Here is a 57,671-nt window from a genome sequence, read left to right as displayed (position 1 = left end):
TGGCGGTGCCGGGCGTAACCGGGAAATTCAGGTTGAAGTGCGTAAGCAAAAAACCTATATCAAAAAACCGGTTGTTGACGAAGCGACCTTAAAAGCGCAGGAAGAAGCCCGTCTGGCTGAAGAACAAGCTAACGCAGAAGCGAATCGTGCCAAGCAGGAAGCTGAACATAAAGCGCGGGAAATTGCTGCAGCGAAAGCCAAAGAAGAAGCAGAGCGTAAAGCGGCAGAAGCTAAAAAACGTGAAGAAGCGAAACAAGCTCAGCTGTTAAAAGACGATCCGGAAGAAGCGGCACGTCGTGCAGCCAAAGAAGAAGCTAAGCGTGAAGCTGAGCATATGCGCCAGCAGCAAGAAGCTGAAGCGCTGCGTAAGCTGGAAGAAGAAGCCAAGAAACAGGCTGAAGCAGCACGCAAGCTGGCTGAAGAAAACAGTGAACGTTGGGCCCAGGAAGAAAAAGCCAAATCTACTGAAAAAGACGATTACCACCTGACCAGCAATGAATTTGCTAAGCAGGCAGAAGACGAAGTTGACGCGAAAGAAGAACGTGCGGGTCGTCGTGGCGTGGGTAAAAAAGCCCCGCCAGCTAAAGGTAAAAAGAAAGATGACGGTAATGACAAGGAAGCCTTTAACCGTGCTAACCGTCATACCAAGAAAAAGAAAACGCCAACCAGTATGCAGCATGGCTTTAATAAGCCTGCCCAGCCGGTAGAGCGCGAAGTAAAAATTGGTGAAACCATTACCGTGGCCGAACTGGCCTCTAAAATGGCGGTAAAAGCGTCTGAAGTGATTAAAGCCATGATGAAGATGGGCGCCATGGCGACCATTAATCAGGTAATTGATCAGGAAACGGCGGCCATTGTTTGTGAAGAGATGGGCCACAAATTCACCCTGACCAAAGAGAATGAACTGGAAGAAGCGGTAATGTCTGACCGCGAAGGTGAAGGCGAGCTGGAGCCACGTGCACCAGTTGTTACGGTAATGGGTCACGTTGACCATGGTAAAACGTCATTACTGGACTACATTCGTAAAGCTAAAGTTGCTGATGGCGAAGCAGGTGGTATTACCCAGCATATAGGTGCTTATCACGTTGAAACGGACCGCGGTATGGTGACGTTCCTTGATACACCTGGCCATGCTGCGTTTACCTCAATGCGGGCTCGCGGTGCTAAAGCAACAGATATCGTTATTCTGGTGGTTGCAGCGGATGACGGCGTAATGCCGCAAACCAAAGAAGCAATCCAGCATGCGAAAGCAGCAGGCGTGCCACTGGTAGTCGCAGTAAACAAAATTGATAAAGCAGAAGCGGATCCTGACAGAGTAAGAAACGAGCTATCCCAGTTCGATGTTATCTCTGAACAATGGGGCGGCGACACGCAGTTTGTGCAGGTATCGGCTAAGTCTGGTATTGGTATAGATGACTTACTGGAAGCAATCCTTAACCAGGCTGAACTGTTGGAGTTGAAAGCGGTTAAGAAGGGCCTGGCACGTGGTGCGGTTATTGAATCCCGCTTAGATAAAGGACGTGGTCCGGTTGCTTCTATTCTGGTGCAGGAAGGCACGCTGAATCAGGGTGATATCGTACTGTGTGGCTTTGAATACGGCCGGGTTCGTGCGATGCGCGACGAAAATGGTCGTGAAGTAAAAACCGCCGGTCCATCAATTCCGGTTGAAATTTTAGGTTTATCAGGCGTTCCTCAGGCTGGTGACGAAGTCACCGTAGTTAAAGATGAGCGTAAAGCCCGCGAAGTCGCATTATATCGCCAGGGTAAATTCCGTGATGTTAAGCTGGCACGTCAGCAAAAAGCCAAGCTTGAAAACATGTTTGCCAACATGGAAGAAGGCGATGTCTCTGAACTTAACCTGGTATTAAAAGGTGATGTGCAAGGTTCAGTACAGGCGATTTCTGAATCACTGGCTAAACTGTCTACTGATGAAGTGAAAATTAAAATTATCGGTAGCGGCGTAGGTGGTATCACCGAAACTGACGTAACGCTTGCTGCAGCATCACAAGCCATTATTATCGGCTTTAACGTTCGTGCTGACGCGTCAGCCCGTAAGATGATAGAAGATGAAGGCCTCGACTTACGCTACTACAGCATCATTTATGAGCTGTTAGACGAAGTAAGAGCCGCGATGACCGGTATGCTCGCACCAGAGTTTAAACAGCAAATTATTGGTTTAGCACAGGTACGTGATGTGTTCCGTTCACCGAAGTTCGGCGCGATTGCCGGATGTATGGTAACTGAAGGCCTGATTAAACGTAACGCGCCTATCCGGGTGCTGCGAGATAACGTGGTTATCTATGAAGGCGAACTGGAATCACTGCGTCGCTTTAAAGACGATGTAAACGAAGTCAGAAACGGCTTTGAATGTGGTATCGGTGTTAAAAATTACAACGACGTTCGCGAAGGCGACCAGATCGAAGTATTTGAAACCATTCAGGTTGAACGTACCTTATAAAGTACCGCTGGCAACACATAGTACAGGGGCCTTTAGTGCCCCTGTTGTGTTTTCCCTGACCCCAAATTTGGAATGCTTAACATGGCAAAAGAATTCTCCCGCGTTGACCGGTTGTCTCAACACATAAAGAAAGAGATGGCGGTTATTCTGCAGCGCGAAATTAAAGATCCGCGCTTGCATTCAATGATTACTGTTTCTGATGTCGAAGTATCACGTGATCTGTCACATGCCAAGGTGTTTGTAACCTTTTTAGGGATGGATGACAGCAAGGTGGAAGACAATCTGAAAATTTTGAATGATGCCGCTGGCTATGTCCGCAGTTTAATTGGCAAGCGCATTCAGACCCGGATTGTGCCGCATATCCGCTTTGCGTTTGACCAGTCATTAAATGAAGGGATCCGCATGGCCAGTTTAGTGGCTTCAGTGCGCCAGGAAGATGAGAGAAAGCGCAAAGATGCTGGCATGGAACCAACAGATACTGATCCAGATACAGACAGCGACGGAGTTGATGAGTAATGGCGCGTAAAAATGCCAGGGCAGTTAATGGCATTCTATTACTGGATAAACCGTTAGAAGTCAGTAGCAATGGCATTTTACAGCGCGTCCGTTGGCTATACCAGGCACAGAAAGCCGGACATACCGGTGCTCTGGATCCGATGGCCTCGGGCTTATTACCCATCTGTTTTGGTGAGGCGACCAAGTTCAGTCAGTTTTTACTGGATACCGATAAAACCTATCTGGTGACAGCCAGTTTTGGGGTGCGCACCAGTACCAGCGATTCAGAAGGCGAGGTAATCAGTGAGCGGCCGGTCAGCTTTACTGACACCGACCTGGAACAGGCACTGCAAAGTTTTCGCGGTGATATTATGCAAGTGCCCACTATGTTCTCTGCATTAAAGTATCAGGGCCAGCCTTTATATAAATATGCCCGTCAGGGTATTACCATAGAGCGGGAAGCCCGGCCGATTACCATATTTAAGTTTGAACTGTTAAAGCGTAGCGGCAACCAGGCAGATTTTATTGTTCATTGCTCCAAAGGCACTTATATCCGCACCCTTATCGACGATTTAGGCGAGCTGTTAGGCTGTGGCGGTCATGTCAGCAAATTGCACCGCACTCAGGTCGGGCCTTTTACTGCTGCGCAAATGGTAAAGCCTGCTCAGTTAGACGCCATGGCAGAGCAATGCCACAGCAGTGCTGATTTTAACCCCTTAGACGCGTTATTACTGCCGTTGGATGCCGGTATTGTTGCTATGCCAGCAATGGCACTTAGTGCTGAGCAACAGCATCAGTTGCAGCACGGTCAGAACTGCAGTGTCGCAGCGGATGATATTGCTGCGATTAAGTTGATCGGGCCAGGTGAGGTCTTTATTGGTATTGGCCAGGTACAGCAGGGCGTACTTTGTTCACGCCGCTTGCTTAACACCAGTGCGGTGCAACAGTCCGCTACTGCGATAAACGCCTTGTAAAAAGATAGCAAAATGCTATTATGTGCCGGATTTTCTGGGGTCTGCTGGATGAGTGATCGGCGATACCCTTATTTTAGTTCACTCACATTGGAGTTAAATATGTCATTAAGCGCTGCTGATAAAGCAAAAATTGTTGCTGACTACGCTGTAAAAGAAGGCGATACCGGTTCACCAGAAGTACAGGTTGCCCTGTTAACTGCGTCAATCACTCACCTGCAAGGCCACTTTGCTGAACACAAGCACGACTTCCATTCTCGTCGTGGTTTGTTACGTATGGTTAGCCAGCGTCGTAAGCTGTTAGACTACTTAAAAGGCAAAGATCAGAGCCGTTATACTACCCTGATCGGTCGTTTAGGTTTACGTCGTTAATCGCTAAGCGATAACGTAGCAAAAAAGAGGCTTTTAAGCCTCTTTTTTTATGGGAATGATTTAAACACTATTTTTATTGAGCTCTTTACTGAACTATCTTTTGTAACAGGTTACAGAGTATACTGTACAGGCAGAAAACACAGAGAAAAACATCGCAATTCGGCGATTAAGATTAAGGAAATACACACGTGACTCCCATCGTAAAATCATTTCAGTTTGGCCAACATACCTTTACTTTAGAAACCGGCGTCATCGCCCGTCAGGCAGATGCCGCAGTGTTGGCCAGCCTGGGAGATACTTCAGTTTTAGTAACCGTTGTTGGTAAAAAAGAACCAAAACCTGGTCAGGATTTCTTTCCGTTAACCGTGAATTACCAGGAAAAAATGTATGCAGCTGGCCGTATTCCGGGTGGCTTCTTTAAACGTGAAGGCCGGCCAAGTGAAGGTGAAACCTTAATATGCCGGTTAATCGACCGTCCTATCCGTCCATTATTCCCGGAAGGGTTTACCAATGAAGTGCAGGTTATTGCTACTGTCGTATCAGTACAACCTGAAATTCAGCCAGACATCGTTGCGTTAATTGGTACGTCAGCAGCATTAGCGTTGTCAGGTATTCCGTTCGCCGGCCCTATTGGCGCTGCCCGGGTTGGCTATATCAATAACCAGTATGTGTTAAACCCGTCAGAAGAAGAGCTGAAAAGCTCAAAACTGGACTTAGTGGTTGCCGGTACCAATAACGCGGTACTGATGGTGGAATCGGAAGCGAACATTCTGTCAGAAGACGTGATGTTAGGCGCGGTAATGTATGGCCATGAGCAAATGCAAACGGCCATTACTGCAATTAATGAGTTAGCGGCAGAAGGCGCTAAGCCAAGCTGGAACTGGCAGGCACCTGCGAAAAACTTACCGCTAATTGCTAAAGTTGCTGAATTAGCGACCGCTGATATTGGCGAAGCGTACCAGATCACTGAAAAAGCTAAACGTTACGAGCGTATCGCAGAAATCAAAACTGCCCTGCACAACAAGTTATTGGCAGAGATGGCCGAAGACGAAGCGCTGGACAAAAACGAATTTGGTGATATTTTCCATGACCTGGAAAGTAAAGTGGTTCGTAGCCGGATTACCAAAGGCGAGCCCCGTATTGATGGCCGCGACCCGGAAATGATCCGTGGTTTAAGTGTTATGACAGGTGTTTTGCCACGTACTCATGGTTCTTCGCTGTTTACCCGTGGCGAAACCCAGGCACTGGTTACCTGTACTTTAGGTACTGCGCGTGATGCGCAGAATATCGATGACTTGTTAAGTCAGAAAACCGATACCTTTATGCTGCACTACAACTTCCCTCCGTACAGCGTGGGTGAGACCGGTATGGTAGGGTCGCCGAAGCGTCGCGAAATCGGCCATGGCCGCTTAGCTAAACGTGGCGTACTGGCTGTTATGCCTGATTTTGAAGATTTCCCGTACACGGTACGTATCGTGTCTGAAATTACCGAATCTAATGGTTCAAGCTCTATGGCATCGGTATGTGGTTCATCATTAGCATTAATGGATGCCGGTGTACCAATCAAAGCCTCTGTTGCCGGTATTGCTATGGGTTTAGTTAAAGAAGGCGACGACTATGTCGTACTGTCTGATATTTTAGGTGATGAAGATCACTTAGGTGATATGGACTTTAAAGTAGCGGGTACCACCGAAGGTATTACTGCGCTGCAAATGGACATTAAGATTGACGGTATTACCCAGGAAATTATGCAAAAGGCATTAAAACAGGCAAAATCAGCCCGTTTGCATATTCTGAATGTCATGGATCAGGCGATTAGCGGTCACCGTGAAGAGATGTCTGAATACGCGCCGCGTATCTACACCATGAAGATTAACCCGGAGAAAATCCGTGAAGTTATCGGTAAAGGTGGTGCGGTTATTCGTCAAATCACCGAAGAATCTGGCACCACTATTGAACTGGAAGATGATGGCAGCATAAAAATTGCCGCTACCACTGCTAAAGCCGCGCAAATAGCTATTGATAAAATCAATGCTATTACTGCTGATATTGAAGTAGGTGCAATTTACCAGGGTGAAGTTGTCCGGATTGTTGACTTTGGCGCCTTTGTAAACGTACTGCCAGGCAAAGACGGCTTAGTGCATATCTCGCAAATCTCTGATGAGCGGGTAAACAACGTGTCTGAACATTTACAATTAGGTCAGAAAGTAGCCGTTAAAGTGTTGGAAGTAGACAAGCAGGGCCGGGTACGGTTAAGTATTAAAGAAGCGAATACTAAACCAGCTGATTCTGCGGCTAACACTGAGCAAGACGCGTAATATGCGTCGCGCTAAATCCGGTATCGCAGCGCTGTTAACAGCGCTGCTAACCTTAAGCGGTTGTGCTACTTTACAACCGTCATCGTCTGCGGCCTGGCTAACGCCAGAGCCGTTGGCGGTTCCTTATCGAACTGAGCTGGCCATTGCCCGGCTAAGTGAAATATTACACCGTGCTGAGTTATCAGAAGAGCAGTCGGCACGTTTATACTATGACCGCGGTGTTATGTATGACAGCGCAGGTTTGCGCTCACTGGCCCGGCTGGACTTTATGCGGGCGTTGCGCCTGAAGCCAGATATGGCAGATGCCTACAACTTTGTTGGTATTCATTACACGCTTAGTGGTGACTTTGACCAGGCGTTTGAAGCTTTTGATTCTGTGCTCGAACTTGCCCCTGATTACGAGTATGCCTATCTGAACCGCGGTATTGCCCTGTATTATGCTGGCCGTGCTGATCTGGCGGTGCCAGATTTCGTAAAATTTCTTAAACTACAGTCCTCAGATCCCTATCGGGTAGTGTGGCTCTATCTGGCTGAACGTGATTTATCAGAGCGCGCGGCCAAGGCACGTTTAACGGCTAACGTTGCCACTTTAGCGGCGGATGACTGGGCAACTAACATTCCACGTTTTTATCTTGGTCAGTTGTCTGAGCAACAATTATTAAATTCCGTTGTTGATGATCTTACTAGTCCGCGGCTATTAGCAGAGCGTCTTTGTGAGGTTTACTTTTATCTGGCTAAATGGCATGAGGCAGAGCAACAACCTGAGCAGGCTATTGAATACTACAAAAAAGTATTGGCTACTAATGTTTATGAGTTTGTTGAGCATCGTTATGCCAGGCTCGAGATGGCCAGGCTCAGAGGCGAAGCGCTGTCTGGCGAGAGTGATGAGTTTCATTAATTTGCGCGCCCTGTTAATTAAAAGCCAGCTTGCTGGCTTTTTTGCATTATTACTGTCCGGTTGTTCACCCGAGCACAACGCCGCTAGCGAGCAGCAGTTGGTGGATCAGGCAACCATCGAACCCGCAGCGGCGATGCAACTTGCTCGCCAGCGACTGGCTGATAACGAACTTGAAGCCGCTTTGCAGTGGTTTCGACAGGCCGCAAAACTCGGTGATACCCAGGGCTTAAATCACGCTATTCAGTTGCAGCAACGGTTAGAAGGGCGCTTAGCCACGGCAACGTGGCTGCAACACACCGTCGATAGCAATCAGCTGCCGGCGGTTGCTATTAGCCGTGCACAGCGGGCTGCACTGGGGTTGTGGCAATCGTCACCAGCAGCTGTTGCCAATAGTGGGTATCAGGCCGCTGCGGGGTGCAACCTTATCATTCAACCCGTGGCAAGCCAGCAGGCGGGTATTGTGCGCTGGCAGCAGCTGCAAAGCGCCTGGGCAAAGGATCCGTTGCTTGGCAGCCTACCGGTGTGTTTTAACGATTTAATTAAAGTGAATGCGCCTGCACTTAACTGCTCTGAGCAGGCTGCCAGCCGGATTAGTTGCAATTATGACGTGTTAACCGAGCAGGTGCTGGCCGGTAAGTTCAGCCAGTTACTGGTCATTGCCGGCAGCGGGATTGCCAGTTATAACAACGGGATCTTACAACTGCCTGATACAGCAAGTCTGGCGTTATTACAGCATGAATTTATGCATGTGCTGGGCTTTATTGATGAATATCCGTTAAGCCTGGAGTCGGCCGAGTCAGTCTGCCAGCCAGGTACATTTGCAACTAATCTGTTGTTCGGCAATAGTCCGGCAACCCTGGCTGCCTGGCAACATAAATGGCAGCCGCTGGCAGATAACGTAACGCTACAGGCTGTTGCAACTTGTAACGCAACCGGGCTGCAAGCGTACCGGGTGGTGGCGACAATTAACCCTATGGAATCTTATCAGACTGCGATGCCGGCGTTCTACCATCAGTTGATGGTCCGGGCGTTGGATCAAACTGAGTATATTATGCCGGTGCAGTATTATTTTGCTTATCTGGCCAGACAACAGCAAGCCTGGCAGCACTGGCATGCGTTAATGCAACTTGCCGCTGGCCATGGCTACCCTAAAGCCTTAGAAGCGTTACAGTACCTTTAGTGGCATTTAGCCATGCTCATCGACTGACAACTCAGACAATTCGCGGCTTAAGATCTGACTATCACCTAAGTTAAGCTCAATCAGCCGTTTTAAATGACCCGCACTTTCCAAATCAATTTTATCGCAGTGCAAGCCAATCACTTCGTTATGCTGATGGGCGATACTAACCTGCATACTAAAATCAAGTGGATAATCACTCAGGTGTACCCGTAATATCAGGGAGCCGGGTACGTCAGGCTGCCAACCTGCAGGAATACTGATTAAGGCACCTTTTAACGATAAATCGAGTACGTCAGTGGGGTAGCTTTGCTCAGCGGTTTCTAAATGAGCTTTACCCTGAAAATTAACCCGGCTAAAACGTCGTTGTTCCATATATCCCCCAATAATCGCTGCTAAAAGTGTAGTTGCTCTGCAGCTAAAAAGCCTAGTAGTACTGTCGATGTTACACCTGTAAAAAAGGCTGCAACAGCAGCCTTTCGTTTACGTCATTGTTTTAGCTGACTTCTTCGCCGGCAGCCTGTCTGTCGGCATGGTATGACGAGCGGACAAAGGGGCCACAAGCGGCGTGTTTAAAGCCAATGTTGTTGGCAAAGTGTTTAATGTCATCAAATTCGGCTGGTGGCATATAGCGTTTAACCGGCAAATGATGTTTGCTCGGTTGCAGGTACTGGCCTACGGTCAGCATATCGACATCATGATCGCGTAAGTCTTGCAGCACCTGCAGCAATTCCTCGGTTGTTTCACCCAGGCCCACCATCAGGCCCGACTTGGTGGATACTTCAGGATGGGCTTCTTTAAAGCGTTTTAGCAAGGTCAGTGACCATTTGTAATCAGCACCGGGCCGCGCCAGTTTGTAAAGCCGTGGTGCCGTTTCCAGATTATGGTTAAAGACATCTGGCGGGCTCTTGCTGAGGATTTCCAGCGCGACATCCATCCGGCCACGGAAATCCGGCACCAGCACTTCAATTTTTATATCCGGGCAATATTTCCTGATAGCGTCAATGCAATCTGCAAAGTGCTGGGCGCCACCATCACGTAAATCGTCGCGATCAACGGAGGTTATTACCACGTATTTTAATTTCATATCGCGAATCGTTAACGCCAGTTTTTCCGGCTCTTCCGCGCTTGGCGGTAACGGTCTGCCATGCGCGACGTCACAAAATGGACAACGGCGGGTACAAATGGCACCGAGGATCATAAAGGTAGCTGTACCATGATTAAAACACTCAGGCAGATTAGGGCAGGCGGCTTCTTCACATACCGAATGCAAACCATGTTTGCGCATCGCACCTTTAATCTGATCGATCCGCTCTGAATTTTTCGGTAACTTAATTTTTAACCAGGCAGGCTTGCGCAGCATTTCTTCAGGTTCGGTCGGCAATACCTTAACCGGAATTAACGCCATCTTGTCGGCGTCACGCAATTTAACACCTGGTTCCATTCGCGCTGTCTTAGTCATGTTGCCACTCTAACCCTGTTTTAAAACTTAATTCGGATACGGCCAGAAGCCGTTGGAAAATGTTGCTGATATCTGTTTTTGCCTGGGCAATGCTCAGCGGCCCGCCGAAATCTTTAGATTGAATCATCTGCATGCCGGCATAACCACAGGGGTTGATCCTGTTGAAGGGGCTCAGATCCATATCTACATTCAGTGCCAAGCCATGAAACGTGCAGCCTTTGCGCACTCTTAACCCCAGCGACGCCACTTTTTTACCTTCAATATAGACCCCTGGTGCGTCTGGTCTGGCATTAGCAGTAGTACCATATTGGGCCAGCAGCTCAATTAGTGCCTGTTCCAGCAAGGTTACCAGCTCTCGTACCCCAAGCTTGCGCCGTTTGATATCCAGCAGCACATAGACGACCAGTTGGCCCGGCCCATGATAAGTTACCTGGCCACCTCGGTCGACTTTAACTACCGGTATATCACCTGGTTGTAGCAGATGCTCCGCCTTACCAGCCTGGCCCTGAGTAAACACCGCAGGATGTTCCAGCAACCACAGCTCGTCGATAGTGTGCTCGTTCCGATTGTCGGTGAATTGCTGCATCGCCTGCCATACTTGGGTATAGTCCTGGCTTGCTAAATCACGGATCACAAGTTGCTGACTGATGCTCAAAATTCACTCCGCATAAAAACTGGCTGCATTATAGCGATTTATCTGGCCAATGCGAGTTCAGGCGATTAAAGAACGTAACGAACCAACTCTATTTTGCCAAGCTCGGTATACAGCAATTCGATATGGGCTTTGCTGGTTACGGTAACTTGCACCGATACCGAGTGATAATTCCCTTTCGCGCTGGGTTTTACTTTCGGACTGTAATCTGTAGCATCGGTGTGGCGGCAAATTACAGTCATCACATCGTCTACCAGGGTTGGCTCAGCCAGACCTAACACTTTGAAGTTAAACTGACAGGGAAACTCCAGGTACTGATCAAATTTAGTGTCTTTTACTTCATTGGCCATATCGTTATTCTCACAGATGCTAAAGTGTTACTGACAACCTGCTGCACGCTATGGTTAGCAAAGGTTGTTTAAAATATTGTAACAAAAAATCCCGGCAGTTGCCGGGACGTGTCACCGCACAGATACCACTGATTAATTAAATTGCATTTTCACGTAATCGACCATCCGGCTGAAGAAACCGCCACGGCCAACATCTTCTAATGCCACCAGAGGGTACTCAGCAATATCCTGATTATCCAGTTTTAAATAAATGGTACCTACTACCTGGCCCTTATTAATGGGGGCAATCAGTTGCTGATTCAAGCTGACGTCTGCTTTGAGGTTACGGCGCTGACCTCTGGTAATAGTAATTGGCGTGCTTTGTAACAGGCCAAGCTGGATTTGTTCTTTATCTCCCTGCCACACCCGTTGCTCAGCAAATTGCTCGCCGCTCTGATAGGGCGCAAAAGTTTCGAAAAAACGAAAACCGTAGCTTAACAGTTTTTTGTTTTCATTCGCGCGCTCGCGCTCACTGTTAGTCCCCATCACTACCGATACCAATCGCATATCGTCGCGGGTGGCAGAGGTAATTAAGCTATAACCTGCTTCACTGGTATGGCCGGTTTTAATACCATCTACTGCCAGGCTGCGATCCCATAACAATGAGTTGCGGTTGTACTGCCTGATACTGTTGTAGGTGAACTCTTTTTCGGCATAAACGGCATATTCTTCTGGCACATCCCGGATTAACGCCACAGCCAGTTTACTCATATCCCGTGGCGTGGTGTATTGTTCTGCCGCCGGTAAACCATGGCTGGTGCTGAAGGTTGTATTAAGCATACCCAGGCGTTTGGCATGGGCATTCATTAAATCAACGAAGGCACTTTCACTACCGGCAATATGTTCCGCCATCGCGACACAGGCATCGTTGCCCGATTGAATAATAATGCCCTTGTTAAGATCGGCTACGCTTACCTGAGTACCCACTTCGATAAACATTAACGATGAGCCCGGGAAATTTTTTGCCCAGGCATTTTCGCTGATTGTCACTTTATCATCCAGGCTGATATTGCCATTTTTTAATTCAGTACCAATAACGTAACTGGTCATCATTTTGGTAAGGCTGGCTGGTGCTAGTGACATATCAGCGTTTTCTTCGGATAGTACCTTGCCGGTATCGTAGTCGATCAGAATATGGCCTTTTGCAGCAACGGAAGGGGGTTGCGGCACCACAACCTGCGCCTGGGTGATACTGACAAAACAAAAACTGCTGATGGCAAAAATGCCGGAAGTAACGATGCGTCGATAACTATTCATGAGACCCGTTCTTTTATTATTAAAATTACAAAATATATTAACAGCAGACGATGGCTTAACTGCATACGGTGCTGTCAAAATAGTAGGCGCCCGGATATTGGTCGGCTTTTAATTTTGCCAGCCAGCTTCGCGCTTGCCTGTTATCCTTACTCGGACCCACCAGCAGCCGGAAAATTCCATCGGCAGCTTTAATTTCGGTAGGTACCGCCAGTTTTTTTGCCACTTCTGCACTTAACTGGTTTAGCTTAACATTGTCGCTACTGGCAAATATCTGGATATAGCAGGGTTGCTTTGCAGGGGTTAAATCCTGCGCCAGCATGGCCGGGGATTTTATAAGCTCAAGCTGAACTCTGGCTGTACCTTGTTTTAGCATGCCAATTTTACTCGCGGCAGAGTAAGATAAATCAATTATTCTATCCCGGTGAAAAGGTCCGCGATCATTCACTCTGACAATTGCACTGAGGCCATTATCCAGGTTGGTTACTTTAACATAAGAAGGCAACGGCAGGGTTTTATGGGCCGCCGTCATGGCAAACATATTATAGGTTTCACCATTAGAGGTAAGATGGCCATGAAACTTGCTGCCGTACCATGAGGCAATTCCCGTCTCCTGAAATAGGGTAATATCGGCAATCGGAGAGTAATGCTGGCCAAATACCTGATAAGGCCGGTTGCCACCGCGGCTTAGCGGTTCCGCAACGGGCGCCGGATCGGTCGTTTCCAGCAAGGTGGGTAACCGATCAGGTATGCTGTCCTGTTGTTGCTGATATCGGCCGGCATTCGGAGACGTATGTTCAGGTTTGCTGCTGCAGCCGGTCAGCGTCAGTATTGCTGCCATCATCACAACCCAATAACACTTAACCATTTGCCAACATCCGCTTATGCGTACTGACCGACATTAATACACCAAACGCGGCCATTAACGTTACCATAGAGGTACCTCCATAACTGACCAGCGGCAGCGGTACGCCAACCACCGGTAATAACCCGGAAACCATGCCAATATTAACAAAAACATAAACAAAAAAGGTCAGAGTAAAACTGCCTGCGACCAGTTTACTGAAATTATCCTGTGCGGTGCTGGCAATGATAAGGCCACGGCCAATGATAAACAAATAAATAGCAAGCAACAACAGCACGCCAATTAGCCCAAACTCTTCACTTAACACAGCAAAAATAAAATCGGTATGACGTTCTGGCAGAAACTCTAATTGCGATTGGGTTCCCTGCAACCAGCCTTTGCCATCCACCCCACCAGAGCCGATAGCAATTTTAGATTGAATAATATGATACCCCGAGCCCAGTGGGTCTGTCTCAGGATTAAGAAACGTCAATACCCGTTGCCGTTGGTAGCCATGCATTAAAAAGAACCACATTACCGGGGCAAAGGCTGACACCATTACAGCAATAAAGCTGATTAAGCGCCAGCTCATCCCCGCCAGAAATAATACAAAGACGCCTGACATGGCGATCAATAGCGATGTGCCCAAATCAGGTTGCTTAGCGATCAGCAGAGTGGGTACAGCACACATAGCAAAACCGACAATCAATCGCCAGATACGGGGCGGTAAATTATCTGCCGCGATAAACCAGGCTACGGCCATTGGCACCGCGAGCTTCATTATTTCTGAGGGCTGAAATTTCATAAATCCTAAATCAAGCCAACGCTGCGCGCCTTTGCCAACATAGCCAAACAGCAATACCGCGACCAGCATTAACAACCCGACACCAAATAGCGCAATCGCCCAGCGCCGGATAGTTTGCGGGCTTAATTGCGCAATACCCACCATTACAGCTAAAGCGACCCCCAGACGAATGATCTGCGCTTTCATCATGGCTTCGCTCTGGCCCGTAGCGCTGTACAATATGACCAGCCCAAAACCTAGTAAGGTTAGCAACCCCAGCAGTAATGGCAGGTCAATATGAAATGCGGCCAGCCGGCCGCTGCGCTGTGCCGGATTAACCATGCTGTTACTCATTGGCATTTACTCCGGCAGAAAAATAGTAGTCCAGTAACTGGCGGCCAATAGGTGCGGCAACACTGCTGCCACCACCGGTGTTTTCTACGGCAACCGCAAATACGACTGTTGGGTCTTTGGCGGGTGCATAGCCAATATACATGGCGTTGTCCCTGTGTCGTTCATCGAGTGACTTGGCATCGTATTTTGCGTCTTGTGCTATTGCAACCACCTGCGCAGTACCGGTTTTACCACCTGAGCTGAATTCAGCTGTTTTAAAAGCGGGATGTGCCGTACCTTTTAATGTTGCCACGGTTTGCACCATGGTATCGGCAATGACCCGCCAGTTCTCTGCATCAACCACGTTCACACTGGGCCTAAGGCCTGGGTCGACTAATTCACTGCTGTCTTCTGAGCTGAGCTCAGCGGCCATATGCGGGGTGGGTAACAAGCCTTTGTTAACCAGAACAGCGGTAGATAACGCCAGCTGAAGCGGCGTGGCAGTCCAGAAACTCTGGCCGATACTCAATGGTACTGTGTCGCCAGGGTACCAGGGTTGATTAAAACGGGCCCGCTTCCAGCCTCGGGACGGCATATTGGCACTGGCTTCCTCATGAATGTCGATACCGGTGCGCTCACCAAAACCGAATTGGCGCATATAATCTGAAATCCGGTCAATACCGAGCTTAATTCCCAGGTCGTAAAAGTAAATATCACAGCTTTGCGCTACCGCGCTGTAGACATCAACCCAGCCATGGCCACCTCTTTTCCAGTCACGAAAACGATGGTCACTGTTTGGTAAAGTAAAATAGCCCGGATCCCAAACCCGGGTATCGGGTTTTACGGTATTGGTTTCCAGCCCCAGCAGGGCCATCAGTGGTTTAATGGTCGATGCCGGTGGATAAATCCCCTGGGTAGCGCGGTTGATCAATGGCCTGTCTGGTGAGTGCAGCAAGGCATTATAATTGCTGCTGCTAATGCCGTGCACAAACAAATTAGGGTCGTAACTTGGGTTAGAGTAAAAGGCCAGCACGGCGCCATCCCGCGGGTCCATTGCCACAATAGCACCACGATGCTCAGTCAGCGTTTGCTGGGCGGTCAGTTGTAAGCCCACGTCCAGGCTAAGTTTGATGTTTTTACCGGAGCGGGCGGCTACCGAACGTAAAACCCGGATAATCCGGCCCCGGTTATTAACCTCTACTTCCTGAAAACCCATAATGCCATGCAATTGCTCTTCGTAGTAACGTTCCAGTCCGAGCTTGCCAATTTCCCGACTTGCGGCATAATTTGCCAGGTGACCCTGCTCATCCAGCCGACGTAAATCATCGGTGTTAATTTTGCCAATGTAGCCCAGAGCATGGGTAAATAAGTCGCCAAAGGGGTAATGCCGGCTTAACCGCGCTTCTACCGTCACTCCGGGAAATCGATGCAGGTTCACCGAGATCACCGCCACTTCCTGCTCGTCCAGACGTTCTTTTAAGGCAATAGAGTTGAAGCGTCGTTGTTGCCTGACCTGCTGCAGAAACTCCTGTTGTTGCTCTTCAGAAATCTCAATTAACTCAGCCAGGCTGCTCAGGGTAGTGTCGATATCGTCTATTTGCTCTGGCACCAGTTCCAGTGAAAATACCGGCTTGTTCTCTGCCAGTAAAATGCCGTTACGGTCGCTTATCAGGCCGCGATTAGGTGCCAACGGCAATACCTTAATGCGGTTGCCCTCAGAGCGAATTTGATAATCCTGATACGAGCGTACCTGCAAATTGTACATATTGAGCAAAATAGTGCTGAAAGAAAGACAGACTATCAGCATAGCCACCACCGCTCTGCTGTTAAACAGACGGGTTTCGGCAGCAATATCCTGCATAGCAACGCGTTTTTTCAGCATAACTACTCGCGATGATAAGGGTGATTAGTACTGATGCTCCAGGCCCGGTATAACGCTTCTGCCAGTACCACCCGAACCATAGGGTGGGGCAGGGTCAGCGCTGATAATGACCATTTTGCTTCACTGGCTGCAATACATGCTGGGGCAAGCCCTTCGGGCCCGCCAATCAGGAACGCCACGTCACGGCCATCCTGCTGCCATAACTCCAGGCGCTGTGCCAGCTGTGGGCTGCTCCAGTTGTCTCCTGTTACCTCCAGGGTAATTATCCGGCTGCCCTTGCTTACTGCAGCCAGCATTTTCTCACCCTCCAGTTCCAGAATACGCTTAATATCGGCGTTTTTACCGCGTTTCCCCGCAGCAACTTCGATAAGTTCCAGCGGCATATCGCGGCCAAAGCGTCGGGCATATTCGTTAAAGCCGGTTTGCACCCAATCTGGCATTTTGGTACCAACAGCGATCAGACTAAGCTTCATAGCAGATCAGGCACTCCAGAGTTTTTCCAGCTGATAAAAGTTGCGTGTTTCATCCAGCATCACATGCACGACTACCGAGTCTAAATCGAGTAATACCCACTCACCGCCGCTTTCACCCTCAATACCTAACGGCTGAACACCGATTTTTTTGCACTCTTCTGCCAAATAACCGGCAACAGATTTAGCATGGCGGGTAGAGGTACCTGAACACACCACCATAAAGTCCGTTACGCTAGATTTACCGCGGACATCCAGGGTTACGATATCGCGACCTTTCATATCATCAATTTTGTCTGTGACAAAGGCGACCAGTTCGTTCGTTTGCACCTATTTTCCTCAATACTGACTAAAAGCGGCTATTTTACCACAGATTTTGTGCGGTTATAGCGCTTAGCTCTGATAGAGTCGATGTTGCTGTATATAGTTCAGTACTGGCAGGGCAAGTTCGCTGATATTTTTCCGGTTTTGTGCAAGCGCTGAGCGGATAGCGGTGGCACTAGGGCTGAAGTCGGGATTATTCAGCTCGATAATTTTGCCGTGGGTATGCTGGTGCAACGCGGCCGGAGTTGCAGCATACTGACGAAGCAAGGTGGGGGCGTCGCCCTCCTGGCGGCTGTAACCCGGGCGCTGGCAGACGATAAGATGGCTAAGCTCAAGAATTCGCTGCCACTGATACCACCTGGTAAAATAGCACAGCGAGTCCATGCCTATTACAAATGCCAGGGTGCTGTTGGGCATGCTTTGTTTGAGTAATGCCAGGCTGTCTGCGGTATAAGAAGGACTACTTCGGTTCAGTTCCAGCGGTTGCAGCACCATGGCGCTTTCATCTGCAATAGCCAGCTCTATCATGGTGGCGCGCTGCTGTGCGCTTACTCCCGGGCTTGCCCGGTGCGGCGGCACATGACAAGGCATAAATTGCAGTTGTGCCAGTGCACAGTGCTCCAGCACATAACGGGCACAGGCCAGATGTCCCTGGTGTATCGGGTCAAAGGTGCCGCCAAAAATACCGATTGGTGACCGGGGGCTGGCGGGGGTGTCAGTCATCATGCTGTTGTTGCAAGCTGTAAGTCCGAGGCACGGGTTTAATAAATAAACACACCAGGTGGCTCAGGGCGGTAGTAAGATCTGCCAGCTGACCACCTTTGTATAAACGGTCAAACGCGGCCAATTCCTGTAACAAGTAATCCAGATAGTTTAACGATAATCGTTGCAATGCCTGTTGATACAACGGCTGGCGTTTCGGCCAGATGGCCAGTTGTTTAAAGGTCTGGGCCGGGGCAATACCCTGTTGCTGCTGATATTGCAATTGCTGCAGTTGCTGCAAGTCTTTTTGCAACTGCCAGATAATAATAGCGGGCTCCATATCTTGTTGTAGTAAACGATGCAGCCGATGCAAGGCCTGCTGACCGTCACCAGCGAGAATTGCATCGCCGAGTTGAAATACGGTAAACGAAGAGTGGTCAGCTAAAAAATTTGCCAGTACCGCGGCATCTACCATTTGGTTTGGATGGGTTAATGCCAGCTTTTCCAGTTCCTGGCGCGCCGCCAGTAAATTGCCGGCACTGTGGTGTTGTAACAGGCTGAACGCATCTGCAGACAGGCGCAGGTTAAGCACGTTGGCACGCTGCTGCAGCCATTGCCGGGCCTGGCGATCGTCCAGCGGATAAATGGCAACCTGTATGGCAACCTGTTGCAGCTGTTTAAACCACGCCAGTTTGCTCACCTCGCCAAACCCGCGCTGGCCATGCAATACCAGAACAATATCCGCTGATAATGAATGCGCCAACTGTTTTAGCTGATCGCTGGCGGCAGCGGAGAGTTTCTGAGAAAGCTCCAGTTCAATCAGCCTTTTAGCTGAAAATAGCGACATGGCGCTTAGCTCATTATGCAATTGCGCCCAGTCAAACTGGCTATCCAGGGTAAAACTCAATCGCTCGTCATAGCCTTGTTGTTTCGCCGCCTGGCGCAGTGCATCAATGGCTTCAAGCTTTTGTAACGGTTCTTCGCCAAATATCAGGTAACAGCCAGCTAACCCTTGCGAAAGCTGGGCAGCCAGCTGGTTAGCATACAACTTTTGCATCAGTCTAACCGGGCCAGTTGCCGGATAATCCGATTTGCAGCCTGTTGCCGTAATTCGCCAAGTAATAAATCCAGCTCGCGGGCTTTGGCCAGGGCCTGATTCGGATCGTCCTGATAGTCACGATACAATTCGAACTGATTAAATGCCGGCTCCTGGCCGGGCATAATTAAATAGTAGCTCACTTTATAAATCAGTTCATATTCTGCGACCTGACCGCTGGGAAACAGCGATAACGTTCGCCGCTCCAGAGTATCACTTACCAGCTGAATGGTCGGTGCGTCAGCTTGCATACTGTCCAGTAATTGTACGCTGTTCTGACGCAAGCGTTGATTCAGCAATTGAGCCAGTTGCGAATGCGCCTCACTTTGCACATAGATAGCCGGAAACTGACTCAGCGGTAAATTACCGCGTAAGTGAAAACCGCAACTACTGAGCATCACAGCCAGAGCGGCGGCTATGGCAATTTTAACCATATTAGCCAACCACCAGGTTTAATAGTTTTCCTGGCACGTAAATCACTTTACGCACTGAAACACCTTCCAGAAAACGCTGCACATTTTCTTCCTGCATGGCGATATCAAGCACCTGCTGCTGAATGGCTGCAGCCTGCACCGTTACTTTGGCTCGTACCTTACCGTTTATCTGCACCACCACCAGTTTTTCGTCTTCTATCATCGCTTGCTCGTCAACCACCGGCCATGGCGTTTGCTCTATGCCCTGGTCCTGACCCATCTGGTCCCACAAATATTGGGCAACGTGCGGCGTTATCGGGTTTAACAGTTGCAACAGTGCCACTATGGCTTCGTGCATTACGGCTTTATCCTGCTCTGTTTCCAGCGCGGCCCGTTGCAACTTGTTGCTTAGTTCCATAATAGCGGCGATTGCCGTATTAAAGGTGTAACGTCTGCCAATATCGTCGCTGACTTTAAAAATGGTTTTATGCAATTCACGACGCAAGGCTTTTTGCTCGCCATTCAGGGAGCTAATGTCCAGCACGCCGGGTGCGCCAGCGGCTTTGACATCATTAACCAGGGTATAAACCCGTTTAATAAAGCGATGTGCGCCTTCAACGGCAGAGTCTGACCACTCCAGGGTTTGCTCAGGTGGCGCGGTAAACATCATAAACAGGCGCACGGTATCGGCACCATACTGATTAATCACTTGCTGCGGATCGATACCATTATTTTTCGATTTAGACATTTTACTCATGCCAGCCGACTGCACGCTCTGGCCATCGCTTTGTAAAATAGCCTGAGTAATCCGGCCTTTTTCGTCACGCTCTACAATGACATCCTGTGGTGATAACCACTGTTTGCCACCGTTTTCAGTGTCGCGGTAAAACGTCTCTGCCAGCACCATACCCTGGCACAATAAGCGCTTAAAAGGCTCATCACATTGCACCAGGCCAACATCGCGCAGCAGCTTATGGAAAAAGCGGGCATATAACAGGTGTAAAATAGCGTGTTCAATGCCACCAATATATTGGTCTACCGGCAGCCAGTAATTGGCTTTTGCCGGGTCCAGCATGGCCTGATCGTGATCCGGGCTGCAGTAGCGGGCATAGTACCAGCTTGACTCCATAAAGGTGTCGAAGGTGTCGGTTTCATGAAAAGCCGGCGCGCCGTTGTACTCGGTTTTTGCCCATTGTGGGTCGGCTTTAATGGGCGACGTTACCCCGTCCATTACCACATCTTCCGGCAGTCGCACTGGCAATTGATCTTCAGGCACTGGCACCACCGAGCCATCGGCCAGGTTCAGCATAGGGATAGGAGTACCCCAGTAGCGCTGACGCGATACGCCCCAGTCCCGCAGCCGGTAATTTACTTTTACTTCGCCTTTGCCCAGGCTGGCCAGCCTGTCAGCAATGGCCTTAAAGGCATCCGCAAACTCCAGACCGTCAAATTCAGCCGAATTAATCAGGGTGCCTTTCTCGGTGTAGGCTGCCTGACTTAAGTCGGCGGCATCGCCGCTGCTGGCAGCAACAACCTGTTTAATATTCAGGCCATACTTTGAGGCAAACTCATAGTCGCGCTGATCATGGCCGGGAACCGCCATAACCGCACCTGAGCCGTAATCCATTAGCACAAAATTGGCGACCCAGACCGGCAACTGTTCGCCGGTAAGCGGGTGAATAGCAAATATGCCGGTGGCACAGCCTTTTTTCTCCATGGTGGCCAGTTCGGCTTCGGCCAGCTTGCCGCCTTTGCAGTCTTCAATAAACGCAGCCAGCTGCGGATTGGTTGCTGCGGCCTGGCGCGCCAATGGATGCTGCGCGGCCACGGCCAGATAGGTTACGCCGTAAAGGGTATCGGGACGGGTAGTATACACTTCCAGCTCGCGAGTCTCTGCTGAGGCGACATCAAAACGGATATTCACGCCCTCTGAGCGGCCAATCCAGTTTTTCTGCATGGTGCGAACCTGCTCTGGCCACTCGGTTAGCTGCTCTAAGTCTGCCAGCAGCTCTTCGGCATAGGCGGTAATTTTAATAAACCACTGGGCCAGCTCACGCTGCTCTACTACCGCGCCTGAGCGCCAGCCACGGCCGTCAATAACCTGTTCATTCGCCAGCACGCACTGGTCAACCGGATCCCAGTTAACGGTGGCCATTTTTTTATAAACCAGGCCTTTTTCATACAGCTTGGTGAAGAACCATTGCTCCCAGCGATAGTAGTCCGGTTTGCAGGTGGCAACCTCGCGACTCCAGTCATAGCCAAAACCCAGGCGCTTTAACTGGTTTTTCATGTAGTCGATATTTTCGTAGGTCCACTTTGCCGGGGCAGTTTTATGGTTAATGGCGGCATTTTCGGCAGGCAAACCAAAGGCATCCCAGCCCATAGGCTGCATCACGTTTTTGCCCTGCATCCGTTGAAAACGGCTAACTACATCGCCAATAGTGTAGTTACGGACATGACCCATGTGTAAACGCCCGCTCGGGTAGGGGAACATTGACAAGCAATAAAACTTCTCTTTGCTGGGATCTTCAGTCACCTTAAAGGCGTCGTTTGCTTCCCATTGTTGTTGCAAAGCGGTTTCAATTTGCTGCGGGTCATATTGTTGTTGCATTTACATCATCCACGATAAAGTTCTGGCAGGGCCGGCAATGCCGGAAAAAGTGGCTATAGCATACCGCAGCGCGGTTTTGACAACAATAAGCAAGCGCGTTGTCTATACTAGGAAAAAGCAGCAAGGAGTAAATATGAGTGATTTTAATAAGAAATATCAAAAATGGTTAGCTGACTTTAACCGCAATTTGCAGCAAAACCCGCATAATTACGATAACCAGCTGGTTAAGTTTATTGATACCTTAAAAAACTATCTGCAAGCGGGTAAAGATCTCAGCGCTTATGAAACCCGGCTGTTTATCGAAACGCTGAAACGCCAGTGGCATGAGCAGCAAGAGGAAGCAAAAAATACTGAACCCGAAACGCCAGCCCCGTCATTATGGCCTGAAGCGTTATGGCAGGAGCTTAGCGGCATCACCGATAAAACCCAGTTGGAATGGCAGGAGCTGACTCAGGATTTCAAGCATCAGGGCGTGTATTTTCAGGGTGAAATGGTCGGCATGGGCCGCTACCGTTGCAGCAACTGTTATCAGCATATCGATTACACCCATCCTGGTGAGCTGCTACCTTGCAGCCACTGCGGTGAAGTGCAGTTTTATCGGGAAGGTTTGCCGGTGTAGTTTTACCACAAAAGTTGGCCGGTACTTTTTATAAGCAGTATTTATTAATGATTTGCAAGGCGATTTAGCGCAGTTTTTTCTAGTTTTGTCGCCTACAAAACTTTATACTGCGCGCTGTTTTTTTTGCTTCAAACGATTCTAACCTTCCGGACATTTATTAATATGCTGAACTCACTGAAACAGAACTGGCTCTCTAACGTGAAGGGCGATGTTCTGTCTGCGTTAGTTGTGGCGCTCGCCTTAATTCCTGAAGCTATTGCTTTCTCAATTATTGCCGGGGTTGACCCCAAAGTTGGCTTGTATGCCTCTTTCGCTATTTGTTTGATTATTGCGTTTGTCGGTGCCCGCCCGGCAATGATTTCCGCTGCTACCGGCGCTATGGCGCTGCTGATGATCACCCTGGTTAAAGCGCACGGTTTAGAATACCTGCTGGCTGCCACGTTATTGTGTGGTGTTATACAAATTATCTTTGGTCTGTTTAAGCTCGGCGATTTAATGCGCTTTGTGTCACGCTCCGTGGTCACCGGTTTTGTCAATGCATTAGCCATTCTGATTTTTATGGCACAGCTGCCCGAATTAACGGGCAGTTATGGCACCTTAACGGTGTACGGCATGACCGCTTTGGGCCTGGCTATTATTTATCTGTTTCCTTACCTAACCAAGGCAGTGCCATCACCCCTGGTGTGTATCATAGTGCTTACTGCGCTGGCCTTGTATTTTGGTATGGATATCCGCACCGTGGCCGATATGGGCGAATTGCCCGACAGCCTGCCCATTTTCCTGTGGCCTGATGTGCCACTGAATTTTGCTACCCTGCAAATTATTTTTCCTTATTCATTAGCGCTGGCGGTAGTGGGGCTACTTGAATCATTAATGACCGCAACAATTGTTGACGATTTAACCGATACCAGTAGTGATAAAAACCGTGAATGTGTGGGCCAGGGTGTCGCTAATATTGGTTCAGGTTTAATCGGCGGTATGGCCGGCTGTGCCATGATTGGCCAGTCTATTATTAACGTAAAATCAGGCGGACGAACCCGTTTATCAACTTTATTAGCCGGCGTGTTTTTATTGATGCTGATTGTTTTTGTCAGTGATTACGTGGGTTTGATCCCGATGGCCGCTCTGGTAGCCATTATGATTATGGTATCAATTGGTACCTTCAGCTGGTCTTCTGTTAAAGACTTACGCAAAAACCCGAAAAGCTCTTCTGTAGTGATGATCATGACCGTGCTCGTAGTGGTAGCGACTCACAACCTGGCCTATGGCGTGCTGGTGGGCGTGTTGCTAAGTGCCTTGTTCTTTGCCAACAAAGTGGGGCAGATCCTGTTTATCGGTTCTACCTTATCGGCCAATGGCCATCAGCGCGACTACACCGTTGTTGGTCAGGTGTTTTTTACCTCGGCGGAGCAGTTTATTGATGCATTTGATTTTAAAGAAGCGGTGGAGAAAGTGAGAATTGATTTAAACCGGGCGCATTTCTGGGATATCACCGCCATCAGCTCGCTTGATAAAGTGGTGCTGAAGTTTCGCCGCGAAGGCACCGAAGTAGAGTTGGTTGGCCTGAACGAAGCCAGCGCCACGCTGGTTGACAAGTTTGCGGTACATAATCGACCTGATGCAGTAGAAAAGTTGATGGGACATTGATCTCAGGTAAGGTTAGTAACACTATTTCGGGCTAAATTGGCCCAGGCGACAGGAGCAAAACAATGACTAAAAAAGTAATGGCGTGTATTGACGCCTCACCTTATGCCGAAGCTGTATGTGATTATGCCGTATGGGCAGCTAACCGTTTAACTGTGCCAATGGCCGTCATTCACGTGCTGGATAAAGCACAGCATACCCATACCCCGGATTTAAGCGGCAGTATTGGCCTGGGTTCGCAGGAAGTGTTGCTGCAACAGTTAGCAGAGCTGGATGAAAAACACGGCAAGCTGGCGCTGGAGCGCGGCAGGCTAATGCTCGATGCCGCGAAAAGCCGGGCTGAGCAGGCCGGCGTTGCCGCTGTCGATGAACGCTTGCGTCACGGCACCCTGGTACAAACCCTGGTCGAGCTGGAAGAAGAAACCCGGTTACTGGTGCTGGGCAAACGCGGCTTTAGCAGTGCCGATGCCCATGGCCATCTGGGGTTGCATGTCGAGCAGGTTATTCGCAGTGTGCATAAACCTATTTTATTAACCCAGCAAAGCTATAAAGAACCACAACGCATTATGCTGGCCTATGATGGCAGCGCCACCGCACTAAAAGGCCTGGAAATGCTGGCTGCCAGTCCGCTCGGTAAAGGGTTGCCAGTGCATCTGGTGATGGCCGGCGCCAATATTGAAGCCGCACAGCAGCAGATGGAAACCGCAGCACACATTCTGCGTAATGCTGGTTTTGATACCCGCATTGCCATAGTAGGTGGTGAGCCGGAAGAGGTACTTAACCAGTACCAGCAAGAGCATCATATTGACCTGATGGTGATGGGGGCGTACGGCCATTCCCGCATTCGTCAGTTTATTGTAGGCAGTACCACGACTGCCATGATTAGCAAAGCGAAATGCTCTTTGTTAATTCTTCGCTGATAAAATAAACAGCCCGGCACCCCGCCGGGTTGTTGGTTTTATTGTATTACTTATGTTGTTTAAATTTGAAGTAGCCAATCATGTTTAAGTTCAGCATCATGCTGTTTAGTTTGTTTGCGTTGTTATGTTCACCTTTTGCCTTTGCTGCCAGTGGTCCATTGCTGTTAACGGCCTCGACCACAGGTTATGTGGCATTATCTATTTTCATCATTGCTTATATTCTGGTGATGCTGGAAGAAAAGATTCATCTGCGTAAATCCAAACCAGTACTGGTTGCGGCCGGTATTATCTGGGCGTTGATTGGTTGGCGCTACATTCAGGCTGATATGCCAACGGTTACTGAAGAAGCGTTCCGTCATACGCTGCTGGAGTTTGCGGAGCTAATGCTGTTTTTGCTGGTCGCCATGACCTACATTAACGCGCTGGAGGAGCGGCGGGTATTTGATGCGCTGCGTAGCTGGATGGTGCGTAAGGGCTTCAGTTACCAGTCATTGTTCTGGATAACCGGCGTACTATCATTTTTTATCTCGCCAATCGCCGATAACCTGACCACCGCGCTACTGATGTGCGCCGTGGTAATGAAAGTGGCCGAAGGCAACAAGAAGTTTATTAACCTGTGCTGTGTAAACATTGTGGTAGCGGCAAATGCCGGTGGTGCTTTCAGCCCCTTTGGTGACATTACTACGCTGATGGTGTGGCAGGCAGGCGTATTGCGGTTTATGGAGTTCCTGGCGCTGTTTTTACCCTCGGTGGTCAATTATCTTATCCCAGCCATTATTATGAGTTTCTTCGTAGAAAAACGTAAACCGTCGGCTGTGTACGAAGAAGTTGAATTAAAGCGTGGTGCTATCCGCATTTTATGCCTGTTCTTATTAACTATTGCAACCGCAGTTGCCTTTCACTCGGTGCTGCATTTACCTCCGGTTCTTGGCATGATGACCGGTTTGGGTTACTTACAGTTCTTCGGGTTTTTCCTAAGGGTTACTCTGCCGGGTTCATTGGCTCGCAAAAGAGCAATGGCCGAAAGGGAAGGTGATCAGGAGCGTATTAAAGCACTGGGACAGATAGTCCCCTTTGATGTATTCAGCCGGGTATCCCGCGCCGAATGGGATACCCTGTTGTTCTTCTACGGGGTGGTAATGTGTGTGGGCGGACTGGGTTTTATTGGCTATCTGGAACTGATGTCGACAGTGCTTTACACCCAATGGGATGCGACCTACGCCAACATTGCGTTAGGGCTTATTTCCGCCGTAATCGATAATATTCCAGTGATGTTTGCGGTACTAACGATGATGCCAGAGATGTCGCATGGCCACTGGTTACTTATCACCTTAACCGCCGGGGTGGGGGGTAGTCTGTTATCGATTGGCTCAGCTGCCGGTGTAGCGCTAATGGGGCAGGCACGAGGGTACTACACCTTTATGGGGCACCTGAAATGGGCTCCGGTCATTTTATTGGGATATTTTGCCAGTATCGCTGTGCATTTGTGGCTCAATGCTGCCAGTTTTGCCGAGTATGGTCTGGCAAGTTAGCGATTACTGTATTATTTGCGTGAGAATTTGAGCTGGGCTCATTTACAATAGGCATCTGCCAACGATATCTAAATATATAACCGAGGGTGAGCGCGTGAAACAGTGGCTGCTGTGGCTGATAGTCTGTGTGGTATTTACACCGGTGGCATATGCTGCGACTGGCGAGTTGGATTTAACCGGCTCTCCGGTAGGTATTATTGCGCTGGTGCTTTTTGCATTGGCATATTTACTGGTAATGGCAGAAGAGAAAATACATCTGCGTAAGTCTAAACCGGTGTTGGTTGCTGCCGGCATTATCTGGGCATTAGTCGCCTGGCGTTATATGCAGGATGGTATTACTGGCGTTACCGCAGATGCCTTTCGTCATACGCTGCTTGAGTTTGCCGAGCTTATGTTGTTTTTGCTGGTGGCGATGACCTATATCAACGCCCTGGAGGAGCGGAGATTATTTGATTCGTTGCGGGCCTGGTTAATCCGCAAAGGGTTCAGCTACCGCAGCTTGTTCTGGATCAGTGGTGTGCTGGCGTTTGTTATCTCTTCGTTTGCCAATAACATGACCACGGCCATGCTGATGTGTGCGGTGGTGATGAAAGTGGCGGAGGGGGATAAGCGCTTTATTAATCTTACCTGCGTCAATATTGTTATTGCTGCCAATGCCGGCGGCGCTTTTATTCCGTTTGGCGATATTACCACCCTGATGGTATGGCAAGCGGGTATTATCACCTTTAATGAATTCTTCACCTTGTTTATTCCGGCGGTCGTCAATTATCTGGTGCCGGCAATTATTATGAGCTTTTTTGTCGAGCGCCGTTACCCTGCAGCGTTGCAAGAAGACGTAGAACTGAAGCGCGGTGCCCTTAGAATTCTAACCTTGTTTCTGGCTACCATAGCCCTGGCAGTGCTGTACCATTCCTGGCTGGATTTACCGCCGGTACTCGGCATGATGACCGGGTTGGGGTTGTTGCAGTTTTTTGGCTATTTTTTGCGCAAAACCTTACCCGGTTCACTGGCGCGCAAGCGGGCCATGGCCGAGCGGGAAGGCGACCAGGAACGCATTCGCTCACTGGGGCAGATAGTCCCGTTTGATGTCTTTAGCCGGATTGCCCGTGCAGAGTGGGATACCCTGCTGTTTTTCTATGGCGTCGTGATGTGCGTTGGGGGCTTAGGTTATATTGGTTATCTGGAGCTGTTATCGAACAGTTTATACGCCAATGGCAATCCGACGATTGCTAACGTTGTGCTGGGGTTAATGTCATCGGTGATCGATAACATTCCGGTGATGTTTGCCGTACTGACTATGCAACCCGATATGTCGCATGGCCAGTGGTTGCTAATTACCCTGACTGCTGGTGTTGGCGGTAGTTTATTATCCATCGGCTCTGCTGCCGGGGTGGCATTAATGGGCCAGGCCCGCGGCTATTACACCTTTATGGGGCACCTGAAATGGGCGCCGGTTATTTTGCTCGGCTATTTTGCCAGCGTCGCCATGCATTTGTGGTTAAATGCCGCCAGCTTTACCTAGTTGCCCTTCTCTGACGCCTGGTCTGTTGCAGCAGCACCAGGCGTCAGCCTTCCTGTTTATATTGAATACCTTACGAGCTGCTACACTGTAACACTACAAAGTACAGATTGACTGAACCTCTGTGGCTGCCAGCTTGTCTGTTAGTCAGGTTTACAGTTTCTGCTATTCGAATAAGGAGGGGGTATGGGTAAACTACACGATCAGGCGTTATTAAAGTATGCATCTTACTGGCAGGGTAACTGGCAGAGCGCAGCGCGTTCTTTTAATGTCACCAACCCGGCAAACGGCGAGATCATTGGCACGGTAGCTGATGCAACAGCTGCAGACGCAAAGAAAGCAGTGGCCGCAGCCGATACGGCGCAGGCTGACTGGGCGGCACGCCCGGCAGCAGAACGGGCAAAATTATTAATGCGCTGGCAACAACTGATGCTGGAGCATCAGGACGATTTAGGTCTGCTGTTAACACTGGAACAGGGCAAGCCGTTAGCCGAAGCTAAGGGCGAAATTGCCTATGGCGCCTCTTATCTGGAATGGTTTGCCGAAGAAGCCAAGCGGGTTTACGGCGATACTATTCCGGCCAAAAGCAGTGATCAACGAATCATTGTCTTAAAACAGCCGGTCGGCGTGGTCGCGGCCATTACTCCCTGGAACTTCCCCAATGCCATGATTGCCCGCAAAGCGGCGGCTGCACTTGCCGCAGGCTGCACCTTTGTGGTTAAACCTGCTCAGCTTACGCCTTTATCGGCACTTGCCATGGCGGAACTGGCAGATCGCGCTGGCATCCCGGCCGGGGTATTTAACGTGGTGGTCAGTACCGATGCAAAAGCGATTGGTAAGGTACTTACTGAAGATCCCAGAGTAGCTAAGTTTAGCTTTACCGGCTCAACCAACATTGGCAAACAACTGGCAAAGCAGTGTGCAGACACGGTCAAGCGGGTCTCATTGGAGCTGGGTGGCAATGCCCCCTTTATCGTATTCGATGACGCCGACCTGGATGCGGCCATTGACGGTTTAATGGCCTCTAAATTTCGTAATGCCGGCCAAACCTGTGTCTGTACCAACCGGATCCTGGTGCAGGACAGAGTGCTGGATGCCTTTACCGAAAAACTGCAACAGGCTATTGGCAAGCTGAAACTTGGCAACGGTACCGATGATAAAGTCGATATTGGCCCGCTGATCAGCGACGAAGCCTGCGACAAAGTTGACGAGCTGCTGCAGCAAGCAACCGAAAACGGCGCTAAGGTACATTGTGGTGGTAAACGCCAGGCAGCAGACAGCCTATTTTATTTACCAACCTTAGTTACCGGCGTCAACAATGATATGGCACTGGCGCAGCAGGAAATATTTGGCCCGGTAGCGGCAATTCAAAGCTTTAATGATGAAGCAGAGGCCATAAAGCTGGCCAATGCGACCGAATTTGGTTTAGCAGCCTACTTCTACAGCCGGGATATTGGCCGCATCTGGCGGGCAGCCGAAGGCTTACATTATGGCATGGTGGGTGTTAATGAAGGCATGATATCCAACCCCGTTGCACCCTTTGGTGGGGTAAAACAATCTGGCTATGGCCGTGAAGGGTCTAAATATGGCCTGGCTGATTATATGGACATTAAATACCTGTGTCTGGGTGGGCTTGATAAATAATGACAACCACAGTAATGGCCTTGACTGATATCACGCAGGCCATTAGCCTCAGTCAGCTTGAGTATGCGGCTAATGGTTTTTACCTATTGGCAGTATTTCTGGCGGCACGAAACAGTATTCATACCTGGTGGCTGGGTATTATTGGCTGCGCTTTATTTGCGGCATTATTTGTTCAGGTGCAGCTGTATGCTGAAAGTATGCTGATGCTGTTTTTTATTATTACTAATGTTATCGGCTGGTATCAGTGGGGCCGGGCCTCTGGCATCAAGCGGGTAAGCAGCACCCGCCCGACAAAATTATTGCTGTTTACTGCGCTGGCACTGCTTGTTACTGCGGCGCATGGTTTTATGTTGCACAGCCTGACCAATGGCTATGCCCCCTATATTGACTCCTCTATTTTAATGTTCAGCCTTATCGCCCAGTTTTTGCTAATGAACCGTAAGCTGGAAACCTGGTGGTTCTGGTTACTGGTCAATACCATCGCCATCCCGTTATATGTTTCGCGTGAGTTGTATGTCACCGCTATTGTCTATTGCGGCTTCTGGTTTAATGCCTGGTATGGCTTGTATCTGTGGCGTAAGTTAAGCCGCGCAGCAGGATGATGTCGCAGCCAGCGCTGTTTGCTGGCGATAAAATTTAGTCATTGGTTTTGGAGCTCACGATACTGATAACTTACTTTTAAGTCAGCACTTTTTCTACCATTAGGATTGATGCTGCGAGCTTTATAAAGATCTGAGACACTGATGACAAGCTTCTGCCACTTGCTCACCACTTGGTGATGAAACAGTATTTACAACAGTATGATGGCAAAGCGTTTGGCAACTCTTAAGAACAAGAAATAGAGAGCCCCAGCAAACCAGTAGAACCCAAAAAGAATAGCCGCCAAAATTAAATAACATTTTCTTAATTGTAGATTGCATCAATTCTCCCTATAAAACCCGCAGCATGTTGCGGTTATGCATTGGGCTCTGACCAGACGGCATATTCATTGCCAGTTTGTGCGTATTTTTGCACAAAAGGTGAGGGTGGGAATTTGTCCGGTGCGGTCGCTTGTCAGAGTATTTACTCAGTACAAACAACATAGATACCCCGATCTCCCGATCCTTCCCAGCGCATAATATTCTGTTTATCTCTTGGCACACTTGCTAAATGGCAATAATCACGGGAGACTACTTCACTTGTAGCGAAATCATGAAATTTCTTGTGCATCTGTTCTTGAATCAACTTTTTTTGCCCTGCTGATTCGGTGATTTCTTCATATCGTTTCCAACCAACAATCACGACAAAACCTTCCGCTTCATCTGGAGGTACGGTAACAGAACCACAAGAAGTACTTGCCGCCATGTTTTCCAAACACGGTACATACTTAACTGGACGAACCGAAAGCTTGTTTTTGACGGAAGGAACAAAAGCACATCCAGTCAAAAACACACAGATTACACCAAGTGCTGCGATTCTTGTTTTCATGGCTCTCACGCTTTACTCTCCGAAAAATGACGAGCGTCAACGAGTTATTTTTCCGGTGCAGTAACTTATTAGCTGCCTTTTGCAAGGGCCGAGTCTAATAGTGATAACGGCACGAGATTATCGTAATCGTATTATCATCAACTGCGTACACCAACCTGTTCGTATCATCTATACGTCGGGACCAAAAACCAGCTAGGTTTTCCTTTAACGGCTCAGGCTTACCAATACCTTCAAACGGTGAGCGTCTAACGTCGTTTATAAGCTTGTTTATTCGTTTGAGCTTTTTTTTGTCCTGGGTTTGCCAATAAAGGTAATCGCTCCAGGATTCGTCAGTCCATGACAGCAAACGACTACTCATCAATCAAGTCTCTGCAGGTTATCTTACCTGCTTTGAATTGTTCAATTGAGCGATTCAAATGCTCAGCATTGGCAGGTGAGCGCAGTAAGTGAACCGTTTCCATCAGACTGTTGTAGTAGTCCAGCGACATAACAACAGCATCTTCCGAATCACGGCGAGTAATGACTGCTGTATCTGCGTCATTAACGACGGAATCTAAAACCGCTTTCAGGCTATTTCTTGCTTCAGTAAAAGACACAATTCTCATACAACCTCCACATGTACGTTTCACAGGACAAGTATAGCCTCAAACCTTAACATGTACAACATGATGGACATGTCATTTGTAGTTACGCAAAGCTTTGGAGCGGCTGGAGCGTAGCGTAAACCGTCCCAGCCACCCCTCCAGCCGTTTCCGGCCAGTATTCGTTCACCCTACATCCCTCAGGTTCAGCCGTCAGGTTGTCCCTGAGGCCGTGCTACTAACACTGACGCCAGATGCAATAACGCTATCTGACAATGCGGGCAATGCCAGCAAGGTGTTTCCCTCTCTGTAGTTGGTGCTTCAACTTTAGATTTACGCGGCGTTTATTGTGAGATACTGAAAAAAAAATGTCCGCTTTGGCTCTAACCGGAAATAGTAATCAGAGCGAGCTTTGCTGCTACAGCCAAAGCCGTAGCAGGCTGGCGGCTATGAGCGCCAGGTAAGTTACTGCCACCGTGGGTTTGACGGCCTGTTTGGCATAGCCCTGTATTAGCTGTAACGGGTTTTGCCGCTGATATTGCCACTGGCTGTGCCACTGACAACCAATATCCTGAGCCTGCAGTATGGCCTGCTCCAGTTGCAGTAAACGGTTGGCGGCGCGTAGCTGAAAGGTTTTAAGGATGGCTTCATGCAGCCAGAATAAGCCAACAACACCGAGTTGCAGCTCAATGGCTGCGGCGTTTTTCAGCAACCACAGCCATACCAGAATGGTGACAACTTTTAGCCATAATGCCTGCTGCTCTTGCTTGTCATAACTTTGCTGAATTAACAGCCATTCTGCCTGATTTTTGTCGGTCATTCTGCTTCCCTGCGCCATACCATACTGCGTTAAATAAATTTAAGCTGTTGCTGAAGTTTAGCGGGTAATTGCTGTAAATCCTGCTCATTTTCACTGACTACCACTAAATCAGCGTTTTTTAGCGCTACACTGCGACCGCGATAGGTGCCATCAGAGAAATTATGCTCAAATTTCAGCTGATTATCCGCTGGTACCACAAACACTGTTGCCAACCCTTGTTCGGTTTGCATCACTAAATGTAACGAACGGGTGCCGCGAAAATCACAAAAATTTGAATAAACAATAGATTGCGACCAGTCTGTCAGTTCAGCGCCAAAGCTTGCCAGCTTAGCGTTAACCTGAATCAGCGGTTGCGGCGCCAGCATCTGGTCCATATAGGGTGCTTCATGATACACATGCGCCAACGCATGCTGGCCTAAGGTCATGTCAGGAAAGCCATAGTTAAACCAGTTCAGGGTCAGGCCGGCAACAAAGGCGATAGATGCGGCTAAGGCAATAGCGCCGGTAAAACGCCTAGTTTGCGTTTTCTGAGTTAGCTGCATTTGCTGGCGTAGCAGTTTTACCGCTAAGGTATCGGGCACATCCAGGGTAAGTGCTTGCATAATGCGCACCTGGTCCAGCAGTAACTGGCGTTGCAGTTGTTGTAACTGAGGATCGGCGGCAACGGCCTGTGCGAGCTTGGCAGAGCGGGCCTGTGGATCGGCAATCAGAGCCTGTCTTAATGATAAATCAACCATCGCTTTACCCCTTTTCTTGCGCGGTCAGGCGCTGCTTCAGTAAGTGCCGGGCCCGGAATAAGCGGGTGTTCACGGTATTTACGTTTAAACCTAGTAGTTGGCCAATTTCGTCGCTGCTAAAACCTGCTAAGGCCTGCAATAGCAAGGGCTCGCCATATTCAGGTGGTAACAGCAGTAACTGTTGTTGCAGCACGGCATTATCATATTGCTGCTCTAATGCCGGGTTAATATCATCGGTTAGATTCTCTTGCTCAACATCACTGTAATCCAGCTGTTTTCGCTCAAACCGCCGCGCGTTTTCCCGGCGCAGAATAGTAATAAGCCAGCTTTTCGCCGCGTTGTCGTCCAGTAACGAATCCAGCGCTTTCCAGGCCCGTAAAAACGTATCCTGCACAATGTCTTCGGCAATATGCTGGTCGCGGCATAACCAAAAAGCGTACCGGTATAAATCCGCATGATACAGCCTTACCAACTGCTCATAGCGCTGGCTGTTGCTTTGTGCTTTGCGCTTAAATAAAGAGACCGGCAAAGTGAGCAGTGTCTTTCGTGATGTCGACATTAATCGGGACTTTTGCTTGGTTGCATGGGCCGTAAGCGTAATGGACATAAGCTGAACCTGTAAAGCAATCATTTAAGGTAATTAAGGTGGCTGGCCGCATTAGTGCCTGGCAACGCCAGAGTAAAGCGGCTGACAGTAGCGATGAAGCCAGTAATCAACGCTGACATAACGCCCGCCGCCACTAAACAGCAGGCTTAGCAACATGGCTAAATACATGGCCGCAAATTCAATGCCATTGTTCAGGATCACCAGTTTGCCGCTTGAGGTGAGCCAGTCGTAATTACCGTGTTGTTGCAACAGACTGCGGGCGGCTTCAATTTTTTCGCTGCTGTCCATTACCCGCTCGTTCAGTAAAATCGTGCCATCGGCCAGCCAGCTGCTGCTATCTGCTATGGCAGGCCAGCCGTAGGGCAGATGCACCGCAAAAATAGCGATTAGCATGGTTATTAATAAAGGTATTGCCACCAGCCGGGTCAGTAACCCCATTAGTAACAAGGCTCCGCCGATTAACTCAGCGGCAATTGCCAGGCCGGCTAACAGTGCTGGCAGCGGCAAACCTAAGCCCCAGTCACTGTTACCAAACCAGGCGACGGTATTGTCAAAATGACTAAATTTATTCCAGCCGGCCTGAATAAGCACTGGTGCCAGTATAAGCCGCAATAGCAAGGGCGCCAGGCCACTGACCTGCGCCAGACGGCTGACCGTTCGTTGATAATAAGAATAGAGTCGCTTTAACATAAACCTTGCCTGTTAATTTGTTGCTAGAATCACCATGCATAACAAGACCGTGGCTGACGTAGTGTTATTTCACTGTTTTGTTGTCGACCCGCTTTTTTATTGAAAAAAGCTTAACCTTGATAACCGTGAATCGCGCCTTTTTGGGCTAAATCCTGCAACAAGGGCAGGGCGCCCTGTTGTAATTGCTGCTCAGATAAGCCGGGTAATTGCGCGCTGATGGTATGTATTAATGCGGGAAATGTCAGACCGGGCTGCTCTGCTAAATGATTTAGCAATAATAAGGTGGCCTGGTTAAGCTGCACAAATTTAACTTCATGCTCTGTGTTGCGATACAGCAAGAAAAAAACGGGCTGCCCCGGTTCAGCAGGTTGAAAATCGGTGCATATTTGCTGCACTGGCCACTGGTAAGCGCAGAGCATGGCCAGCTCAGACAGCTGCAACCGGGTACTTTCGAGCTGTGTGCCAGTTAATTGCCCGGACTCAAGTAAAGGCTGGGGCTGGCTTAGCACCTGGGTAGCGATATACAGCTCCGCCCATTCGTAATGCGCCAACTCCGCTAAAAAAGCCGGATCCGTCTCTGTCGGCGGGTAGTCTTGCAAAAATGCCACAAATTGCTCGGCAATATGCAAAAAGTAAGGGCTGTGGCAGGCATACTTACTAAAAAATTGCTGGGCCAGTGCCGTCCAGGCGCTGTCGCTGTACAGGGTTTTTAACACCGGAAACGCCGTGTCGAGAAAGCCTTTAACATTATTAAAAAACAGGTCTCGGTATACCTTTAACCGACGCGCTTCGAGCCCTTGCGGCGGCGGGCAGTTGCCAGGATCACGAATATAAGCCGCGAACTGCAGTTGCAGCTGTTTAAAGTCGTTATCGCTGGTCGTGTTGCTGTCAGAATTAATGGGGTGAGAACTCATAATACGGCAGTCTTTGGCGAACTATGTTTTTGCGAACCGGTTTTTTGGCTGCTGGCGTTAAGTGCCTGTTGTTGCATCACTCTGATCGTATCCAGTTCGTGCTGCAAGCTGCTAAGCGCCGGAATATTAAAATCGCGCTCATATAAGGTGGGTTTTACGCCGTGCTGCAGGTACGCCTGTTGCAGTAACTGCCAAACCGGATCCGGAATATCGGCACCATGAGTATCGACCAGTAAATCCGGTGCTTCCTGATAATGACCGGCTACGTGATAGTAGGCCACGCGCTCAGAGGGTAACGCCCGCAGAAACGCAGCGGCGTCATAGCCATGATTTACCGAGTTAACATAAATATTATTAACATCAAGTAGTAGTTGGCAATTGGCTTGTTCGAGTACTTCACCAATAAAGTCCAGCTCGCTTATCTGCTGGCCAGGCGCAGCATAATAAGACACATTTTCCAGAATCAGGGGTTGTTCCAGAATATCCTGTACCGTGCGTATCCGGGCGGCGACATAACGGGCGGCTTCTTCGGTAAAGGGAATAGGCATTAAGTCGTATAAATGCCCTTTAGCAGAACAATAACTTAAGTGTTCGCTGTACAGCTTGATATTGTGTTCCCGAAAAAACACCTTTAACTGTTTAATAAAATTAATATCGAGTGGGTCGGGACTGCCAATTGACAAAGATAAGCCATGGCAGGCAAAGGCATGACGCTCGGTCAGCGCTTTAAACTGACTGGCCAGTTTACCACCGTAAGGCAACCAGTTTTCCGGGGCGACTTCAAAAAAATCCGCTACCGGGCGGGTGGTCGCCAGCACTTCACTGAGCATTTCCCGGCGCAGGCCAAGGCCTGCTCCGGTTAATGAGGCTTTAACATTCACCGCTTACGCCGCACCGCATTTGCCTTCGCCACACTTCATTTCTTTACTTTTTTCTGCCGCTTTATCTTCGGCTTTTGCTTTGGCTTTATCGGCGCCACACTTGCCTTCGCCGCACTTCATTTCTTTGGCTTTATCTTCGGCTTTTGCTTTTGCTTTAGCTTTATCAGCACCACATTTGCCTTCACCACATTTCATTTCCTGGCTTTTTTCTGCAGCTTTATCTTTAGCTTTGTCTTTGGCTTTATCGGCGCCACATTTGCCTTCGCCACATTTACCCTCGGTAGCGGCAAGCTGATACGCCATGCTAAGTTCAGCAGCTGCAAAAGGGTTGGTGTCGGCATGCGCCGCACCGGCGGCAACAGAACCTAAAGCCATGGCGCCAAGCGCAAAAGAAAGTTGGGTTTTATTTAGTGATTTCATCAGATTTTACCTTTTGGTTGTCAGAGTCAGTTATAAGACCCGGCCACCAGCAAAGGTATTTCAAAAATTTGCTTATTTCAATGAACCCGGTAAAAACGGCAGAAAAAATCAACAATGCTATCGGGGTCAAGCCGGCTGAAATGCACTTTTCTGTTGGCGACGATAATCTCTCCTAAGGCACGCAACGTATGGTCCAGTGGTATCCCGGCAGGGCGCGTTGCACCATGGTCGGCAAACAAAAAGTTCAGCGCCGTAGCAGTATAAGACTTGCCCGGTGCTACTTGCACCAATTCCAGTTCCTGTAACCGGACACCAAGATTGCGAATTTTCTGCAGACAATTTTGCTCGTTCATAATGCCCCCGGCTAAGGTTAATTTCTGTTGCTAAGCTTGTATCGGCGCGATGGCCAGATCCTTTAATCAGGAAACTGAAAAAATAAAATAGCCAGCACAGCACAGCATGTTTTTGGTAGTATGTCGGCAATTGCGTTTGCATTATATTTTGTTGTTAATAAGGGATGACATGACCCATAGCCATTTGTCTTTAGCGCTCGACCCGGCTCAGCTAGGCCCCATTTTGCAAGATGATCAGATTGAACAAGCACTGGCGACCGCTGAGCTGATACCGGGTTTTATTGGCCAGGAGCGGGCTAAATCAGCACTGGCATTTGCCATTGGTATGGATATGCCCGGTTATAACCTGTATGTGATGGGCGAACCGGCATTAGGCCGCTTTACCCTGGTGCAGGATATTTTGCAGCATGCCGCAGCGGAGAAAGCGACGGCCAATGAATGGTGCTACCTGAATAATTTTGATGACGAGCGCGTTCCTAATACCCTGCGGTTACTGCCTGGTGATGGCCGTATACTGGTAAAAAAGCTGGAAGCCTTAATTGATGAATTGCTGGATACCTTTCCGGCCGCCTTTGATAATCCGGGCTATCAGCGCAAGAAAAAAGCCATTGCCCGCCAGTTTGACGATCGCTACGACCTGGCCATTGAGCGGGTCGAAAAAACCGCACTGGAAAAACATGTGGTGCTGTTTGAAGACAATGGTGCAGTGAGTTTTTCGCCCATTATTGACGGTAAGCCATTGGAAGACAGTGAATTCAGCAAAATGACTGACGAGCAGCGGCAGTACTTTTACGGCGTTGTGTCGGAGCTGGAGACGGTATTAAACGATGCCCTGCTGGAATTGCCACGCTGGAAACGTGAGCTGTCAGAAAACCTGAGAACGCTTCGTAAAGACACCATCGAACAAGCCATTAAGCCGATGCTCAAGCATCTGGAGCATGATTACAGCACCGAGCTTGGTGTGCTGAAATATTTAAAAGAAATGCGGCCGCATTTAGTAAAAGCAGTGCTGGAACTGCTGCCTGATGAATCCGACGCTGAAAAACAGGAAGAGATAGACAGCCGGGAAATTTTTGTCGAAGAATTTGTTCCTAATGTACTGGTGCATCATGAAGCGATGTCCGGCGCGCCAATTATTTTTGAACCCAATCCCAGTTATGGCAATTTGTTTGGCCGGGTAGAATATAACTCGTCCAGCGGTGCCCTTTATACCAATTACCGGATGATCCGCCCTGGCGCGCTGCACAAAGCAAATGGCGGTTATTTAATTCTGGATGCCGACCGCTTGCTCTCTCAGGCCTCGGTATGGGACGCGCTTAAGCTGGCTTTAAAAAGCGGTGAAGTGGTAATTGATACCTTAAGCGAACATGCGGTAACAAACTCTACCATTATTACCCCAAGGGCTATTCCGCTTAACGTCAAAGTGGTGCTGTTAGGGTCGCGTGATCTTTATTATCTGGTACAGGAGGTAGACGAAGAGTTTAACGAGCTGTTCAGAGTACTGGCTGATTTCGAGCACTATCTGCCGTATAACGAACAAACACTAAGCTACATGTCGCGGCAAATTCAGCTGCAAATGCAACAGCTTAATATTACCAAGCTAACGCAGTGCGGTCTGCGCCAGTTATTGCAATTCAGTTTCCGGCAGGCAGAGCACCAGCGCAAGCTATCAGCCCGCTTTGCTGATGTACTGGAGCTGGTACGTGAATCCTGTTACTACGCGGCCCAGGCCGACAGCGACATTCTGAATGAAACTCACGTCCAGCAAGCCTTGCAGGGCAAGCAGCATCGTACCGGCCGCATCAGCGAGGGGTTTCTTGAAGATATTCAGGAAGGCCAGATTTTAATTGATACCGACGGCATGGCGGTCGGCAAAATTAATGGTCTGACGGTACTGGAGATTGGTGATACTGCCTTTGGGACGCCGGCCAGGGTCAGTGCCACCGTATTTGCCGGCTCCAGTGGGGTTATTGATATCGAACGGGAAGTTGAACTGGGTAAGGCGATACACTCCAAAGGGGTGTTATTACTGACCGGGTATCTCGGGGCTAAGTATGCCCGCAATTTCCCGCTAACACTGTGCGCCAACATTGCGATGGAGCAGTCGTATGGCCATATTGATGGTGATAGCGCCTCCCTGGCCGAAGTGTGCGCCCTTATTTCTGCCATAACCGATATACCCATTGAACAGAGCCTGGCAGTAACCGGTTCGATTAACCAACATGGTCAGGTGCAGGCAATTGGTGGGGTTAACGAAAAAATTGAAGGCTTTTTCCGGTTGTGTCAGTCACGCGGACTGACCGGCGAGCAAGGGGTTATTATTCCGGCCAGCAATCAGCTTAATCTGGTTCTGCGCGATGAAGTGATAGCCGCAGTAGCCGAGCAAAAGTTTCATATTTATGTGGTGAGAACCGTCGATGAAGCACTGGCACTGTTAACCGGTGAAGAAGCCGGTGAGCTGAATCGACGCGGTCAGTATCCGAAAAAATCGGTTAATGGCCGGGCCATGCAACGTTTGGCTGAAATTGCCGAACTGGTTAATGGTGCTCTGGATGAATAGCACGCGCGCAGACCAGCCCATTGTGGTGCTGTACGCCGATCTGGATGAGCAACGGGTACAGCAGCAGTTATTGCCGTTATTGCGTGCCCGGTTAGGAGAGGGCTTTGCCGCGCTGAAAATTCAGGTATTTAATCCTGAACAGCCTGCCGGGTTTATCGCCGGTAGTCGTATAGTATGCTACCTGAGCGACGAGCTACTGCGCGAGTTAGTACTGCAAATCCAGCGCCAGCAATTAACCCTGGCGCTGCTCCCTCACCCGGAAATGAAACATGCCCGTTATGGCTTTGGCATTGCCGGCAAAATGGAAGAGGCGCTAACCGATGCCTTAAACAACAACGCCACCGAGGCTGATTTACTGTTATGTAACGACGTACCGGTATTTAACTCGGTGGTAATAGGTGACGCATTAACCTTAACTCCGGGAGAAGCACTGGCTGAGCCTCTGGCGAAGCGGCTTAAACGGTTTGTCCGGTTGGTAAAAGGTATTGGCAAGGTAACGTTCAACGCCTTTAAAATTACCACCCATAAAGAAAAAATTGTTGATACCGCCGCACTGGGGATTGTGGTGGTTGAGCATGGCCGCAGCTCGGTATTGTCAAGGCGGCTGGTGGCGGACTCCAGCGTTAACGATGGTATGTTACACGCGTTGATACTGGCACCACGAAGTGTGTTTGAAATGCTCAGGTTTTTATTTGCTTCGCTGTTTTTACGCGATTACTGGAATAATAACACCCCGTCTTTTGTCGGCCATGTTAAAAGCCGTAGCCTGATGATCAGCAGTCCAAAACTGATCAGTTACACCCATGATGGTTTAATTGAAAAGAACAGTGTCTTGCATTTGAAAGTGGAGCCGAGGGTATTGCTGCTGGCACCGGGACGCTATCTGGCACTGGAAGAGGCTGAAACAGAGAGCAAAGAAGCAGTCAGAACCAAAGCGTTGCCTGCCGGTAAAGCAAAGAGCGAATTAGTGACCTATCCGCTGCCATGGATCCATCATGCTGCAACGGACGAGTTTAAAGAGTTATTTATGGCGATGCGCGAGAGCGCAAAGGCGTCCTCATCGTATTTAACCCTGATGGTGCTGGCGACCTTACTGGCCGTATTTGGCTTATTTGCTAACTCTACTCCGGTGATCATTGGCGCGATGATCTTAGCGCCATTAATGGGGCCCATTGTCTCAATGGCACTGGGTACGCTGCGTCAGGATGTGAGTTTAATGCTCATCAGCAGTCGCAGCATTGCGGTCGGTACCGGTTTGGCCATGGGCTGTGCCATGGTAGCGACCTGGTTTATCCCGCTAACAACCATTAACAGCGAAATAGCGGCAAGAATAAGCCCAACCTTACTTGATTTAGGAGTAGCGGTCATATCCGGTATTGCCGGCGCCTATGCCCATGCGCGGGCAGAGGTAGCGAAAAGCTTAGCTGGCGTGGCGATAGCGGTAGCGCTGGTGCCGCCTTTAGCGGTGGCCGGTATTGGCCTTGGTTGGCTCGATTTCACGGTGTTCTGGGGCGCCTTCTTATTGTTTCTGACTAACCTGGTCGGAATAATTTTAGCCGCCGTAATTACCTTTATGTTTCTGGGATACAGCCCGTTTCACCGGGCGAAGCGCGGTTTGGCACTCACCCTGATCCTGGCTGCTATCTTGTGTATTCCACTGGCTATTGGCTTTGGTCATATGGTGGCAGAGCATCAGGTAGTGCAGCAGCTGGATGGCTTAGAGCTGGAAGAAGTAAAACTGCGGGATGTGAGTGTCCGACCTGGAACGCCGCTTAGGATCAGCCTGACCCTGGTATCAGGCAGTGCAGTGGACGATGCCACTATGGACCGGGTAAAACGGCGTATTGAGCAAAAGCTGCAGCAGAGCGTCGAACTGGAAATAGGGGTTAAGGTGATCCGCTAAGCCCCAAAGTTATAACATGACGGTGCAGTTTCGGCCCTGACTTTTTGCCTGATATAAGGCTTTGTCTGCCTGATTCAGCAAGACTTTATCGCTGATGTCCTGGCCCAGTTTCAGGCTGGCGATACCCAGGCTAATGGTAACAAAGCCGGCTGTTGGACTGGCCTGGTGAGGCAGCATTAAGGCTAATATTTCCAGTCGCAATTGTTCCGCCATAATGAATGCTTGCTCCGGGCTGGTATTCGGCAGGACGCAGGCAAATTCTTCTCCACCATAACGGGCAACCAGATCGACCTGACGCTGCAAGGTGGTTGCCAGGGTGTTTGCTATCGCTTTTAAGGTGTCATCACCGGCAAGATGGCCGTAGCTGTCGTTATACGCTTTGAAGTCGTCAACGTCCAACAGGATCACTGCCAGCGTCTGTTTCATTCTTTTAGCCATTGCCACGGCGCTGTGTAAATGGGCGTCGAAGTGGCGGCGATTGGCGATGCCAGTCAGGCCATCCGTTAAAGACTGACGTTCTAATGCCGTTTGCTGGGCCGTAACCAGTATTACTATACTGGTTAAAAGAACGGGCAATGTCTGCAATTTCATCATTACTGCTGAACAAACGGTCGTCATCCGTAAAACCAGTGCCAGCCTGCACTTTTTCATTAAGTAATTTTAAACGCTGAATTACCCGTTTCTGGGTATAAAACATCATCGCCAGCAGCAACAGTATAGCGGCCAGTGCCAGAGCGGCACTTAACCGGTTTTGCCGGGCAAGTGAATTCGAGGATTGCTGACTTAACTGCATCAGTGACGCCGCGGACTGATAAGCATTAAGCTCGGTTTCGCTGGCGTAGTCAGTCACCAGACTGCGTAAAAAGTTTGCCTTGCCGGTGGCTTTGGCAATATTGCTTAATTCTGCCTCTAGTAGCGCCAGGATCCCTTGCTCAGACATCAATGCAGCCAGCAGTTGCTGGTACAGCACTTGTGCGGCTGGTTGTACCGTGGCGCTTAACTGGTTAAGCATTATTTTATTGCCTGCCAACGCCTTATTTAGTTCTGTACGACTTTGGCGCAGGTTATATAAGCGGTCAATGCTGTACAGGGCGGTAATATCACGTAGTAACCCTGAATAGCTTAGCAGCCAGGGCTGATTGGCTCTCAATTGCTGACTCTGTTGTTGCAGTTGACTTAATTTGTCCAGCCAGCTGCGGCTTTGCTGCTGCAGAACCAGCCGCTCGGCAATCAGCATGTCCAGAGCGCGGGCTTCATCAGCAATCAGTTGCAGCCGCTGTTGCTGATACTGGTGTTGCACATATTGCTGATGATCAAGACTGCTTATCTGAACAATAATCTGCCGTATCTGCTGTGACGCTCTGTCCCTTGCTGCCTGGCTGACTGCATTGCGTAATAGCTCTGATTGCAGATTAAGTTCCTTCACTTTATCGTGTACCAGGCTGGCTTCCAGTACCGCAGGAATGCCTTGTTCTGCAACTCTGCTGACAATTTGCTGCGCCTGGTGCAGACGATGATAAAACATCAAACTCAGTAAAATAAACAGCAGCAGGCTTAGTAATAATGAAGCAAATAATAATCTGGCGCTGGAGTAATAACGTTTAGAAGGTGAACTCATGGCTTAGCCTGCTGGCTGATATCGTGCAGCCGGCCGTCTGTTACCAGAGTAATGGTCTGCTGCTTTTTAATGGCGGCGGCAATAATATCTGCAATGTTTCGATCGCTGGGGTTAAAGAAATTCAGTTTGCTGCGTTTCTCTAAAATCTCAAAACCATCACCGCCCTCGGCCAGATACTCTACTGTGGCAACGTTATACATTTTATCGCTGATAACGGGGTCGCCATTAACCAACAGTTTGACAACCCTGTTACCTGCTGGCGCAGTACTGTCAAAAAGCAGCGTAAAACCGGAGACCTGTAAAAAGAATCCGCGCTGGTTATCTAAGCCACTGAGCCCATGTTCAAAAATGCTGACTAAATCCTGGCCGCTAAGTTGCAGCAGCACCGGCGTATTGCGAAAGGGTAGTTCAGCCAGAATGTCTCCCCGGGTAAGCAAGGTACCCGCCGGGTAATCTTTCACCCCACGGATGGTGCCGCTGTTGATAAACGCCAGCTGTGCATCAGTGTAGTTTCTCAGGGTATCGGCCACAAAATTAGCAAACGCATTCTCTCTGTTACGCACGTCATCCCGGCGGGTGGTAAAGTCTAGCACGGTGTGTCCCAGGGGTTCTTGCAATAACAATTGCAAACGTTGAGTGTGCGTAGCAATTTTTCTGGCTATCTCCGGCTCTGCTGGTAACGTCGCCAAATCAATGTAGCTGGTCTTTAGCTTGTCCAGCTTGAGATCAGTATCTAATTTAGCCTCAACAATTACCGCCTGATTCAGTTGCTGTTGCAGGATAATATTGGGCTGGTTGGGCAGCAGTTGCTTACCATCATAATTATTGCGAAATGCCAGGTTAATAGTGCCCTTTGCCAGCAAGTCGGGTAAAAAATCCAGTTCGGTCGTGTGCATTACTACCACAAGGTTCGCACCCTGCGCTTTTAGTTTTGCTGCCTGCAGGGTAATAGCCTGCTCGGCGGGGGTGACCTGTAATCTGTCCAGCGCATATTGCTGAATAACATAAGGTGCGACCAGCGCAATCACACCCAGTTTAATGTCACCCTGCTGCACCAGAATACTGTCTACCAGGCCATCAAGATTACCCTCTGTCATCGGGTCGTACAGGTTGCTTAACACCAGGGGGAAGGCGGCCTCATAGGCTCGTTGTGACAATTCTTCTGACAAAAATGCAAAATCACGGTGCGAAACTGCCATCGCGTCTGGTTCTAAACTATTAAGAATATCTATTATATGCGCGCCGCGGTCAAAAAAGCCAAGCGGGCTGGGGCCAAGACTGCTGCCACCAAACAGAAAAAAGGTGGGTGTACTTTTGCGACGAGCTTGCTGTAATAAGGTCGCCAGTTGCGAAAAATTAGCTTCAGGATGATTCGCTTCTGCCATTTCAGCAGCGTATACAATGGTAAATTCGGTTTCGGCGTGACTGAGTAACAGTGGGTTGCTTAGCAATAATGCCAGCAGCACTAACCTGAAGAAAACGATCATAAGTGGTTAATTTTCACCTGAAACACAGCGTTATCATTCAGTCTAATGGATCTTCTGGCGATGAGCAAAGCAAAGTAATAGCACAGCAAAATAACAGTGCAGCTTAGTCAGGCTAGCTGTCTGAAGAGAATGAGGCGGTGCAACTATCAGACTTGCCAGGTTGGCGCTAATAAAAAGCCGGCATTATGCCGGCTAGTAGTAGTGGGTTAAATAATTAACCACATTTTCTTGGGCCGCCTTTACATGGCTCTGGCTCTGGATCAGTACCACCACCGCCGCCACCGCCAGTGCCGCTACCGGTACAGCCATTCGCTGTCAGGTAGTCATAAGCCGCTTTCGCTTTCACAATACCGTAGCCGAAGTATACGTCCTTGCCCGCTGCGCCCGCATCTTGTGCCGTTGCTTTTAAGGCATTACGAATTTCAGTGCCGCTGCAGCTTGGGAAGTTAGACCATACAAGCGCCGCAATACCTGAAACAGCCGGCGTAGCCATCGAGGTGCCGCTCATATAACCATAGTCGCTAGCTGACGATGAAATAGTAATGTTAGTAGCACCTACCAGGTTGCTACGTGATTCTAAAGCTGCACCGTATGACGGGATATTAGCGGCGCCGGTAACATCCATATAAACCGGGCCTTCACCAGCAACGTTGTTGATTACAATCGCGCCGATACCACCAGAGTTTGCACAGTTATTAATTTTGTCAGCAAACGAGACGACACCACGGTCAATTGTACAGATTTTACCGTTTGCACCGGCATCAGTAGTTTGAGCTGTACCCATATGGTAAGTAGCGTTGTTCAAAGAACCTGTATTATCAGAAGGAGCTGCAGCAAAACCAACACCGTCGGCAACTGCTGTCACCATTGAAGTGCCGCCTGCCGGGTAGGTTGATAAGGTATCCACACCGCCCGCAGAGGCTTCTACACAGAAACCGTCATTGGTAGTGGTGGTAGCATTTTTGCCACGACCAGACGTCACTGTACATGAAGGGTACTGCGAAAAACTAGCAATGTTATTATTGGCATCGTTAGCACCGATCATCATTACCGAAGCATAACCTGCCGGGTAAGAGCGGGTGGTATTGCCGTCATTACCTGCCGCTGCCAGTACTAAACCACCATTGTTGGTAAAGGTGTTAAAAGCGTTTTCTTCAGTGCTGTTGGCACCGCCACCGCCTAAACTCATACTGATAATCTTGGCACCAGCTTCAGTACATTTTTGCGCTGCGAACGCTAAATCAGAGGAATAGCCCCAGCCTGCATCGTTAAATACTTTTATAATATGCATCGGGTTGCCTGGTGCCATGCCGATGACACCGATACCATTATCGGCAGCTGCAATTGTACCGGCAACATGGGTACCGTGCGGGCCACCATCACGGAACCAGTCACCGGTGCCGGAATTGCTGGTACCCGTAATATTTGACCAGTCGAAATCGTTATTGCCACCACCGGTTTCTCCGGTGTCACGGGCAATGCCTGAGTCGATGACACACACCTTTTTGGTATTACCTAAGTTCAAACCAACCTGATTGGCCTGCGACTGATAAACTGCGTAAGGGGTTAATTGCTGAGTTGCCGGATTACCGGCATCATCGTTGAACAGCGCCATAGCGTGGCGTTGAACATCGGCTTCAACCAGCTTAATATGTGGGTTATTCAACAGGCCTTTAATTTCACTTAACGATTTGCCGCTAAACTGCGCGGCGATAAAACCATCAGCGTCAACTTTAATTTCACCGCCAAGCTGTTTAGCAAGCGCTTTAACCACGCCTTTCTTGCTGTTATCAACCTGGATAATAACTCTGTCAGATGCGGCAGCAGCGGCTGTAACACCCATTGCCAGCAAAGTAGCGGTAGCTATAGTGGATAATTTATTTAGTTTCATTCAAATACTTCCTTTGGATTTATCAGTCGTTGCAGCTGATTTTTTGTAATCTGTCGCGCTCTGTCGGCGCTTTAACGCATTGCTTTATTGTTTAACACCACTTTGTTTTGCCATAAAAAAACAGGTAAAGCAAAGAATAAAAGTCAGCTTTCCGAAAACAGCCGTTAAGTGTAATTATTGTGAAATTAGTTAATGTTTTAAATGTAACCAAATGTAATAATTAGAAGCGTTAGTTTCTTTTAAAGGTAAATAATGCTGCTTTACCGCTGATGCTTTACTGATGAAGGCAAGTTGGTGGAATGTGGATTTAAAGTAGAGGGGTCAGGCTGACGTTTGGTAAAACGAAGGTTGATTAAGGTGCCAAGCAGCACCAAGCCAACAATGATAGCCAGTGGCCAGTCGCCAAAACGACTGTACCAGGTACGGCCAGTGCTTAGGGTTAGGGTATCGGATAGTACGGCCTCTTTAAACTGAGGTAGCCGCTTGGCAATGGTGCCGTCGGGCTTAATAGAGGCGGTGATGCCATTGTTTGTTGCACGTAACACCGGCCGGCCAAACTCGCGGGCCCGCATCTGGGCTATTTGCAAGTGCTGGTGGGGGCCGATGCTGTCTCCAAACCAGGCATCGTTGCTGACGGTCAGAATAAAATCGGTGTCAGTGGTAAAGTTGGCGCGAATTTGGCGCGGAAAAGCAATTTCAAAGCAAATGGCACTTAACAGCTGATAATCATTCGCCAGTAAATTAGGCTGCACATAACTGCCGCGGGTAAAGGAGCTCATGGGTAGATCAAAAATGGGTGCCAGATGACGCAGCCATTGCTCAAAAGGAACAAATTCGCCAATGGGCAATAAATGGTGTTTGCTGAAACGATTAGCATGGCCATAAAAGTATTGGCCTTCCGTTGCACCGGCCGTGTCTTTGCCAAGCACGATTAAATTGTTCCAGGCTTGCTCGGTTGAAAGGTTATAGTCCAGTATTCCGGTGATCAGTGCGGCATCATTATAAAAAGCCGCTTTGTTCAGGTTATCCAGAAAGGCTTCAGCCATCGGTTCCAGTTGCGGTATGGCCGCTTCAGGCCAGATCACAATATCGGCTTCGGCGAAATGCGGTCGGGTCAGGTCCAGATACTTAAGCATGGTTGGCCACTCCTGCTCAGGTTGCCAACGTAAATCCTGCTTTATATTGCCTTGCACCATCACAATATTGACGCTGTTGCTCTGGTAATCCCAGCCTTTGAACTGTTGCAGTAAAGGGGCGCTTAGCATAATTACCCCTGCCACTACTGCCGGGCCAACCCGGGATAATACCGGGCCGCCCTGATACAGGCGGGCTAATGCTGCCGCGCTGGCTGCCAGGATAAAGCTGATACCGGTTTCGCCAATTATTGGTGCAAAGTCGGCTAAGCCTGCACTAGTCTGGCTGTAGCCCAGAGATAACCATGGAAAACCAGTGAGCAGGGTGCTGCGCAACCATTCAATGCTAACCCAAAGCGCGGCAAATGTTAGAGCGGCAAGCCGTTTTCCATTGTGCCGTTTTAGCGTAAACCAGTATGTAAGCAGCGCCGCAAGTGCCGGGAACAATGCCAGATAGCTCACCAGCAAGGCCATTAAACCCAGGCTGGCAATCAGCGGTAAACCGCCAAACTGATCAATGCTGACATGCACCCAGCTAATACCAACACCAAACCAGCCAACACCATAGAAAAAGCCAGCAAACAGCGCCTGGCGCCAATGGCTGACCCGACCGATCACTAACACTAAGATTGCCAGGGTGAAAAAAGGCAGCCACCACAGAGTGAAGGGCGCAAACGCCAGGGTATTCAGCGCCCCGGCGCCGGTGAGCAACAGCGCAGCCGCGACCGATTTAACTTTGCGGGTAGTTTGGGTGACGGTAATTATGATCCGTTATCCTCAGTAACAACGCTTTGCTTGGCTTTAATTACCTGCAATTGCAGTAAGCGCCGGCTATTGGCTTTACTGACTTTAAAGGTCAGATCTCCCAGCTGAATACTTTCGCCCCGCTCAGGCATATGTCCAAACGCATGTAGCACAATACCACCAATGGTATCGGCATCTTCTTCGTCAAAACCGGTACCAAAGCTTTCGTTAAATTCATCCAGCGGGGTAAGGGCGCTCACCTGAAATACGCGGGAGGCCATTTTTTTAATATCGTTATCTTCTTCATCGTCGTGTTCATCTTCAATTTCGCCGACGATTTGTTCCAGAATATCTTCAATGGTGACCAGGCCGGATACGCCGCCGTATTCATCAACCACAATTGCCATATGGTAGCGCTTTTGTCGGAATTCTTTCAGTAACGCATCTACCCGCTTACTTTCGGGAATTATCACTGCCGGGCGTAAAAACTCGCCGATATGCCAGTCTGTCTGATTCGGATCCAGGGCATATTGCAATAAGTCTTTAACCAGTAGAATACCTTCAACGTGATCTTTGTCTTCGTTGACAACCGGATAACGGCTGTGGTTATTTTCAAGTAAGATAGGTAAGAACGCGCTGACCGGTTGTTCAATATCGATGGTCGCCATTTGCGAGCGTGGCACCATAATGTCGCGGGCCCGCATTTTTGATACGTCCAGCACGCCTTGCAGCATGCTTTTGGTGTCACTATCGATAAGCTCGCCTCTTGCCGCTTCGCTTATGATATCTTCCAGGTCTGATATATCCTGTGGCTCTGCACTAAAAATACTGGCGATACGCTCTAACCAGGTTTTGCCGGCAGAACCGCGGCTAGAGTGGGGGTTGTCGTCACTCATTCGTGAACTTATGCTCCATTAGTAATAAGAAACCTAGTTATCATCCAATAAATAGGGATTATTGATGCCAAGACCGGCCAGAATTTGAATTTCTTCCGCTTCCATCTCTGCCGCATCGTCGTCATTTATATGGTCAAATCCCAACAAATGCAAGCAACCGTGCACAACCATATGGGCCCAGTGGTCGGTAGCTGTTTTATGTTGTACCAATGCTTCGGCCTGCACTACCGGGGCGCAGATAACCAGATCGCCAAGTAACGGCAGCTCAATTCCTGGCGGTGCCTGAAAAGGAAAGCTCAGCACATTGGTCGGTTTATCTTTACTGCGGTACTGCAGATTAAGCTGCTGGCTTTCTGCGTTATCGACAATACGCACGGTAACCTCAGCCCCGGCCTGAAAGGGATGCACCGCAGCGTTAAGCCAGCGCTGAAAGTCGGCCTGCTGCGGAATGCCGGCAGTATCACTGGCCAGTTGCAAATCAAGGATGGTACTCATTGTTCGGCGGTGTTCCTGAGCTTTTCGGCTTCGTGGCTTTCATATGCCTGGACAATACGCTGAACGATGGGGTGACGCACCACATCTTTGGCGTTAAAAAAGTTAAAGCTGATTTCAGCCACCTCGCTTAGCACATCAATCGCATGTTTTAAACCGGAATACTGACCACGAGGTAAGTCAACCTGAGTAATGTCACCGGTTATCACCGCTTTGGCACTAAAACCAATACGGGTTAGAAACATTTTCATCTGCTCTGTCGTGGTATTCTGACTTTCATCGAGAATAATAAAGGCATCGTTCAGGGTCCGGCCGCGCATATACGCCAGCGGCGCAATCTCTATTACGCCACGCTCCAGATACTTTTCCACTTTTTCAAAGCCAAGCATCTCAAACAATGCATCGTACAAAGGGCGCAGGTAAGGGTCGACTTTCTGCGCCAAATCGCCAGGTAAAAAACCGAGTTTTTCACCGGCTTCCACGGCGGGGCGGGTTAACACAATGCGTTTTACCAGACCGCTTTCCAGCGCATCAACGGCACAGGCTACCGCCAGATAGGTTTTGCCGGTGCCCGCCGGACCGATCCCAAAACACACATCATGGCGAAGCACATTGGCCACATAGCTGGCCTGATTCGGGTTACGGGCTTTAACTAAGCCTTTTTTGGTTTTCAGGCTGAAATCGCCGGTACTGCCGTGATCATGTTGATACTGAATATCAAAGTTCTCACTGATGGTCAGATGCACCTGCTCCGGGGTAATGGCTTCTGCGTGTTGCTTATTACCGCGGGTAAGTTGAAATAACTGGCGCAGAATATCTGCAGCAGCGGCAACATTAACATCCGGTCCGGCAACTTTGAACAGGTTATCCCGATAGCTGATATCAACCAGCAAACGCCGTTCAATATGTTTTAAGTTATCGTCATAAGGGCCGCACAACAGGCTTAATCTGTTATTGTCGGCCGGTTCCAGTACCAGTTCAGTTACATTCAGGTTGTCAGTGTTCAATAGTGCACTCGCGGTTAAGGCCGGTTCAGGGCGTAAAAGTGGTTACACCTAAAGGGTCTGCTTTAGGTTGTCTGGCTAATATCTGGGCTGGAGCAACTTCCCGGCGCAGGCCCATTTCAGTCTCGGTGCGCAGTAATTCACCACGTAATGAATTGCTGAAAACGTCGGTAATTTTAACGTCGACAAACTGGCCAATCATTTCTGGCGAACCTTCAAAATTAACGACCCGGTTGTTTTCAGTGCGGCCGGTCAGTTCCATAATATTCTTTTTTGATGGCCCCTCAACCAATATTCGCTGCTCCGTACCCAGCATATTGCGGGCAATTTTCAGCGCCTGCTGGTTAATTCTGTCCTGCAAAATATATAAGCGCTGCTTCTTTGCTTCTTCACTGACATCATCTGGTAAATCTGCCGCTGGTGTGCCCGGACGTGCGCTGTAGATAAAGCTGAAGCTCATATCAAAGTCTATCGCCTGGATCAGGTCCATGGTGGCTTGAAAGTCAGCATCGTCTTCACCGGGAAAACCAATAATAAAGTCGGATGACATACTTAAATTTGGCCGGATTTTCTTCAGCTTACGAATTTGCGCTTTGTATTCCAGTGCAGTGTGGCCACGTTTCATTAAATTTAAAATGCGGTCAGAGCCTGATTGCACCGGCAAATGTAAATGGTCAACCAGTTCCGGTACGTCGCGATACACTTCAATAATGTCATCACTAAATTCAATCGGGTGCGAGGTGGTATACCTGATCCGGTCTATACCATCAATCGCGGCCACCAAGCGTAACAATTCTGAGAAATGACAAATATTGCCATCATGAGTGTCACCGCGATAGCCATTAACGTTCTGACCCAGCAGGTTAACTTCACGCACGCCCTGTGCCGCTAATTGGGCTACTTCGAATAATACGTCGTCTAACGGCCGGCTCACTTCCTCTCCCCGGGTGTAGGGCACAACACAGAAGGTGCAGTATTTCGAGCAGCCTTCCATAATTGAGACAAAGGCCGTCGGACCCTCTGCTTTAGGTTCAGGCAGACGGTCAAATTTTTCTATTTCAGGAAATGATACATCCACTACCGGTGAATGGGAGCCCTTAACGGCGTTAATCATTTCTGGCAGGCGGTGCAAGGTTTGCGGGCCGAATACAATATCAACAAAAGGCGCGCGCTCACGAATCGCTTTACCTTCCTGTGAGGCAACACAGCCACCAACCCCGATAATCAAATCCGGATTTTTTTCTTTAAGTGGACGCCAGCGACCCAGTTGATGAAACACTTTTTCCTGTGCTTTCTCCCGGATGGAACAGGTATTGAGCAGAATAACATCTGCATCTTCTGCCTCGTCGGTCAGGGTGTAGCCATGTGTTGCATCCAGCAGGTCTGCCATTTTTGAAGAGTCATACTCATTCATCTGGCAGCCCCAGGTTTTAATGTGCAGTTTTTTGCCCATTGGTGGTCGTTACCTGTGTTGTCGCGTCTGAAAAAGGGAGCGTATTTTAGCCTGTTCGGCGCCGCAGTGCCAGCCTCGTTGGCAAAAGCTTTGTTCTTAGCCGTTTTACTTACTATCGCGCGTTACCGCGGCAACTAAAACAGGCGCTGGCGGGTGGTAACGTAACCCGCATAAAAAATAATAATCACCCCAGCCAGCCAGCTTAAGGTTACCGGCTCTTGCCAGAATAAATAACCAAAAGCACCGGCGAACAGCACGCTGCTGTAGGTCCACATGCCAATATCACTGGCAGGGGCAACGGCAAAGGCACTGGTCATAGCTAACTGACCAACAGCGGCGAGCACACCCATTGCCGCAAAGGCCAGCCACACGTCGCTGCCAAGAGGTTGCCAGTAAAAAGGCACCGGTATGGCAGAGAGCACGGCCGTTAGCAGGGAAAAATAAAACACGATGCGCACCGCCGATTCAGTGCTGGCCATTGCTCTGATGGTGGTTTTGGTAATGGCAACTAAAAATGCCGCAAAAAGCGCCAGCAGTAACACCAGATTTAGACTGGGATCCGGGCTTGGCAGGGCCAGAATAACCCCGATAAAGCCAAGGGCAATGCCAAAACGGGTAATGCGGCTTGGCCGCTCATTCAGCCAGAAACGCGCCAGTATTGGCACGATAAAAGGGGATAACATAATCACCATCATGGCCTGGGCCAGCGGTAATTTTGATAGCACATAAAAGAAACAGTACATGGAAATCAGGCCGGTCAGCGCCCGGCTTACATGCAGGTACCAACGCTGGGTTTTCAGCATAGCAAAGCCGTGCCGGTATAGAAAAGGCAACATCAGTACTAGTGCAAACAAGTTACGAAAAAACACAATTTGTACTTCGCTGGCCATGTCGCTACTGTATTTCACCACAGCGCCAATACCGGCAAAGCAGGCTTCAGCCAAGAGTAACAGCAGGGCGCCTTTAAGCAGGTGAGGTTGCATAACAGTCCTGGCAGCGGGGTAGTATGGCTGCGCAGTATAGCAGGCCTGTGCCGGGGCAAACGAGTCGCCGGCACATTTTGGTCGCAGCACGCTGCCAGCTTATCTTATCAAGCCATAGCGCCGCAGCTTAGCGCTGCTGCCAAAACGGCGGAATTTGTGCTGCTGTCAGTGGTTTTGAGTAAAAATAGCCCTGAATTAAGCTGCATTGCCGTTCAGTAAAAAACGCCAGTTGCGCTTCGGTCTCAACTCCCTCTGCTACACAATACATGCCCAGGCTGCTGGCCATACTCAGCATGGCATCAATGATGGTCTCGTCGCTTTTATCAATGCCAATATCACTGACAAAACTACGGTCAATTTTTATGGCATCTATCGGCAGTTGCTTTAAATATTTTAACGACGAATAACCTGTACCAAAATCATCTAGCGCTAACTGAATACCCAGGGCACTTAATGCCAGCATGGTTTCAATGGCACTTTGCTGATCATTCATCAGGGCGCTTTCTGTCACTTCAAATCGCAGACAACTGGCAGGCAGTTTGTATTTATTCAGCAATGTTGCAGTATGGCTGGCCAGATTGCTTTGTTCCAGATGCTGAGTAGACAGATTTACAGACAAATAAATGTCGATGCCATACTGACGCCACTGACTTAAATCGGCCAGCGCTCGTTCCAGTAACTGCTGTGTCATGCTAACAATCAGGCGTAATTCCTCTGCCAGTGGAATAAATTCGACCGGAGAAACAATTCCATCAACGCTGTGCCAGCGCATCAGTACTTCAGCCCCGACCATTTGCTGTTTACTGCTGTCAACAATGGGCTGATACACATTGAAAAACTCGTTATTCTGGTGCGCTTTACGTAGCCGTGTTTCGCGCGCCAGCTGCATATGCGCTTTTTCGTTCATTTCGGTGGTAAAAAACTGGAAGTTATTGCGGCCTGCTTCTTTGGCGTGATACATGGCCACGTCAGCATGTTTCAGCAGTTCCTGCGCGGTCAGTGCGTCATCCGGATACAAGGCAATACCGATACTGGGTGAGACGCCAACGGTGTGCGGCCCCAGCTGCATCGGCTCACTGACCACGGATAACATTTTACGTGCTACCATGCTGACGTTTTCACCGCGACGATAGCCTTCCAGTAACACCACAAATTCGTCGCCGCCAAGCCGCGCCACGGTGTCCCGCTCACGCAAGGACAAGCCAAGCCGCCGTGCCACTTCTTTTAGCAGTAAGTCACCAATATCATGGCCGAGTGAGTCATTGACCTGTTTAAATTTATCTAAGTCGATAAAGCACAATGCCAGCGCTTTTTTCTCACGCCGGGATTGCTCCATTGCGTGTAATATCCGGTCCATTAACAACGCCCGGTTTGGCAAGCCGGTTAACGCGTCATAGTTAGCCAGATAGCGCAGCTCTTCTTCAGCCATTTTCTGCGCGGTAATATCGGTAAACACCAGTACGTAAAATGCGACCTGCTGCTGTTCGCCAATGGCACTGATATTAATCAGGGTGGGGCGTTCGCGCCCTTCCGGCGTAATAACCTGCTCTTCACCCTGCCAATGCGCGCCGGCGGACAATTCTTGTAGCAATTTGGTATAAAAGCGCCGGCGAACCAGGCTAATTCCCAGATGGTGTGTTCGCGGGTTATCCAGGTACTGCTCAACACTGCCAAATGCCACAGAGAATGACTGGTTTGCTGCAATGACCCGTTGTTTACTGTCTAAAATGACCACCCAATCACGGGTTTGCTGAAATGCCTCGCCAAACAGTTTCGCCTTTTCCATATTGGCGCGGGTTTCGGTAATATTGCTATACGTACCGCTCACGCTGATAGCCCGCTCATTGCTATCGAGCGCCGTCGCCCGGCCCTGATCGCGAAACCATAACCATTGGCCATTTTTATGCTTTAAACGGTAAGTGAGATCGAAGTTACCATTGGGATGTTGCAAAAAACGTTGCCATTGCTGCAGATAATTCTCACGATCTTCCGGATGAATAAGCGACTGATGCTGTTGCAGGGTAATCGTATTCATCTGCTCGCCATAACCCAGCATCAATTGCATTCTGGATCCATATAAGCTGTTTTTGTCGGCACGCCATTCAAAAGCACCACTATCGACAGAAGCCAGGGCTTGCTTTAACCGTTGTTCACTGGTCGACACTTCCTGGTGAGCTTCATAAATAATTCGCTGCTGCTCACGGCGCAGTCGATACAAATGATACAGCAATGCCAGACAAATCAGGGCATAAAATGTCAACGCCCAGGGAGAACGCCAGGGTGGCGGGGCAATGTACAGGCTAATAGAGCTAACATCACTTTCCAGCCCGGTATGAGGGGTAATAGCGACAACATTAAACTGATAGTGACCACTTCGCAGCCTTGGGAACACCACACTATTGGCTTGCTGCTCAGGAAAATTCAGCTTTTCACGCCCTTCCAGCCAGAAGCGGTAGCGCATTTTATGATTGTCCCGAAAGTGCATGGCACTAAATTGCAGTTCGATACCTAAATCTTCATGGCTTAATTGAAAATGCTGATTGTTAAGAATGCCACTGCGTTCGCTGAAATCACCGTCCAAAATGCCGATGTCAGTAATATTGACCTTGGGTTTTGGCTCAGCACTACTTAATTTAACCGGATCGACCAGCGTGATACCGCGCATGCTGCCAAATGCAATGCGGCCATCAGGTAACACCGTAGAGGCACCGCCGTTAAATTCATGCACTCTTAAGCCATCTGCTTTAGTAAAGTGTTCTATCTGCAGGGAATCCGGGTTAAGCCGGCTTAAGCCGCGATGAGAGGAAAACCAGATATTGCCAGCGGGGTCTTTTTGCAAAGCATAAACCTGCTCTGCTTCCAGCTTATCCTTAGAGCTAAAATGATGCTTTAATTCCATTGTTTCACTGTTAAAACCCAGCAGGCCAATGCTGTTCATGCCGAGCCAGAGAATACCATAGTCATCAAGCACCATCTGATCGGCAATCCGGAACAGCTCTGGCAAGTAGGGGCTGTGCTGGAACACCAGCCGTAAGGTATTAAACTTGCTGTTATATACCCATAGCTGGTCTGAAGCAGTGACCAGCAGCTCGTCGGGCTTGCCAGGTAAAGCACCGACAATCCCTTCAAAATAGCGCATGGGTAATTGCTGGAAAATTTCTAGCTCTATTATTTCGCCCGTGGCTGGGGTATAGCGGTATATCTTACCTGCGGAGCTGAAATAAAGCTGGTTCTGGTTAAAACCAGTGTCAAGAAAGTAATAATAACTGGTGCTTCCTAATAACTTTCGATCATTCTCGTCTGCTAACGGTGGCGTCAATAATGTATTGCTGGCCGTATCGAACAGATTTAAACCGGCTGCTGAGACAAACCATAACCATCCGGGGTTGTTAGGATCTAAGAAAACCTGTTCAATAGTACCGGAATGCCAAACATCTTTGCTGTGGTCAGCAACAAAATACTGGCTGGTGACGCCAGTAGCCACATTTAATTTATTTAAACCATTACTGGTACCAATCCATAAATTATCATCTGCATCTGCCGCCAGTTGATAAATTTTGTCGTTGCTAAGATTTTTGCCAAGGGTAGTCTGACGACTGATGTGCTCAAACGCCAGTGAACGGGGGTGCCAGTAAAAGGCTCCATTGTCGCGAGACGCCAGCCAGTACCCTCCAAACTTATCAGCCACCAGGTCGATAATGTTATCGTCATATACCCCATGTTCACTGTCACTAAAACGCATTAAACGTTGTAAGGTATTATCAGTGCTATTGAAGCTAAAAAGTCCAAGGTCGGTTGCAATCAGGGCTTCGGTATCCAGCCAGTGCATTTGCCAGATATTATAGTCAGCAATATGCCGTTGAGGTTGCAGTGGCAAATCAGTGACATCACCACTTTTTTCTAAATCAGCCAGGCTCAGACTGTAGAGACCTTCAACTGTACCAATGTACAAGCGATCCGCTGCGATACTTAAATTCTTGACATGTCGCTGGTCGTCACTGGCAATCTGAGCATCAAGATAGGGAATGTACTGATAACTGGCCGAGAGAAGATGATACTGAATCAAGCCATCAGAGGCCCCAATATATAAAAAATTGTTGTGCAGTAAAAAGGTTCTAAGCCAAATATCCGAAGCATTGTGTTCTTTGAGCGTCAGTAATAGTGAAGTCTGGCCGGAGTTTTTATTGACCCGGTGCACCTGGTCATTAATTATTATTAATAAATAGTCTTGGTTTTCATCAATAACATCAACGA

Annotated in this window: 52 protein-coding genes (2 of these 52 cut by a window edge); 16 read left to right on the top strand and 36 right to left on the bottom strand. The window is 49.0% G+C overall.

Annotation, left to right across the window (positions count from 1 at the left end; all coding sequences use genetic code 11):
* The 7 genes from infB to B2X65_RS12665 form a co-directional block, all read left to right on the top strand.
* Positions 1–2,458 carry the 3' portion of a translation initiation factor IF-2 gene (gene infB, locus B2X65_RS12695; protein ID WP_290613042.1) on the top strand. It extends 227 nt beyond the left edge of the window, so only the last 2,458 of its 2,685 coding nucleotides appear in the window; the start codon falls outside the window, past its left edge; the stop codon is at positions 2,456–2,458.
* An 81-nt stretch (positions 2,459–2,539) separates the two neighbouring features.
* Positions 2,540–2,974 (top strand): 30S ribosome-binding factor RbfA, encoded by a 435-nt coding sequence (rbfA, locus tag B2X65_RS12690; protein WP_290613040.1) that lies wholly within the window; start codon positions 2,540–2,542, stop codon positions 2,972–2,974.
* Positions 2,974–3,927, top strand: a complete 954-nt coding sequence (truB, locus tag B2X65_RS12685) for a tRNA pseudouridine(55) synthase TruB (RefSeq protein WP_290613039.1) — start codon at positions 2,974–2,976, stop codon at positions 3,925–3,927. The genes rbfA and truB overlap by 1 nt, the downstream gene beginning before the upstream one ends.
* A gap of 99 nt (positions 3,928–4,026) precedes the next feature.
* Positions 4,027–4,296 (top strand): 30S ribosomal protein S15, encoded by a 270-nt coding sequence (gene rpsO, locus B2X65_RS12680; protein ID WP_097111796.1) that lies wholly within the window; start codon positions 4,027–4,029, stop codon positions 4,294–4,296.
* Between the two features lie 188 nt (positions 4,297–4,484).
* Complete coding sequence (gene pnp / locus B2X65_RS12675; RefSeq protein WP_290613038.1) at positions 4,485–6,614, top strand: polyribonucleotide nucleotidyltransferase; 2,130 nt, start codon at positions 4,485–4,487, stop codon at positions 6,612–6,614.
* A gap of 1 nt (position 6,615) precedes the next feature.
* Entirely contained in the window at positions 6,616–7,512 is an 897-nt protein-coding gene (gene nlpI, locus B2X65_RS12670) for a lipoprotein NlpI (protein WP_290613036.1), read from the top strand.
* Positions 7,499–8,692: a hypothetical protein gene (locus B2X65_RS12665; protein WP_290613034.1), complete on the top strand. Its 1,194-nt coding sequence runs from the start codon at positions 7,499–7,501 to the stop codon at positions 8,690–8,692. The genes nlpI and B2X65_RS12665 overlap by 14 nt, the downstream gene beginning before the upstream one ends.
* Positions 8,693–8,698: 6 nt before the next feature.
* On the opposite strand, the gene B2X65_RS12660 is transcribed toward B2X65_RS12665, so the two are convergent.
* The 14 genes from B2X65_RS12660 to leuS all read right to left on the bottom strand — a co-directional run bounded on the left by B2X65_RS12660 (position 8,699) and on the right by leuS (position 21,905).
* On the bottom strand, positions 8,699–9,064 hold the full coding sequence (locus B2X65_RS12660) for a PilZ domain-containing protein (RefSeq protein WP_290613032.1): 366 nt from the start codon (positions 9,062–9,064) through the stop codon (positions 8,699–8,701).
* Positions 9,065–9,185: 121 nt separating this feature from the next.
* Positions 9,186–10,151: a lipoyl synthase gene (lipA, locus tag B2X65_RS12655; RefSeq protein WP_290613030.1), complete on the bottom strand. Its 966-nt coding sequence runs from the start codon at positions 10,149–10,151 to the stop codon at positions 9,186–9,188.
* Positions 10,144–10,737: a lipoyl(octanoyl) transferase LipB gene (lipB, locus tag B2X65_RS12650; RefSeq protein WP_414631422.1), complete on the bottom strand. Its 594-nt coding sequence runs from the start codon at positions 10,735–10,737 to the stop codon at positions 10,144–10,146. The genes lipA and lipB overlap by 8 nt, the downstream gene beginning before the upstream one ends.
* Before the next feature lie 134 nt (positions 10,738–10,871).
* Positions 10,872–11,153: a DUF493 family protein YbeD gene (gene ybeD, locus B2X65_RS12645; protein WP_290613026.1), complete on the bottom strand. Its 282-nt coding sequence runs from the start codon at positions 11,151–11,153 to the stop codon at positions 10,872–10,874.
* Positions 11,154–11,285: 132 nt separating this feature from the next.
* A complete protein-coding gene (locus B2X65_RS12640; protein WP_290613024.1) occupies positions 11,286–12,449 on the bottom strand; it encodes a serine hydrolase in 1,164 nt (387 codons plus the stop codon).
* Between the two features lie 55 nt (positions 12,450–12,504).
* Positions 12,505–13,314, bottom strand: a complete 810-nt coding sequence (locus B2X65_RS12635) for a septal ring lytic transglycosylase RlpA family protein (RefSeq protein WP_290613022.1) — start codon at positions 13,312–13,314, stop codon at positions 12,505–12,507.
* Positions 13,307–14,428 (bottom strand): rod shape-determining protein RodA, encoded by a 1,122-nt coding sequence (rodA, locus tag B2X65_RS12630; protein WP_290613020.1) that lies wholly within the window; start codon positions 14,426–14,428, stop codon positions 13,307–13,309. Before rodA ends, B2X65_RS12635 begins: the two co-directional genes overlap by 8 nt.
* Entirely contained in the window at positions 14,421–16,289 is a 1,869-nt protein-coding gene (gene mrdA, locus B2X65_RS12625; RefSeq protein ID WP_290613018.1) for a penicillin-binding protein 2, read from the bottom strand. The genes rodA and mrdA overlap by 8 nt, the downstream gene beginning before the upstream one ends.
* A 2-nt stretch (positions 16,290–16,291) precedes the next feature.
* A complete protein-coding gene (rlmH, locus tag B2X65_RS12620; protein WP_290613016.1) occupies positions 16,292–16,762 on the bottom strand; it encodes a 23S rRNA (pseudouridine(1915)-N(3))-methyltransferase RlmH in 471 nt (156 codons plus the stop codon).
* 6 nt (positions 16,763–16,768) lie between these two features.
* Positions 16,769–17,089, bottom strand: coding sequence for a ribosome silencing factor (gene rsfS / locus B2X65_RS12615; protein WP_290613013.1), 321 nt, complete (start codon positions 17,087–17,089; stop codon positions 16,769–16,771).
* Between the two features lie 63 nt (positions 17,090–17,152).
* Positions 17,153–17,809: a nicotinate-nucleotide adenylyltransferase gene (gene nadD / locus B2X65_RS12610; protein WP_290613011.1), complete on the bottom strand. Its 657-nt coding sequence runs from the start codon at positions 17,807–17,809 to the stop codon at positions 17,153–17,155.
* The gene (holA, locus tag B2X65_RS12605) at positions 17,799–18,842 is read right to left on the bottom strand and encodes a DNA polymerase III subunit delta (protein WP_290613009.1); all 1,044 of its coding nucleotides are present in this window, start codon (positions 18,840–18,842) and stop codon (positions 17,799–17,801) included. The genes nadD and holA overlap by 11 nt, the downstream gene beginning before the upstream one ends.
* Positions 18,842–19,315 (bottom strand): LPS assembly lipoprotein LptE, encoded by a 474-nt coding sequence (lptE, locus tag B2X65_RS12600; RefSeq protein WP_290613007.1) that lies wholly within the window; start codon positions 19,313–19,315, stop codon positions 18,842–18,844. The genes holA and lptE overlap by 1 nt, the downstream gene beginning before the upstream one ends.
* A gap of 1 nt (position 19,316) precedes the next feature.
* Complete coding sequence (gene leuS / locus B2X65_RS12595; RefSeq protein WP_290613005.1) at positions 19,317–21,905, bottom strand: leucine--tRNA ligase; 2,589 nt, start codon at positions 21,903–21,905, stop codon at positions 19,317–19,319.
* Between the two features lie 133 nt (positions 21,906–22,038).
* Here leuS and B2X65_RS12590 point away from each other — a divergent pair, with 133 nt between their 5' ends.
* From B2X65_RS12590 to pnuC, 7 genes are all read left to right on the top strand, one after another.
* Complete coding sequence (locus tag B2X65_RS12590; RefSeq protein WP_290613003.1) at positions 22,039–22,524, top strand: zinc ribbon-containing protein; 486 nt, start codon at positions 22,039–22,041, stop codon at positions 22,522–22,524.
* 162 nt (positions 22,525–22,686) lie between these two features.
* Positions 22,687–24,171 (top strand): SulP family inorganic anion transporter, encoded by a 1,485-nt coding sequence (locus B2X65_RS12585; protein ID WP_290613001.1) that lies wholly within the window; start codon positions 22,687–22,689, stop codon positions 24,169–24,171.
* 62 nt (positions 24,172–24,233) lie between these two features.
* A complete protein-coding gene (locus tag B2X65_RS12580) occupies positions 24,234–25,088 on the top strand; it encodes a universal stress protein (protein ID WP_290612999.1) in 855 nt (284 codons plus the stop codon).
* Positions 25,089–25,168: 80 nt separating this feature from the next.
* A complete protein-coding gene (gene nhaD / locus B2X65_RS12575; RefSeq protein WP_290612997.1) occupies positions 25,169–26,620 on the top strand; it encodes a sodium:proton antiporter NhaD in 1,452 nt (483 codons plus the stop codon).
* Between the two features lie 94 nt (positions 26,621–26,714).
* On the top strand, positions 26,715–28,142 hold the full coding sequence (nhaD, locus tag B2X65_RS12570; RefSeq protein WP_290612995.1) for a sodium:proton antiporter NhaD: 1,428 nt from the start codon (positions 26,715–26,717) through the stop codon (positions 28,140–28,142).
* A 183-nt stretch (positions 28,143–28,325) separates the two neighbouring features.
* Positions 28,326–29,783, top strand: a complete 1,458-nt coding sequence (locus B2X65_RS12565; RefSeq protein WP_290612993.1) for an NAD-dependent succinate-semialdehyde dehydrogenase — start codon at positions 28,326–28,328, stop codon at positions 29,781–29,783.
* Complete coding sequence (pnuC, locus tag B2X65_RS12560; protein WP_290612991.1) at positions 29,783–30,385, top strand: nicotinamide riboside transporter PnuC; 603 nt, start codon at positions 29,783–29,785, stop codon at positions 30,383–30,385. Before B2X65_RS12565 ends, pnuC begins: the two co-directional genes overlap by 1 nt.
* A 460-nt stretch (positions 30,386–30,845) precedes the next feature.
* On the opposite strand, the gene B2X65_RS12555 is transcribed toward pnuC, so the two are convergent.
* The 11 genes from B2X65_RS12555 to B2X65_RS12505 form a co-directional block, all read right to left on the bottom strand.
* A complete protein-coding gene (locus tag B2X65_RS12555; protein ID WP_290612989.1) occupies positions 30,846–31,250 on the bottom strand; it encodes a hypothetical protein in 405 nt (134 codons plus the stop codon).
* 94 nt (positions 31,251–31,344) lie between these two features.
* Entirely contained in the window at positions 31,345–31,608 is a 264-nt protein-coding gene (locus B2X65_RS12550) for a Txe/YoeB family addiction module toxin (protein ID WP_290612987.1), read from the bottom strand.
* A complete protein-coding gene (locus B2X65_RS12545) occupies positions 31,601–31,855 on the bottom strand; it encodes a type II toxin-antitoxin system Phd/YefM family antitoxin (protein ID WP_290612985.1) in 255 nt (84 codons plus the stop codon). The genes B2X65_RS12550 and B2X65_RS12545 overlap by 8 nt, the downstream gene beginning before the upstream one ends.
* A gap of 394 nt (positions 31,856–32,249) precedes the next feature.
* Entirely contained in the window at positions 32,250–32,651 is a 402-nt protein-coding gene (locus B2X65_RS12540) for a hypothetical protein (RefSeq protein ID WP_290612983.1), read from the bottom strand.
* A 29-nt stretch (positions 32,652–32,680) separates the two neighbouring features.
* A complete protein-coding gene (locus B2X65_RS12535) occupies positions 32,681–33,388 on the bottom strand; it encodes a DUF3379 family protein (RefSeq protein ID WP_290612981.1) in 708 nt (235 codons plus the stop codon).
* 4 nt (positions 33,389–33,392) lie between these two features.
* A complete protein-coding gene (locus B2X65_RS12530) occupies positions 33,393–33,995 on the bottom strand; it encodes a sigma-70 family RNA polymerase sigma factor (protein ID WP_290612979.1) in 603 nt (200 codons plus the stop codon).
* A 51-nt stretch (positions 33,996–34,046) separates the two neighbouring features.
* Positions 34,047–34,685, bottom strand: a complete 639-nt coding sequence (locus tag B2X65_RS12525; RefSeq protein WP_290612977.1) for a DoxX family protein — start codon at positions 34,683–34,685, stop codon at positions 34,047–34,049.
* Between the two features lie 110 nt (positions 34,686–34,795).
* Positions 34,796–35,599 (bottom strand): DNA-binding domain-containing protein, encoded by an 804-nt coding sequence (locus tag B2X65_RS12520; protein ID WP_290612975.1) that lies wholly within the window; start codon positions 35,597–35,599, stop codon positions 34,796–34,798.
* Complete coding sequence (locus B2X65_RS12515; RefSeq protein WP_290612973.1) at positions 35,596–36,480, bottom strand: DUF692 domain-containing protein; 885 nt, start codon at positions 36,478–36,480, stop codon at positions 35,596–35,598. Before B2X65_RS12515 ends, B2X65_RS12520 begins: the two co-directional genes overlap by 4 nt.
* 3 nt (positions 36,481–36,483) lie before the next feature.
* Positions 36,484–36,900 carry a hypothetical protein gene (locus B2X65_RS12510; protein ID WP_290612972.1) on the bottom strand — a complete coding sequence of 139 codons (417 nt, stop codon included), beginning with the start codon at positions 36,898–36,900 and terminating at the stop codon, positions 36,484–36,486.
* A 77-nt stretch (positions 36,901–36,977) separates the two neighbouring features.
* Positions 36,978–37,253, bottom strand: a complete 276-nt coding sequence (locus tag B2X65_RS12505) for a hypothetical protein (RefSeq protein ID WP_290612970.1) — start codon at positions 37,251–37,253, stop codon at positions 36,978–36,980.
* A 169-nt stretch (positions 37,254–37,422) separates the two neighbouring features.
* Here B2X65_RS12505 and B2X65_RS12500 point away from each other — a divergent pair, with 169 nt between their 5' ends.
* Both B2X65_RS12500 and B2X65_RS12495 read left to right on the top strand, forming a co-directional pair.
* Positions 37,423–39,813, top strand: a complete 2,391-nt coding sequence (locus tag B2X65_RS12500; protein WP_290612968.1) for a Lon protease family protein — start codon at positions 37,423–37,425, stop codon at positions 39,811–39,813.
* Entirely contained in the window at positions 39,806–41,716 is a 1,911-nt protein-coding gene (locus B2X65_RS12495) for a TIGR00341 family protein (RefSeq protein WP_290612966.1), read from the top strand. Before B2X65_RS12500 ends, B2X65_RS12495 begins: the two co-directional genes overlap by 8 nt.
* A 9-nt stretch (positions 41,717–41,725) precedes the next feature.
* On the opposite strand, the gene B2X65_RS12490 is transcribed toward B2X65_RS12495, so the two are convergent.
* The 11 genes from B2X65_RS12490 to B2X65_RS12440 all read right to left on the bottom strand — a co-directional run.
* Positions 41,726–42,202, bottom strand: a complete 477-nt coding sequence (locus B2X65_RS12490; RefSeq protein WP_290613521.1) for a GGDEF domain-containing protein — start codon at positions 42,200–42,202, stop codon at positions 41,726–41,728.
* The gene (locus B2X65_RS12485) at positions 42,147–43,334 is read right to left on the bottom strand and encodes a hypothetical protein (RefSeq protein WP_290612964.1); all 1,188 of its coding nucleotides are present in this window, start codon (positions 43,332–43,334) and stop codon (positions 42,147–42,149) included. Before B2X65_RS12485 ends, B2X65_RS12490 begins: the two co-directional genes overlap by 56 nt.
* Positions 43,331–44,821, bottom strand: coding sequence for a bifunctional metallophosphatase/5'-nucleotidase (locus B2X65_RS12480; RefSeq protein WP_290612962.1), 1,491 nt, complete (start codon positions 44,819–44,821; stop codon positions 43,331–43,333). Before B2X65_RS12480 ends, B2X65_RS12485 begins: the two co-directional genes overlap by 4 nt.
* 214 nt (positions 44,822–45,035) lie before the next feature.
* Positions 45,036–46,712, bottom strand: coding sequence for a S8 family serine peptidase (locus B2X65_RS12475; protein WP_290612960.1), 1,677 nt, complete (start codon positions 46,710–46,712; stop codon positions 45,036–45,038).
* Positions 46,713–46,972: 260 nt separating this feature from the next.
* Positions 46,973–48,556: an apolipoprotein N-acyltransferase gene (gene lnt / locus B2X65_RS12470; RefSeq protein WP_290612958.1), complete on the bottom strand. Its 1,584-nt coding sequence runs from the start codon at positions 48,554–48,556 to the stop codon at positions 46,973–46,975.
* Between the two features lie 50 nt (positions 48,557–48,606).
* Entirely contained in the window at positions 48,607–49,485 is an 879-nt protein-coding gene (locus tag B2X65_RS12465; protein ID WP_290612956.1) for an HlyC/CorC family transporter, read from the bottom strand.
* A gap of 33 nt (positions 49,486–49,518) precedes the next feature.
* Positions 49,519–49,980, bottom strand: a complete 462-nt coding sequence (ybeY, locus tag B2X65_RS12460) for an rRNA maturation RNase YbeY (protein WP_290612954.1) — start codon at positions 49,978–49,980, stop codon at positions 49,519–49,521.
* On the bottom strand, positions 49,977–50,984 hold the full coding sequence (locus B2X65_RS12455; protein WP_290612952.1) for a PhoH family protein: 1,008 nt from the start codon (positions 50,982–50,984) through the stop codon (positions 49,977–49,979). The genes ybeY and B2X65_RS12455 overlap by 4 nt, the downstream gene beginning before the upstream one ends.
* 25 nt (positions 50,985–51,009) lie before the next feature.
* Positions 51,010–52,434, bottom strand: a complete 1,425-nt coding sequence (miaB, locus tag B2X65_RS12450; protein WP_290612950.1) for a tRNA (N6-isopentenyl adenosine(37)-C2)-methylthiotransferase MiaB — start codon at positions 52,432–52,434, stop codon at positions 51,010–51,012.
* 134 nt (positions 52,435–52,568) lie between these two features.
* Positions 52,569–53,417 (bottom strand): DMT family transporter, encoded by an 849-nt coding sequence (locus B2X65_RS12445; RefSeq protein ID WP_290612946.1) that lies wholly within the window; start codon positions 53,415–53,417, stop codon positions 52,569–52,571.
* Positions 53,418–53,544: 127 nt separating this feature from the next.
* On the bottom strand, positions 53,545–57,671 hold the 3' portion of the coding sequence (locus B2X65_RS12440; RefSeq protein ID WP_290612944.1) for an EAL domain-containing protein. 424 nt of this gene lie beyond the right edge of the window; only the last 4,127 of its 4,551 coding nucleotides appear in the window; its start codon lies off the right edge, out of view; its stop codon occupies positions 53,545–53,547.

Source organism: Arsukibacterium sp. UBA3155, from assembly GCA_002364615.1.
Lineage (GTDB): Bacteria > Pseudomonadota > Gammaproteobacteria > Enterobacterales > Alteromonadaceae > Alishewanella.
Note: the sequence above shows the minus strand (reverse complement) of the source record. Positions and strands in the feature narration are given on the sequence as shown.

Excerpts from the sequence above, each read along its gene's own strand:
- rbfA (WP_290613040.1), top strand. The coding sequence starts at position 2,540 with ATGGCAAAAGAATTCTCCCGCGTTGACCGGTTGTCTCAACACATAAAG.
- truB (WP_290613039.1), top strand. The coding sequence starts at position 2,974 with ATGGCGCGTAAAAATGCCAGGGCAGTTAATGGCATTCTATTACTGGAT.
- rpsO (WP_097111796.1), top strand. The coding sequence starts at position 4,027 with ATGTCATTAAGCGCTGCTGATAAAGCAAAAATTGTTGCTGACTACGCT.
- nlpI (WP_290613036.1), top strand. The coding sequence starts at position 6,616 with ATGCGTCGCGCTAAATCCGGTATCGCAGCGCTGTTAACAGCGCTGCTA.
- B2X65_RS12665 (WP_290613034.1), top strand. The coding sequence starts at position 7,499 with ATGAGTTTCATTAATTTGCGCGCCCTGTTAATTAAAAGCCAGCTTGCT.
- B2X65_RS12660 (WP_290613032.1), bottom strand. The coding sequence starts at position 9,064 with ATGGAACAACGACGTTTTAGCCGGGTTAATTTTCAGGGTAAAGCTCAT.
- lipA (WP_290613030.1), bottom strand. The coding sequence starts at position 10,151 with ATGACTAAGACAGCGCGAATGGAACCAGGTGTTAAATTGCGTGACGCC.
- lipB (WP_414631422.1), bottom strand. The coding sequence starts at position 10,737 with ATGCAGCAATTCACCGACAATCGGAACGAGCACACTATCGACGAGCTG.
- ybeD (WP_290613026.1), bottom strand. The coding sequence starts at position 11,153 with ATGGCCAATGAAGTAAAAGACACTAAATTTGATCAGTACCTGGAGTTT.
- B2X65_RS12640 (WP_290613024.1), bottom strand. The coding sequence starts at position 12,449 with ATGAATAGTTATCGACGCATCGTTACTTCCGGCATTTTTGCCATCAGC.
- B2X65_RS12635 (WP_290613022.1), bottom strand. The coding sequence starts at position 13,314 with ATGGTTAAGTGTTATTGGGTTGTGATGATGGCAGCAATACTGACGCTG.
- rodA (WP_290613020.1), bottom strand. The coding sequence starts at position 14,428 with ATGAGTAACAGCATGGTTAATCCGGCACAGCGCAGCGGCCGGCTGGCC.
- mrdA (WP_290613018.1), bottom strand. The coding sequence starts at position 16,289 with ATGCTGAAAAAACGCGTTGCTATGCAGGATATTGCTGCCGAAACCCGT.
- rlmH (WP_290613016.1), bottom strand. The coding sequence starts at position 16,762 with ATGAAGCTTAGTCTGATCGCTGTTGGTACCAAAATGCCAGATTGGGTG.
- nadD (WP_290613011.1), bottom strand. The coding sequence starts at position 17,809 with ATGATGACTGACACCCCCGCCAGCCCCCGGTCACCAATCGGTATTTTT.
- holA (WP_290613009.1), bottom strand. The coding sequence starts at position 18,842 with ATGCAAAAGTTGTATGCTAACCAGCTGGCTGCCCAGCTTTCGCAAGGG.
- lptE (WP_290613007.1), bottom strand. The coding sequence starts at position 19,315 with ATGGTTAAAATTGCCATAGCCGCCGCTCTGGCTGTGATGCTCAGTAGT.
- leuS (WP_290613005.1), bottom strand. The coding sequence starts at position 21,905 with ATGCAACAACAATATGACCCGCAGCAAATTGAAACCGCTTTGCAACAA.
- B2X65_RS12590 (WP_290613003.1), top strand. The coding sequence starts at position 22,039 with ATGAGTGATTTTAATAAGAAATATCAAAAATGGTTAGCTGACTTTAAC.
- B2X65_RS12585 (WP_290613001.1), top strand. The coding sequence starts at position 22,687 with ATGCTGAACTCACTGAAACAGAACTGGCTCTCTAACGTGAAGGGCGAT.
- B2X65_RS12580 (WP_290612999.1), top strand. The coding sequence starts at position 24,234 with ATGACTAAAAAAGTAATGGCGTGTATTGACGCCTCACCTTATGCCGAA.
- nhaD (WP_290612997.1), top strand. The coding sequence starts at position 25,169 with ATGTTTAAGTTCAGCATCATGCTGTTTAGTTTGTTTGCGTTGTTATGT.
- B2X65_RS12565 (WP_290612993.1), top strand. The coding sequence starts at position 28,326 with ATGGGTAAACTACACGATCAGGCGTTATTAAAGTATGCATCTTACTGG.
- pnuC (WP_290612991.1), top strand. The coding sequence starts at position 29,783 with ATGACAACCACAGTAATGGCCTTGACTGATATCACGCAGGCCATTAGC.
- B2X65_RS12555 (WP_290612989.1), bottom strand. The coding sequence starts at position 31,250 with ATGAAAACAAGAATCGCAGCACTTGGTGTAATCTGTGTGTTTTTGACT.
- B2X65_RS12550 (WP_290612987.1), bottom strand. The coding sequence starts at position 31,608 with ATGAGTAGTCGTTTGCTGTCATGGACTGACGAATCCTGGAGCGATTAC.
- B2X65_RS12545 (WP_290612985.1), bottom strand. The coding sequence starts at position 31,855 with ATGAGAATTGTGTCTTTTACTGAAGCAAGAAATAGCCTGAAAGCGGTT.
- B2X65_RS12540 (WP_290612983.1), bottom strand. The coding sequence starts at position 32,651 with ATGACCGACAAAAATCAGGCAGAATGGCTGTTAATTCAGCAAAGTTAT.
- B2X65_RS12535 (WP_290612981.1), bottom strand. The coding sequence starts at position 33,388 with ATGGTTGATTTATCATTAAGACAGGCTCTGATTGCCGATCCACAGGCC.
- B2X65_RS12530 (WP_290612979.1), bottom strand. The coding sequence starts at position 33,995 with ATGTCCATTACGCTTACGGCCCATGCAACCAAGCAAAAGTCCCGATTA.
- B2X65_RS12525 (WP_290612977.1), bottom strand. The coding sequence starts at position 34,685 with ATGTTAAAGCGACTCTATTCTTATTATCAACGAACGGTCAGCCGTCTG.
- B2X65_RS12520 (WP_290612975.1), bottom strand. The coding sequence starts at position 35,599 with ATGAGTTCTCACCCCATTAATTCTGACAGCAACACGACCAGCGATAAC.
- B2X65_RS12510 (WP_290612972.1), bottom strand. The coding sequence starts at position 36,900 with ATGAAATCACTAAATAAAACCCAACTTTCTTTTGCGCTTGGCGCCATG.
- B2X65_RS12505 (WP_290612970.1), bottom strand. The coding sequence starts at position 37,253 with ATGAACGAGCAAAATTGTCTGCAGAAAATTCGCAATCTTGGTGTCCGG.
- B2X65_RS12500 (WP_290612968.1), top strand. The coding sequence starts at position 37,423 with ATGACCCATAGCCATTTGTCTTTAGCGCTCGACCCGGCTCAGCTAGGC.
- B2X65_RS12495 (WP_290612966.1), top strand. The coding sequence starts at position 39,806 with ATGAATAGCACGCGCGCAGACCAGCCCATTGTGGTGCTGTACGCCGAT.
- B2X65_RS12485 (WP_290612964.1), bottom strand. The coding sequence starts at position 43,334 with ATGAGTTCACCTTCTAAACGTTATTACTCCAGCGCCAGATTATTATTT.
- B2X65_RS12480 (WP_290612962.1), bottom strand. The coding sequence starts at position 44,821 with ATGATCGTTTTCTTCAGGTTAGTGCTGCTGGCATTATTGCTAAGCAAC.
- B2X65_RS12475 (WP_290612960.1), bottom strand. The coding sequence starts at position 46,712 with ATGAAACTAAATAAATTATCCACTATAGCTACCGCTACTTTGCTGGCA.
- B2X65_RS12465 (WP_290612956.1), bottom strand. The coding sequence starts at position 49,485 with ATGAGTGACGACAACCCCCACTCTAGCCGCGGTTCTGCCGGCAAAACC.
- ybeY (WP_290612954.1), bottom strand. The coding sequence starts at position 49,980 with ATGAGTACCATCCTTGATTTGCAACTGGCCAGTGATACTGCCGGCATT.
- miaB (WP_290612950.1), bottom strand. The coding sequence starts at position 52,434 with ATGGGCAAAAAACTGCACATTAAAACCTGGGGCTGCCAGATGAATGAG.
- B2X65_RS12445 (WP_290612946.1), bottom strand. The coding sequence starts at position 53,417 with ATGCAACCTCACCTGCTTAAAGGCGCCCTGCTGTTACTCTTGGCTGAA.